At 71.3% G+C, this 45,416-nt stretch carries 45 protein-coding genes and 3 tRNA genes; 23 read left to right on the top strand and 25 right to left on the bottom strand.

The window, feature by feature from the left end; genetic code table 11:
* Positions 1–451 precede the first annotated feature (451 nt).
* Positions 452–1,003, bottom strand: a complete 552-nt coding sequence (locus tag C2L59_RS41325; protein WP_103355025.1) for a bacterial proteasome activator family protein — start codon at positions 1,001–1,003, stop codon at positions 452–454.
* A gap of 135 nt (positions 1,004–1,138) precedes the next feature.
* On the opposite strand from C2L59_RS41325, the gene C2L59_RS41320 reads away from it, so the two are divergent.
* A complete protein-coding gene (locus C2L59_RS41320; RefSeq protein WP_103355024.1) occupies positions 1,139–2,338 on the top strand; it encodes a cysteine desulfurase-like protein in 1,200 nt (399 codons plus the stop codon).
* Here C2L59_RS41320 and C2L59_RS41315 read toward each other — a convergent pair.
* Positions 2,335–3,312, bottom strand: coding sequence for an NAD(P)H-quinone oxidoreductase (locus C2L59_RS41315; RefSeq protein WP_103355023.1), 978 nt, complete (start codon positions 3,310–3,312; stop codon positions 2,335–2,337). The two genes, C2L59_RS41320 and C2L59_RS41315, sit on opposite strands and share 4 nt — an antisense overlap.
* Before the next feature lie 81 nt (positions 3,313–3,393).
* On the opposite strand from C2L59_RS41315, the gene C2L59_RS41310 reads away from it, so the two are divergent.
* Positions 3,394–4,935, top strand: coding sequence for a M28 family metallopeptidase (locus C2L59_RS41310; protein WP_199199615.1), 1,542 nt, complete (start codon positions 3,394–3,396; stop codon positions 4,933–4,935).
* A gap of 93 nt (positions 4,936–5,028) precedes the next feature.
* Here the strand turns inward: C2L59_RS41310 and C2L59_RS41305 are convergent, their stop codons facing one another.
* A complete protein-coding gene (locus tag C2L59_RS41305) occupies positions 5,029–5,955 on the bottom strand; it encodes a neutral zinc metallopeptidase (protein ID WP_103355022.1) in 927 nt (308 codons plus the stop codon).
* A 505-nt stretch (positions 5,956–6,460) separates the two neighbouring features.
* On the opposite strand from C2L59_RS41305, the gene C2L59_RS41300 reads away from it, so the two are divergent.
* Complete coding sequence (locus tag C2L59_RS41300) at positions 6,461–6,934, top strand: MarR family winged helix-turn-helix transcriptional regulator (protein WP_199199608.1); 474 nt, start codon at positions 6,461–6,463, stop codon at positions 6,932–6,934.
* Between the two features lie 33 nt (positions 6,935–6,967).
* Here the strand turns inward: C2L59_RS41300 and C2L59_RS41295 are convergent.
* The 3 genes from C2L59_RS41295 to C2L59_RS41280 form a co-directional block, all read right to left on the bottom strand.
* A tRNA-Ser gene (locus C2L59_RS41295) sits at positions 6,968–7,054 on the bottom strand.
* Positions 7,055–7,264: 210 nt separating this feature from the next.
* Positions 7,265–8,104, bottom strand: coding sequence for a patatin-like phospholipase family protein (locus C2L59_RS41285; protein WP_199199606.1), 840 nt, complete (start codon positions 8,102–8,104; stop codon positions 7,265–7,267).
* A 91-nt stretch (positions 8,105–8,195) separates the two neighbouring features.
* The gene (locus C2L59_RS41280; protein WP_103355019.1) at positions 8,196–8,477 is read right to left on the bottom strand and encodes a DUF2277 domain-containing protein; all 282 of its coding nucleotides are present in this window, start codon (positions 8,475–8,477) and stop codon (positions 8,196–8,198) included.
* A 101-nt stretch (positions 8,478–8,578) separates the two neighbouring features.
* On the opposite strand from C2L59_RS41280, the gene C2L59_RS41275 reads away from it, so the two are divergent.
* Positions 8,579–9,520 carry an Ldh family oxidoreductase gene (locus C2L59_RS41275; protein WP_233223985.1) on the top strand — a complete coding sequence of 314 codons (942 nt, stop codon included), beginning with the start codon at positions 8,579–8,581 and terminating at the stop codon, positions 9,518–9,520.
* An 82-nt stretch (positions 9,521–9,602) separates the two neighbouring features.
* Here C2L59_RS41275 and C2L59_RS41270 read toward each other — a convergent pair whose 3' ends face one another.
* Complete coding sequence (locus C2L59_RS41270; protein WP_103355017.1) at positions 9,603–9,827, bottom strand: RNA-binding S4 domain-containing protein; 225 nt, start codon at positions 9,825–9,827, stop codon at positions 9,603–9,605.
* 18 nt (positions 9,828–9,845) lie between these two features.
* Complete coding sequence (locus tag C2L59_RS41265; RefSeq protein WP_199199604.1) at positions 9,846–10,640, bottom strand: trypsin-like peptidase domain-containing protein; 795 nt, start codon at positions 10,638–10,640, stop codon at positions 9,846–9,848.
* 138 nt (positions 10,641–10,778) lie between these two features.
* On the opposite strand from C2L59_RS41265, the gene C2L59_RS41260 reads away from it, so the two are divergent.
* On the top strand, positions 10,779–11,597 hold the full coding sequence (locus C2L59_RS41260; protein ID WP_103355016.1) for an SDR family oxidoreductase: 819 nt from the start codon (positions 10,779–10,781) through the stop codon (positions 11,595–11,597).
* 91 nt (positions 11,598–11,688) lie between these two features.
* Positions 11,689–12,321, top strand: coding sequence for a hypothetical protein (locus C2L59_RS41255; protein ID WP_103355015.1), 633 nt, complete (start codon positions 11,689–11,691; stop codon positions 12,319–12,321).
* Positions 12,322–12,323: 2 nt separating this feature from the next.
* On the opposite strand, the gene C2L59_RS41250 is transcribed toward C2L59_RS41255, so the two are convergent.
* Complete coding sequence (locus tag C2L59_RS41250) at positions 12,324–12,983, bottom strand: response regulator (protein ID WP_103355014.1); 660 nt, start codon at positions 12,981–12,983, stop codon at positions 12,324–12,326.
* A complete protein-coding gene (locus C2L59_RS41245) occupies positions 12,980–14,557 on the bottom strand; it encodes a sensor histidine kinase (protein ID WP_103355013.1) in 1,578 nt (525 codons plus the stop codon). The genes C2L59_RS41250 and C2L59_RS41245 overlap by 4 nt, the downstream gene beginning before the upstream one ends.
* A gap of 195 nt (positions 14,558–14,752) precedes the next feature.
* Here C2L59_RS41245 and C2L59_RS41240 point away from each other — a divergent pair, with 195 nt between their 5' ends.
* The 4 genes from C2L59_RS41240 to C2L59_RS41225 all read left to right on the top strand — a co-directional run bounded on the left by C2L59_RS41240 (position 14,753) and on the right by C2L59_RS41225 (position 18,421).
* Positions 14,753–15,559 (top strand): ABC transporter ATP-binding protein, encoded by an 807-nt coding sequence (locus tag C2L59_RS41240; RefSeq protein WP_103355012.1) that lies wholly within the window; start codon positions 14,753–14,755, stop codon positions 15,557–15,559.
* Positions 15,549–16,433, top strand: coding sequence for an ABC transporter permease (locus tag C2L59_RS41235; protein WP_103355011.1), 885 nt, complete (start codon positions 15,549–15,551; stop codon positions 16,431–16,433). The genes C2L59_RS41240 and C2L59_RS41235 overlap by 11 nt, the downstream gene beginning before the upstream one ends.
* Before the next feature lie 22 nt (positions 16,434–16,455).
* On the top strand, positions 16,456–17,505 hold the full coding sequence (locus C2L59_RS41230; RefSeq protein ID WP_103355010.1) for an ABC transporter substrate-binding protein: 1,050 nt from the start codon (positions 16,456–16,458) through the stop codon (positions 17,503–17,505).
* A gap of 190 nt (positions 17,506–17,695) precedes the next feature.
* The gene (locus C2L59_RS41225) at positions 17,696–18,421 is read left to right on the top strand and encodes a G1 family glutamic endopeptidase (protein WP_103355009.1); all 726 of its coding nucleotides are present in this window, start codon (positions 17,696–17,698) and stop codon (positions 18,419–18,421) included.
* On the opposite strand, the gene C2L59_RS41220 is transcribed toward C2L59_RS41225, so the two are convergent.
* The 4 genes from C2L59_RS41220 to C2L59_RS41205 all read right to left on the bottom strand — a co-directional run bounded on the left by C2L59_RS41220 (position 18,358) and on the right by C2L59_RS41205 (position 24,177).
* Positions 18,358–19,611, bottom strand: a complete 1,254-nt coding sequence (locus tag C2L59_RS41220; RefSeq protein ID WP_103355008.1) for a sensor histidine kinase — start codon at positions 19,609–19,611, stop codon at positions 18,358–18,360. The two genes, C2L59_RS41225 and C2L59_RS41220, sit on opposite strands and share 64 nt — an antisense overlap.
* 1 nt (position 19,612) lies before the next feature.
* A complete protein-coding gene (locus tag C2L59_RS41215) occupies positions 19,613–20,503 on the bottom strand; it encodes a LytTR family DNA-binding domain-containing protein (protein ID WP_103355007.1) in 891 nt (296 codons plus the stop codon).
* 73 nt (positions 20,504–20,576) lie between these two features.
* Entirely contained in the window at positions 20,577–21,185 is a 609-nt protein-coding gene (locus tag C2L59_RS41210) for a DUF1345 domain-containing protein (protein WP_103355034.1), read from the bottom strand.
* Positions 21,186–21,252: 67 nt separating this feature from the next.
* Positions 21,253–24,177: an AAA family ATPase gene (locus tag C2L59_RS41205; RefSeq protein WP_103355006.1), complete on the bottom strand. Its 2,925-nt coding sequence runs from the start codon at positions 24,175–24,177 to the stop codon at positions 21,253–21,255.
* A 512-nt stretch (positions 24,178–24,689) separates the two neighbouring features.
* On the opposite strand from C2L59_RS41205, the gene C2L59_RS41200 reads away from it, so the two are divergent.
* Complete coding sequence (locus C2L59_RS41200; protein WP_103355005.1) at positions 24,690–25,793, top strand: S1 family peptidase; 1,104 nt, start codon at positions 24,690–24,692, stop codon at positions 25,791–25,793.
* Between the two features lie 98 nt (positions 25,794–25,891).
* Here C2L59_RS41200 and C2L59_RS41195 read toward each other — a convergent pair whose 3' ends face one another.
* The 3 genes from C2L59_RS41195 to C2L59_RS41185 form a co-directional block, all read right to left on the bottom strand.
* Positions 25,892–26,296 carry an SsgA family sporulation/cell division regulator gene (locus tag C2L59_RS41195; protein ID WP_103355004.1) on the bottom strand — a complete coding sequence of 135 codons (405 nt, stop codon included), beginning with the start codon at positions 26,294–26,296 and terminating at the stop codon, positions 25,892–25,894.
* Positions 26,297–26,450: 154 nt separating this feature from the next.
* Positions 26,451–27,875 carry an MFS transporter gene (locus C2L59_RS41190; protein WP_103355003.1) on the bottom strand — a complete coding sequence of 475 codons (1,425 nt, stop codon included), beginning with the start codon at positions 27,873–27,875 and terminating at the stop codon, positions 26,451–26,453.
* Positions 27,876–27,895: 20 nt separating this feature from the next.
* Positions 27,896–28,369: an Lrp/AsnC family transcriptional regulator gene (locus C2L59_RS41185; RefSeq protein WP_103355002.1), complete on the bottom strand. Its 474-nt coding sequence runs from the start codon at positions 28,367–28,369 to the stop codon at positions 27,896–27,898.
* A gap of 200 nt (positions 28,370–28,569) precedes the next feature.
* Here C2L59_RS41185 and C2L59_RS41180 point away from each other — a divergent pair, with 200 nt between their 5' ends.
* Positions 28,570–29,559 carry a beta-ketoacyl-ACP synthase III gene (locus C2L59_RS41180; RefSeq protein WP_103355001.1) on the top strand — a complete coding sequence of 330 codons (990 nt, stop codon included), beginning with the start codon at positions 28,570–28,572 and terminating at the stop codon, positions 29,557–29,559.
* On the opposite strand, the gene C2L59_RS41175 is transcribed toward C2L59_RS41180, so the two are convergent.
* Positions 29,547–31,037: an adenylate/guanylate cyclase domain-containing protein gene (locus tag C2L59_RS41175; RefSeq protein WP_103355033.1), complete on the bottom strand. Its 1,491-nt coding sequence runs from the start codon at positions 31,035–31,037 to the stop codon at positions 29,547–29,549. The two genes, C2L59_RS41180 and C2L59_RS41175, sit on opposite strands and share 13 nt — an antisense overlap.
* A 64-nt stretch (positions 31,038–31,101) precedes the next feature.
* Between C2L59_RS41175 and C2L59_RS41170 the strand changes: the two genes are divergently transcribed.
* Positions 31,102–31,599, top strand: a complete 498-nt coding sequence (locus C2L59_RS41170; RefSeq protein WP_103355000.1) for an FBP domain-containing protein — start codon at positions 31,102–31,104, stop codon at positions 31,597–31,599.
* Here the strand turns inward: C2L59_RS41170 and C2L59_RS41165 are convergent.
* From C2L59_RS41165 to C2L59_RS41160, 3 genes are read right to left on the bottom strand one after another with little or no spacing between them, the layout of a single operon-like run.
* Positions 31,596–31,748, bottom strand: coding sequence for a hypothetical protein (locus tag C2L59_RS41165; RefSeq protein ID WP_233223982.1), 153 nt, complete (start codon positions 31,746–31,748; stop codon positions 31,596–31,598). The genes C2L59_RS41170 and C2L59_RS41165 overlap by 4 nt on opposite strands.
* A complete protein-coding gene (locus tag C2L59_RS48355; protein ID WP_233223981.1) occupies positions 31,739–31,903 on the bottom strand; it encodes a hypothetical protein in 165 nt (54 codons plus the stop codon). The genes C2L59_RS41165 and C2L59_RS48355 overlap by 10 nt, the downstream gene beginning before the upstream one ends.
* Positions 31,903–32,586 (bottom strand): FadR/GntR family transcriptional regulator, encoded by a 684-nt coding sequence (locus tag C2L59_RS41160; protein ID WP_103354999.1) that lies wholly within the window; start codon positions 32,584–32,586, stop codon positions 31,903–31,905. The genes C2L59_RS48355 and C2L59_RS41160 overlap by 1 nt, the downstream gene beginning before the upstream one ends.
* Before the next feature lie 55 nt (positions 32,587–32,641).
* Between C2L59_RS41160 and C2L59_RS41155 the strand changes: the two genes are divergently transcribed.
* The 4 genes from C2L59_RS41155 to C2L59_RS41140 all read left to right on the top strand — a co-directional run bounded on the left by C2L59_RS41155 (position 32,642) and on the right by C2L59_RS41140 (position 35,419).
* On the top strand, positions 32,642–33,253 hold the full coding sequence (locus tag C2L59_RS41155; RefSeq protein ID WP_370444822.1) for a GNAT family N-acetyltransferase: 612 nt from the start codon (positions 32,642–32,644) through the stop codon (positions 33,251–33,253).
* Positions 33,250–33,603: a VOC family protein gene (locus tag C2L59_RS41150; protein ID WP_103354997.1), complete on the top strand. Its 354-nt coding sequence runs from the start codon at positions 33,250–33,252 to the stop codon at positions 33,601–33,603. Before C2L59_RS41155 ends, C2L59_RS41150 begins: the two co-directional genes overlap by 4 nt.
* A gap of 45 nt (positions 33,604–33,648) precedes the next feature.
* Positions 33,649–34,587, top strand: a complete 939-nt coding sequence (locus C2L59_RS41145; protein ID WP_103354996.1) for a MerR family transcriptional regulator — start codon at positions 33,649–33,651, stop codon at positions 34,585–34,587.
* A gap of 61 nt (positions 34,588–34,648) precedes the next feature.
* Positions 34,649–35,419 (top strand): sulfite exporter TauE/SafE family protein, encoded by a 771-nt coding sequence (locus tag C2L59_RS41140; RefSeq protein WP_103354995.1) that lies wholly within the window; start codon positions 34,649–34,651, stop codon positions 35,417–35,419.
* Here C2L59_RS41140 and C2L59_RS41135 read toward each other — a convergent pair.
* From C2L59_RS41135 to hisC, 3 genes are all read right to left on the bottom strand, one after another.
* Positions 35,412–35,591 carry a DUF397 domain-containing protein gene (locus C2L59_RS41135; RefSeq protein ID WP_103354994.1) on the bottom strand — a complete coding sequence of 60 codons (180 nt, stop codon included), beginning with the start codon at positions 35,589–35,591 and terminating at the stop codon, positions 35,412–35,414. The genes C2L59_RS41140 and C2L59_RS41135 overlap by 8 nt on opposite strands.
* Positions 35,588–36,460 carry a helix-turn-helix transcriptional regulator gene (locus C2L59_RS41130; RefSeq protein ID WP_103354993.1) on the bottom strand — a complete coding sequence of 291 codons (873 nt, stop codon included), beginning with the start codon at positions 36,458–36,460 and terminating at the stop codon, positions 35,588–35,590. The genes C2L59_RS41135 and C2L59_RS41130 overlap by 4 nt, the downstream gene beginning before the upstream one ends.
* 89 nt (positions 36,461–36,549) lie before the next feature.
* Entirely contained in the window at positions 36,550–37,605 is a 1,056-nt protein-coding gene (gene hisC / locus C2L59_RS41125; RefSeq protein WP_103354992.1) for a histidinol-phosphate transaminase, read from the bottom strand.
* 135 nt (positions 37,606–37,740) lie between these two features.
* On the opposite strand from hisC, the gene C2L59_RS41120 reads away from it, so the two are divergent.
* From C2L59_RS41120 to C2L59_RS41100, 5 genes are all read left to right on the top strand, one after another.
* A complete protein-coding gene (locus C2L59_RS41120) occupies positions 37,741–38,370 on the top strand; it encodes a dienelactone hydrolase family protein (RefSeq protein ID WP_103354991.1) in 630 nt (209 codons plus the stop codon).
* Between the two features lie 85 nt (positions 38,371–38,455).
* A complete protein-coding gene (locus C2L59_RS41115; RefSeq protein WP_103354990.1) occupies positions 38,456–40,435 on the top strand; it encodes an acetoacetate--CoA ligase in 1,980 nt (659 codons plus the stop codon).
* A 37-nt stretch (positions 40,436–40,472) separates the two neighbouring features.
* Positions 40,473–42,188 (top strand): phosphatidylglycerol lysyltransferase domain-containing protein, encoded by a 1,716-nt coding sequence (locus C2L59_RS41110; RefSeq protein WP_103354989.1) that lies wholly within the window; start codon positions 40,473–40,475, stop codon positions 42,186–42,188.
* A gap of 65 nt (positions 42,189–42,253) precedes the next feature.
* Positions 42,254–42,343, top strand: a tRNA-Ser gene (locus C2L59_RS41105).
* 41 nt (positions 42,344–42,384) lie between these two features.
* Positions 42,385–42,458, top strand: a tRNA-Arg gene (locus C2L59_RS41100).
* A gap of 71 nt (positions 42,459–42,529) precedes the next feature.
* Here the strand turns inward: C2L59_RS41100 and C2L59_RS48350 are convergent.
* Positions 42,530–43,750, bottom strand: coding sequence for a cellulose binding domain-containing protein (locus tag C2L59_RS48350; RefSeq protein ID WP_199199602.1), 1,221 nt, complete (start codon positions 43,748–43,750; stop codon positions 42,530–42,532).
* A 361-nt stretch (positions 43,751–44,111) separates the two neighbouring features.
* Here C2L59_RS48350 and C2L59_RS41090 point away from each other — a divergent pair.
* Positions 44,112–45,416 (top strand): glycosyl hydrolase family 18 protein (locus tag C2L59_RS41090; RefSeq protein ID WP_233223980.1); only part of this gene is annotated, 1,305 nt, incomplete at its 3' end.

Below are 45,416 nucleotides of genomic sequence, written 5' to 3'. Positions count from 1 at the left end.
GCCCGGCCGCACGAGCCGCCCGGCCGCACGAGCCGCCCGGCCGCATTTGACGCCCGGCCGCACCAGCCGCCCGGCCGCATTTGACGCCCGGCCGCATCTGACGCCCGGCCGCACGAGCCGCCCGGCCGCACCAGCCGCCCGGCCGCACCAGCCGCCGGAGCCGGCGACGGCCGCCGCGGGGTCACGACCGCACGGCCGTCTTCGCCTTCCGGCGGTTCGGCGCCTTCATCGGAGCCGGCTCGCCGACCACGGGCTCGTCCGCAGGGAGCCAGCTGGTGCACCACATCCGCCCGGGCCCCGCCGCCGCCGAAAACTCCCCCGCCCTCCCTGGGGGGCGTCCCCAAGTCCAGCCTATCGCCACCCCCGGACAAAACCGCCGCCCACCAGAGTTGTCCACAGGAGTTGTCCACATCCCCCTCGGTCTGTGGACAACCTTCCGTGGACCACGTCCTCAGAGGTACTGGCCCGTACCCGAAATCCCCGGCCCAGGCCCGTGCTCATGCCCCGGCCCGACAACCCCGGACGACCCGGCCGGCAGCCCGCGCCGCATCTGCTCCAGCTGCACTCGCGCCGCCATCTGCTGCGCGAACAACGCCGTCTGGATTCCGCTGAACAACCCCTCCAGCCACCCCACCAGCTGCGCCTGCGCGATCCGCAGCTCCGCGTCCGACGGCGTCGAGTCGTTCGTGAACGGGCGGACCAGCCGCTCCAGCTCGTCCTGCAGCTCCGGGGCCAGCGCCTTCTCCAGCTCGCGGATCGACGTCTGGTGGATCTCGCGCACGCGCGTGCGCGACGCGTCGTCCAGCGGGGCCGCCCGGACCTCCTCCAGGAGCTGCTTGATCATCGTGCCGATGCGCATCACCTTCGCCGGCTCTTCGACGAGGTCGCCCACCGACTCGTGGTGGTCCTCCGGGGTGCCGTCCGGTCCGACGACCACCACGTGGGGTGAAGAATCCTGGGTCGAGTCACCCGCTGTGAAGTTCGGCTCGGTCATGTGCTCCATCCTGGCTTGCCTTCGACACGCTCCGCGACACCCGAGGGGTGCCCGTCTGGCGAGCGTAGCCGTAAACCGGGTTCCCGGTGGCTCTCCACCCAACCCCGGACGCACGGCGAAACCGCACGTCCGTACGGTGTCCCCATGGCGTTCGACGTCGCTCGTATCCGTGGGCTCTTTCCCGCGCTGGGTGACGGCTGGATTCACTTCGACGGCGCCGCCGGAATGCTGGTACCGGAACAGGTCGCTTCGGCCGTTTCCACGGCGATGCGTGCCCCGGTGTCCGGGCCGGGCGGAGCGTTTCCGGCCTCACAACGCGCGGAAAGCATCGTGACCGCGGCCCGCCGGGCCGTGGCCGACCTGGTCGGGGCCGACCCGGCTGCCGTCGTGCTCGGGCCGAGCGCGCCGGTCATGCTGCGCCGGCTCGTCGACGCGCTCGCCGAGCGCTGGACCATCGGCGACGAACTCGTCGTGTCCCGGCTCGACGAGCAGGCCAACCTGGCGCCCTGGCAACGCGCCGCCAAGCGCGTCGGCGCGGTCGTGCGCTGGGGTGAGATCGACATCGAGACCTGCGAGCTGCCCGCGTGGCAGTACGAGCAGCTCGTGTCGGCGCGCACCAAGGCCGTCGCCGTCACGCTCGCGTCCGGCTCGGTCGGGACGCGGCCGGACGTGCCGACCATCATCGAGTTCGCCAAGCGGGTCGGCGCGCTCGTCGTCGTCGACGCCACCTACGCCGCGCCCTTCCTGCCGCTCGACATCAACGCGCTCGGCGCCGACGTCATGGTCGTGTCCGCGCAGGCGTGGGGCGGCCCGTCGGTGGGCGCGCTCGTCTTCCGCGACCCCGAGCTGATCGAGCGGATCCCGTCCGCCTCGCTCGACCCGATGGCCCGCGGTGCCGCCCGCCTGGAGCTCGGCCCGCACGCCTACCCGCTGCTGGCCGGGCTGATCGCGTCGATCGACTACCTCGCCGGCCTCGACGACGCCGCCAGCGGCTCGCGGCGCGAGCGGCTGGTCACCTCGCTCGGGTCGGCGAAGTCCTACCACGCCGGGCTGCTCGCGCAGCTGTCCACGGAACTGCTGTCGCTGCGGCACATCATGGTCATCGGCAGCGCCATGCGCCGGATTCCCGCGCTCGCCTTCGCCGTCGCCGGCAAGAAGTCGCCCGAAGTGGCCGAGTACCTGGCGAAGCAGGGCTTGTGCGCCTTCGCCGACGACGGCACGAGCGGCGTCTTCGCGTCACTCGGCGTCGGAGAAGTGGGCGGCGCCGTGCGGATCGGGCTCGCCCACTACTCCAACGTCTTCGAGATCAACCAGCTGGTGCGCGTCCTCGAAGAACTGCGTTAGGACTTCGCGGCCAGCAGGACCTTGCCGAACACGCTGCCCTCTTCCAGGACGCGGTGCGCGGACGCGGCTTCGGCCATCGGCACCACCTGGCCGACGATCGGCTTGACGAGACCGTCGGAAACCAGCGGCCACAGGCGTTCGCGGACGTCGGCGACGATCGCCGCCTTCTGCTCCAGGGGCCGGAACCGCAGGCCCGCCGCGAACACCGACGCCCGCTTGCCGAGCAGCGCGCCGACGTTCAGCTCGCCCTTGACCCCGCCCTGCATGCCGATGATCACCAGCCGGCCGTCCTGCTTCAGCGCGTCGACGTTGCGGCCCAGGTAGGACGCGCCCATGTTGTCGAGGATGACGTCCGCGCCGCCGGTCTCCTCGCGGAGCACCTCGACGAAGTCCTGGTCCTTGTAGTTGATCGTGATGTCGGCGCCGAGCTGGCGGCAGCTTTCGAGCCGGTCCGGCGAGCCCGCGGTGACGGCGACCGTGGCGCCGAGCGCCTTGCCGACCTGGATGGCGTGCGTGCCGATGCCGCCGGCGCCGCCGTGGACCAGCAGCACGTCGCCCTCGCCGAGCTTCGCGTGCATCACGACGTTCGCCCACACCGTGCAGGCCACTTCGGGCAGCGCGGCCGCGGTGAGCAGGTCGATCTCGCCGGGCACCGGCAGCAGCTGGCCGGCCGGGACGACGGCCTTCTCCGCGTAGCCGCCGCCGGAGAGCAGTGCGCAGACCTCGTCGCCGACGTTCCAGCCTTCGACGCCTTCGCCGAGTTCCGCGATCGTGCCGGAGCATTCGAGGCCGAGGGTTTCGCTCGCGCCCGGCGGGGGCGGGTAGTGGCCCTGGCGTTGCAGCAGGTCCGCGCGGTTCACCGCGCTCGCCGCCACCTCCAGCAGCACCTCGCCGGGGCCGGGCCGCGGATCCGCGACCTCCGCCCACTCGAGAACGTCCGGGTCACCTGGTTCACGGATGGTGATCGCGTACATGTGCCGACCGTATACCGCGGCCGAAGGTCCCGCCGAAAGGCGCATTGACGGACTTCGCATATCGAACAAAGGTGAGCAACCATGTCACTCTTTAGAACGAAAATCCTGCCGCCGGTGGCGATAGCCGCCGGCGCGACGCTGGTGCTCGGCCTGACCCCGGCCGCCGCCGCGAACACCCTCCCCGACGGTCCTGCCCTGGCGAAGCAGCTCGTCAAGAAGATCGACGTCAACGGCATCAACCGGCACCTGGTCGCCCTGCAGCGCATCGCCGACACGAACGGCGGCACCCGGGCGGCGAGCACCGAGGGGCACAAGAAGTCCGCCGAGTACATCGCGACCAAGCTCGAAGCGGCCGGCTACCAGGTCACCCGCCAGGAGTTCCCGTTCACCTACTCGGAGACCCTGGCCGAGAAGCTGACCGCGGGCGGCGCGAGCGTCCCGGTCATCGCCATGGAGTACACGAAGTCGACGCCGGTCGGCGGCATCACCGCGCCGCTCGCCGTGGTCGCCGTGGACGACACCAGCGGCTGCGAGGCCACCGACTACACCGCGGACGTCGCGGGCAAGATCGCGCTGATCAAGCGCGGCGGCTGCTCGTTCGCGCAGAAGCAGCAGACGGCCGCGGCCGCGGGCGCGATCGGCGCGATCGTCTACAACAACACCGACGGCGCGCTGAACGGGACGCTCGGGGGCCCGGAGAACGCGGCGATCCCGACCGGCGGCGTGACGGCGGCCGCGGGGGCGCAGCTGGCGACGCTCGGCGGGCAGAACGTGACGCTGGAGCTGCGGGCCTTCCAGGAGGCGCGGACCAGCTACAACGTCATCGCCGAGACCAAGACCGGGCGCAAGGACAACGTCGTGATGCTCGGTTCGCACCTCGACAGCGTCCCGGCCGGCCCGGGCATCAACGACAACGGCAGCGGCTCGGCGACCCTGCTCGAGACCGCGCTGCAGCTGGGGAGCAGCCCGAAGGTCAACAACGCCGTGCGCTTCGGTTTCTGGAGCGCCGAGGAGTTCGGCCTGATCGGCTCGACCTACTACGTCGACCAGCTGAGCTTCGAGCAGCAGCTCGACATCGCGCTGTACCTGAACTTCGACATGATCGGCTCGCCGAACGCCGGGTACTTCGCCTACGACGGTGACAACTCCGACGGCGTCGGCGCGGGTGCCGGCCCGTACGGCTCGGCGCAGATCGAGAAGACCTTCGTCGACTTCATGCAGGCCGCGCGGGGTGTCTCCCTCGAGGGCACCGACTTCACCGGCCGCTCGGACTACGGCGAGTTCATCGCCGTCGGCATCCCGGCCGGCGGCCTGGACACCGGCGCCGAGGTGCTGAAGACCCCGGCGCAGGCGGCGAAGTGGGGCGGCACGGCCGGCATCGCGTTCGACCCGTGCTACCACCAGGCCTGCGACAACCTGGGCAACATCGACCGCGTCGCGCTGGACCGCAACGCCGACGGCGTCGCCTGGGCCCTCGGCCTGTACGCGACGAGCACCGAGAGCGTCAACGGCGTCCAGCCCGGCAAGGCCAAGGCGGCCAAGCAGAAGGCCGCCGAGCGCAAGGTGCAGCGGAACTTCTCCGCCCGCGCCGTGGCGGGCGACCCGCACGCGCTGACGGCCTGACCCAAGCGCCCCAATGTGGCGTTCGGTGCGTCAGACGCACCGAACGCCACATTGGGTGCGTCAGACGCACCCAATGCCACATTGGGGCGCTTGCTAGCCCAGGTTGTTGGTGCCGAAGGTGTCGCAGCGGGCCGGGTCGCCGGTCTGGAAGCCGGTGGTGAACCACTTCTTGCGCTGCGCGGACGTGCCGTGGGTGAACTTCGAGCGGTCGACCTGGCCGCCGCCGAGGTTCTCCTGGATGTAGTCGTCGCCGATGCGGGACGCGGTGTCCAGCGCGGAGTTGATGTCGTCCTGGGTGACGTCGGTGATCAGCGGCTTGCCGCTTTCGGTCGGCGTCGTCGAGGCGTGGTTGCCCCAGACACCGGCGTAGCAGTCGGCCTGCAGCTCCAGGCGCACCGAACCGGACGTCGGGCCGCTGCCGGTGCCCTTGCGCGAGGTGCCGAGCAGGTTCTGCACGTGGTGGCCGTACTCGTGGGCGAGCACGTACGCCTCGGTGAAGAGCCCGCCTTGGGCGCCGAAGCGGGTCTTCAGCTCTTCGAAGAAGGACAGGTCGATGTAGACATCCGAGTCGGCCGGGCAGTAGAACGGGCCGGTGTCGGAGGTGGCGCTGCCGCAGCCGGTGCGGACGCCGCCGTTGAAGAACTTCGTCGGCGCCTTCTGGTAGGTCGAGCCGGAGCGGGCGAACTGCTGCGTCCAGTAGTCCTGGACGGAGTTCACGACCGCGACGATCGCGCAGTCGTGGTTCTTGTTGGCGTCCGCGCCGGTCTTGCACTCGCTCGAGAGCTTCGAGTTGTCGACCTGCTGGCCGGACCCGACGCTGCCGAGGCCGCCGCTCAGGCCGCTGCCGCCCGTCGTGACCCCGCCGAGCTGGGACAACACGAAGTAGATGATCAGGCCGACGACACCGAGCCCGCCGCCGCCGAGCGCCACGCGGCCGCCGATCCCGCCGCCGCCTCCACCGCTTCCGCGCAGGTCCTGGACTTCGGAGGCGTCCAGGCCGGCGTCGTCGTCGAATCTCACCGGTGAATCGTAACGAGCCTGGGTGCGTCCGTCGCGCTGACGGGCGCACCCAGGCTTGTACCGAGGTATGTCTTCTGTCGAGCGGTCGGCCGCTTCCGGGCCGGCGTTCAGGCGCTGTCGTCACGGCTTCCGAGGCCGTGACCGGATCCAGGCCCGACCGACGCCGTATGCGTGAACGCATGGAAGCCCGCTCGTAGCTACCCTCAATCGCGACCAACCCGGTAGATGTCCGTTCCGGTCGCGGGGACGCAGCTGGCGGTCAACCGCGAGGATCACCCACCACGCAACCACCTGACCTCTCCTGGCGGGGAGCCGGGCCGGCACGTCGCCGTCGCCGCGCCGTCTACCCTGGCCGACGTCCGCCCACAAGCAGAATGCGCCTTTCCCGGCCGAGTCTCAACCTTTTCGTAACCCCACCTTCGGGCGATGTTGCGACGGTGTTTTCACCGGCACCCGGATCGGACTCGGACCGCGCAATCCGTTGATCAGCGTTCTAGGCTGCCTTATGAGCAAGGAGCGGCCTGTGCGTTGGTTGGACGAAGCCGAGATGGCGGCGTGGCGCTCCTACATCGTGGCGACCCTCCTGCTGCGGCAGCGGTTGCACCGGGAGCTGTCCGACTGCCACGACGTGTCCCTGACCGACTACGAGGTGCTCGTCTGCCTGCAGTCCCAGCCCGGCTACCGGATGCGGATGTCCGAGCTGGCGATGTACATGGGGTCGACGAAGAGCAAGCTTTCGCACCAGGTGGCCAAGCTGGAGGGCGCGGGCCTGGTCCGGCGGGCGCGTGACCCGGAGGACAAGCGCGGCGTGGTCACCGAGGCGACCGACGAGGGCCTGGCGCTGCTGGAGAAGGCCGCGCCGACGCACGTGGAGGGCGTCCGCGAGCACCTCATCGATTTGCTGAGCCCGGAGGAGCAGGCAACGATCGCCGCGGCGTTCGAGCGCGTGCAGGCGCACCTGCTGGAGCCGGAAAGCTGAACCCGGGCGCGGCGGGCGCCCGGGTGCTCAGTGCGGTAGCGGTGGGATTCGAACCCACGGAGAGGTTGCCCCCTCGCATGTTTTCAAGACATGTTCCTTCGGCCGCTCGGACACGCTACCCCTGCCCACGAGGGTAGCCGACGCCTTCCGGGGCGACCTGGGCCCCGCCGGTGGTGGAGATCTTCCGCAACGCCGTGCGGGCCCTCGACGTGCCGGCCACCGGGACGCTGATGGTGGGTGACAGCGAGGGGCCGACGGCGGCGCCCGTCTCGCCGTCGGCGGGGCGCTGCTGCCGGCTTCGTCGTTTTGCTGCGGCGCAACCGCTCCCGGCTAGCTCCAGCTGAGCGTGAGGGCCGCACCCTGCGCCCGCCCCGCCTCCGCCGCCGGTGTGCGCGTTGCCGGGTCCAGCGGGTTCTCGCCGATCGCCGCCTGGGATGGCTCGTCCGGGGTGATCAGCGTGACCTTCGCGCCCGCCGCGCGCAGGTCCTCCAGGACCTCCAGCAGCGGCTTCTCCATCGGCAGGGGCGCGTCCACGCCCAGTGGCGAAACCACCGTCACGCGGGTGGCGCCGGTTGCGTAGTCGGCGTTCTCGGCCGAGCGGACGCCGCCGTCGACGTACTGGCGGCCGTCGATCGTCACCGGAGGCCAGACGCCCGGGACCGCGCAGCTCGCCGCCACCGCGTCGACCAGGGGGACGCCGGACTCGCGGTCGAAGCGGCGGGGCTCGCCCGTCTCCGCGTCGACCGCCACGATCACCAGGCGCTGCGCCGGCCACTCGTGCACCGGCAGCCGCGCCTCGATCACCGCGCGGCGGTCCGCTTCGGACACCGTCTCGGCCGCCAGGGCCAGCTTCCCGACCGCCCGCCGCACGTCGGCCGGGTCGGTCGCGCCGGTGACCGCGCCGCCGAAGTCGGCGGCGAACTTCTCGAAGTCGATCTCCGCCGGGATTTCCGGCGTCTGCCGCGCCGGGTCCGCCTGGCACGCGTACAGCTCGTCCAGCGGACGGCCGCTCGCCACCTGCGCGGCCACGACCGAGCCCGCCGACGTCCCGACGAGCAGGTCCGCGCCCGTCAGGTCCTGGCCGTGCCCGGCCAGACCCGCCAGCAGCCCCGTCGTCCACGCGATCCCGGCGACTCCGCCGCCACCCAAAACCAAAGCCTGTCCACCCATGCGGGCAGCCTAACGAGGGGTCCGACGATTTCCGTCGCTCTCCACCACGTCGAGGCGCGCGGCCCGGCGTGAGCACACCGGCGGCAGGACTTCAGGGCTGCCGCAGGGCCTTGGCGGCGATCCGCGCCTGCACCTCGGGCCGCCGCAGCGGCGGCACGGTCGCCGGCGGCTGCCGGCGTTCCGGCAGCTGCTCCAGCAGCCGGGTGGTGATCTCGGTGATTTCGGCGACCGCCGCCTCGAACGGCTCGCGCGTGGCGTCCGAAAGGGACTGCACGCCCGTCACCTTGCGGACGTACTGGCGGGCCGCGGCCTCGATCTCCGCGCCCGTCGCGGCCGGCTGAAGTCCCCGCAGGGTGGTGATGTTTCGGCACATGCCGCCCAGGGTACGTCGCTCCGGAGCCCTCGATCACACGGTCGGGTAGGCCCGGGCCGACGTCGTTGACGCCCGGACCTGCGCTGGGCAATGTCGGGGTAGTGCCTCTCAGACCGCGTCCCTTCCGCTCCGCCCGCCCCGAACCCGGCATCCTCGAAGAGGAACCCCCGCAGACCCCGATCCCGGAACAGGCGTGGCCCCGGGTCCGGGCCGACGACCTGGTCACCCTCGTGGCACACGTCTTCGCCGCCCACGGTCTTCCCGAGGTGCGCGCCCGCATCGCGGCCGAGGCGCTCTGCCACGGCGATCTGACCGGTTCGCCCGAGACCGGCGTCGCCGACCTGACGCGCGTGCACCTGCCGTTGCTGAAGGAGGGGCTCGTCGTGCCGCACGCCGAGCCGCTGATGATCGCCGACCGCGGGGCCGCCGCGCTGATCGACTACCGCCGCGCGCCCGGGCTGTGGGCCGTCGGCGACGCGATGGACCGCGCGGTGACGCGGGCCGGCCGGTTCGGCGTCGGGCTCGTGTCGATGCGGGGGATCGGGCCGTTCGGCCGCGCCGGTCACCATGCCGCCCGGGCCCTGCCGCACGCGATGATCGGGCTGGTGCTCGCCGCGGGCGGCGAACCGGGCCAGCCGATGAACCCCCTCGGCATGGCGGCGCCCGGCGGGGCGTACCCCGAGTTCGTCTTCGACATGGACCGCCCCGGTTCCGAAGCGGCCGGGCTGACGCTGCTGGTCGAGGTGCTCGCCGGGGTGCTTTCCGGCGTCGCCGACCACGAACACGACACGGGCCTGCTGGTGCTGGCGATCGCCCCGACGACGCTGCGCAGCGCCGACGGCTTCTACCGGGCGGCGAGCGCGCTGTTCGGCAGCATGCTCGGCTGGGACGGCGGCGCGCCGATCCGCTACCCGGGCTGGCGCGAGGCCCAGCACCTCGAGCAGTGCCGGGCGCTCGGGGTGCCCCTGGCGGGGCCGGTGCGCCGCGAGCTGGACACCCTGGCGGCGTCGCTCGGGCTGCCGCCGCTGACCAGCGCGGGCTAGCGGGCCGGGCCCAAAACGCCCCAATGTGGCGTTGGGTGCGTTCAGCGCAACCAACGCCACATTGGGGCGCTTGGAGCCGGGCTCAGTGGACCAGGACGACCTTGCCGCGGGCCGCGCCCACGGCCACGATGTCGCCGTTGGTCAGCTGGCGGCCGCGGCGGGTCTCGGTTTCGCCGTTGACCGTGACCTCCTCCGCGTCGATCAGGTCCTTGGCGTGGGAGCCGTCTTCGGCCAGGCCGGCCAGCTTGAGGAACTGGCCGAGGCGGATCGGCTCTCCGGTGATGGGTACGTCGACGGGCTCGCTCATGCCCCGCATCATGCCGTCTCAGGTGCTGGCGGTCGTCTGGCGGTAGAGCGCGAGCACGTCCGTGTCGAAGTAGCTCGAGTACGACGTGTCGGGGTCGTCGCCGCCGTACTCGAAGCCGCCGATCACGCCGATGACCGTGCCGAGGCGGGTTTGCGGGTTCTGCTGGGTGACCCACGGGCCGCCGCTGGTGCCGGTCGGGAAGCCCGTGCAGTCCACCCGCAGCTGGTAGGTGTCCTGCTTGCTGGTGGTGTGCTGGCAGACCGCGGGCACCTCGGAGTCGTCCGGGTAGCCGGTGAGCGTGATCGGCTGCTCGAACGCGGTGCCGGTGGCCAGCAGGTTCGCCCCGACCAGGCTTTCCAGCGTCTTCGTGGTGCCCACCTGGTGCGCGGTGGCGAAGCCGACGTCGAGGTCCGGGTCCGAGGACGCGCTCCAGCCGGGGGCGACGTGCTCGTCCGACACCGTCCAGTAGCCGAACGGCGCGATCCCGTCGTGGTAGCCGGGCGCGAAGGTAAGGCCGGCGAGGTAGCCGCCGCCTTCGCCGTCGTGGATGCAGTGGGCCGCGGTCAGCAGCACGTCACCCTGCTCGCTGTGCACGACGCTGGCCGTGCAGTAGTGCGCCCCTTCGGAGAACAGCGCGCCGACCGCCGGGCTGGACACCGCGGGCAGGTCACGCGCCGGGGCCGCCTCGACCGTCGCGGTCTCCGGCGTCGTCGCGCCCGCGGACTCGGGCTGCCGGGCGGCGACGACCACCACGTAGGTCACCCCGAGCAGCGCGATCGCGGCGAGGGTGAGCAGAACGGCCGGCCACCGCACCTACATCGCCTCCTCGTCCGGTTGCTGTCGACCACATCACCATAAGGCGACGCACCGACACAATCAGCACACCCACAGCAAGCTCACAGCCGCTAACATCCCCTACTCGGGAGTAACACCGGGCGGGCGGGAGGGCCGATGAAGCGGTTCGCGGACAAGGTCGTGGTGGTCACCGGAGCGGGTTCGGGCATCGGCCGGGCGCTGGCCTGCGAGTTCGCCCGGCGTGGTGCCCGGGTCGCGCTCTCCGACGTCGTGACCGCGAACGCCGAGGAGACCGCCGAGCTGGCCGGCGGGAACGCCCGCGCGTACACCCTGGACGTCGCCGACCGCGGCGCGGTTCTCGCGCACGCCGAAGAGGTCGCCGGCGAGTACGGCCGCGTCAACGTCGTCGTGAACAACGCGGGCGTGGCGCTCGGCGCGACCGTCGAGGAAATGTCGTTCGAGGACTACGACTGGCTGATGGGCGTCAACCTCGGCGGCGTCGTGAACGGCACGAAGGCGTTCCTGCCGCACCTGATCGCCTCCGGCGACGGGCACCTGGTCAACATTTCCAGCGTGTTCGGATTCGTCGGCGTGCCGACGCAGAGCGCGTACAACGCGGCCAAGTTCGCCGTTCGCGGATTCACCGAAGCCCTGCGCGAAGAAATGCTGATCGCGCGGCGCCCGGTCGCGGTGAGCTGCGTGCACCCCGGCGGGATCAAGACCAACATCGTGCGCAACTCGCGCAGCGCCGCCGAAGACCAGGAGAAGGCCGCGCGGGGCTTCGAGCGGGTCGCCCGCACCACACCGGAGAAGGCGGCGCAGACGATCCTGCGCGGGATCGAACGGAAGTCGGCGCGGATCCTGATCGGCCCCGACGCCTACGTCATCGACGCCATTCCGCGGGTGCTCGGCTCGGCCTACCAACGGCCGCTGGCGGCGCTCGCGCGACTCAGGCTGAAGCAGACGGGCGGCTGAGGCTTCACTCAATGGAGTTGCGTTTCGGACATGACCGTCCGAAATGGTCCAGAATGCGTGAGGTCCGCGAGCCCCGTCCCGGAGGTCCCCGATGCTTCGCACCGCACCGCGCAGTGCGACCCGTTCGTCCAGCGACCGCACCGCGGTGGAGCTGCTGGACCGCACGGGCATCGTCGCGGCGAGCCTGCCCCGGCGCCGCCGCACCGACGACGAAACCCCGGCCGCCGAACCGATCTACACCCGGCCGCCGGTGTGCGACCAGGACCTGCGCCCGAAGTCGGTGGTGATCCGGCGGCGAACCCGGACCTGGCTCGGCGGCGGCGCCGCCGTGCTGCTCGTCGCGGCCGGGTGGCTGGGTGGCGGCCTGTTCACCGGCGGCCTGTTCGCCCCGGCGCCGGACGGTGACGCGGCCGCGCTCGACACGCGCCCGGCCGTCGCCGCGGCGCCCGCGCCGGAGCCGCCCGCCCCGCAGGCGCCGGTCGTCGTCACGCCGGCGCCGAAGACCGTGTTCGTGCCGGTGCCCGCGAAGCCGGCGCCGAAGCAGCAGGTGCAGGCGCAGGCGCAGGCGCAGGCGAAACCGCAGCCGAAGAAGCCGGCGCCGGACGACGAGAACGAGGCCCGGGTCGACCTGCCGACGTCGTCGACGCCGCCGCCCACCACCAACCCGATCCAGTCCTGGGTCGACGTGGCCGAGAGCATGATGCAGCGCTACGGCGGCCGCTGAGCTCAGGCCCCGGACCAGCGGTATTCGTGCTCCGGGCGGCCGGTCGCGCCGTAGCGCAGCCGCATCTGGACCGTCCCCGACTCCGCCAGCGCGGTGAGGTACCGCTGCGCCGTCGCCCGCGCCATGCCCAGCTCGGCGGCGACCTCCGCGGCCGACAGCGGCCGCCCGGCGCGTCGCAGCTGCTCCGAAACCAGCCGTGACGTCGCCGTCGACTGGCCCTTCGGCGCGGACGTGCGGTCCTGGTCGTGCAGCACGCGGTACGCGCGGTCGACGTCGTCCTGGGCCAGCGCCCGGTCGTCGGCGAGCAGGCCGCGGAAGCGCGCGTACGACGTCAGCCGTTCCGCGAGCTGCCGGGTGGTGAACGGCTTGATCAGGTAGTTGAGCGCGCCGGCCCGGATGGCCGCGGCGACCGACGCGCTGTCGGTCGCCGCGGACAGCACGATCGTGTCGGTCTGCAGCTCCGGGAGCACCGCCAGACCGGACTCGTCGGGCAGGTAGACGTCGAGCAGGACGAGGTCGGGCGCGAGCTCGCGGACGCGGGCGCGGGCCTCGGCGGCGGTGTGCGCGGTGCCGACCACCGCGAACCCGGCCACCTCCTCGACGAACCCGGCGTGCACGCCGGCGACCCGGAAGTCGTCGTCGACGATCAGCGTGCGGATCATCGGTCCTCCGTCAGCATTCCGGGCAGTTTGGCGACGAACAGCGCACCCGCCTCGCCTTCGCCGGGGTCGGCGAGCCAGACGTCGCCGCCGCGGGCGCGGGCGGCCTGCCGGGCGAGCGCCAGGCCCAGGCCGTGGCCGGGGGCGATCTTCGTCGAGACGCCTTCGTCGAACAACGTCCGCCGCAGGTCCGCGGGCACGCCGGGGCCACTGTCCACAACGGACACGTGCAGGGTGCCGTCCTCGGCGAGCAGGCCGACTTCGACGGTCGCCGGCCGCCGCGGGCCCATCCGCGCGGCGTGCAGCGCGTTGTCGACGAGGTTGCCGATCACGGTGTTCGCGGCGATCGGGTCGGTCACCGTCGAGGGCACCCAGCTGTCCTCGGCGAGCTTGAGGGAGAGGCCCTTTTCCTGCGCCTGCTCGGTTTTCGCGACGAGCAGCGCCTGCAGGTACGGGTCGGCGACCGCGTCGCCGAGCTCGCTCGGCCGCGCCGACGACGAGTCCGTCAGCGTCTGCAGGTACTCGACGGCTTCGGTGTGGTGGCCGAGCTGGAGCAGCCCGTAGAGCGTGTGAAGGCGGTTGGCGAACTCGTGGCGCTGGGCGCGCAGGCCGTCGGAGAGCGCGCGGATGCCGTCGAGCTCGCGGGTGAGCGTGTCGAGGTCGGTGCGGTCGCGGAAGGTGAGCACGGTGCCGATGTCCCGGTCGTCCAGCCGGACCGCGCGCGAGTTGATCACCAGCACCCGGTTCCCGGCCACGGCGAGGAGGTTGTCGACCGGCCGGCCTTCGGCGACCGCCTTGTGCAGCCGTGGGCTCAGCTCGAGTTCGGACATCGTCGCGCCGATCGGGAGTTCGGTGCCGAGCAGGCGCTCGGCTTCGGTGTTGCGCACCGAGACGCGCTTCGCGTCGTCGACGGCCAGCACGCCTTCGCCGATCCCGTGCAGCACGGCTTCGCGTTCGTAGAGCAGCTCGGTGAGCTCGTGCGGTTCAAGGCCGTGCGTGACGCGCCGCAGCCGCCGGTTCAGCAGCGCCGACGCGCCCGCGCCGAGTAGCAGCGCGCCGCCGGCGAACAGCAGCGTGATCGTCAGCAGGCGGTTGAAGTCGCCGGTCGGGTCGCCGACCTCGAAGCCGACGCTGACTTCGCCGACCACGTGCCGCCCCTGCCAGATCGGGGTCTTGCTGCGGACGGACAACCCGAGCGTGCCGCTCTGCACGGCGCTGACCTCGTCCCCGCCGGCGAGGGCCACGTCCGGCGGGGTGCTGACCGGCTTCCCGATTTCGCCCGGTGTCGGGTGCGCGAGCCGGATGCCCTTGTCGTCGGTGACTACGACGAACAACGCATCGTTGGCCTTCGTGACGGCGAGCACGCGTTCCTCGAGCGGTCCGCCGGGGAGCTTCGCGGCCGCGTTCGCGACGACGACCGGGTCGGCGGCGACGGACTTCGCGATGGCCAGCGCGCGGCGGCCGTACTGGTCGGTGAGGGTGCGCGAGAGGAGCACGCTCACCAGCGCGACGCCGACGCCGACGACGAGCAGCACCACGCCGATCTGCAGCAGCAGCACCTGCCGGCTGAACCGCATGCGCGGGAAGAGCGCCCACTTTGGCATGGCTCGGAACCATACCCCCTGGTCAGCGGGGTGCGCTAAATGAGCAAAACATGCATAACGCGCACTTGTGACGCAGAACGTCGACAAGCTTCACCTCGGCGCCACACGAACTTAACGTCCTTCCCCAACGTGACCCCCACCACGTGATGACGAAGGAGTCACCCCCTCATGGTTCCCCCACTGATCGAACTCACCGGAGCCACCAAACGGTTCCCGAGCGGGTCCGGTTCCGTGCACACGGCCGTCCGCGACCTGACCATGACCGTGCAGCCGGGCGAGTTCGTCGCCGTCGTCGGCCCGACCGGCTGCGGCAAGTCGACGACGCTCTCGCTGGTCTCCGGCCTGCAGCCGCCGTCCGCCGGCCGGGTGCGGGTGAACGGCGAGGACGTGAAGTCCATTCCGGACGGTGTCGGCTACATGTTCCAGACCGACGCGGTGATGCCGTGGCGCTCGGTGCTCGACAACGTCGCCTCCGGCCCGCGGTTCCGCGGGGTGCCGAAGGCCGAGGCCCGCGCGCAGGCCGTCGACTGGATCGCCCGCGTGGGGCTCGCGGGGTTCGAGAAGTACTACCCGCACCAGCTTTCCGGCGGCATGCGCAAGCGCGTCGCGTTGGCCCAGACCCTCGTCACCAAGCCGAAGATCCTGCTGATGGACGAGCCGTTCTCGGCGCTGGACGTGCAGACGCGGGCGCTGATGCAGGACGAGCTGCTGCGGCTGTGGTCCGGTTCGGGGGCCGCGGTGATCTTCGTGACGCACGACCTCGACGAGGCCATCGCGCTGTCGGACAAGGTCGTCGTGCTGACGACGTCGCCGGCCACCGTGAAGGACGTCTTCGAGATCCCGCTGGAGCGGCCGCGGAAGGTGGAGGACCTGCGGCTCACCGAAGAATTCCGCCGGCTCTACGCGGACATCTGGGAATCATTGCGCAGCGAGGTCGACAAGGCCCGTGAGAAGGGAGCGAACCGTGTCGCTTGAGACCCCCGCGGCGCCGGCCGCGTCCCTCCCGGTCCTGGAGACCGAGCAGGACATCCTCACCCGCGCGAAGCGGGCGTCGTCGCGGCGCAAGCGCAACACCTGGCTGCTGCGGCTGGCCCTGGTCGTCGTGTGGCTCGGCAGCTGGGAGCTGACCGCGACCTACTGGATCGACCCGTTCTTCTACTCGAAGCCGTCCCGGATCTGGCAGCGGCTGGTCGAGTGGGTCACCAGCGGCACCGACTTCGGCTCGCTCTGGTACCAGCTGTGGGTCACCGTCGAGGAAGCACTGGTCGGCTTCGCGATCGGCGCCGTGGCCGGCGTCATCTTCGGCGTGATCCTGGGCCGCAGCCAGTACCTGGCCGACGTGCTCGCGCCGTTCATCAAGGCCGCCAACGCGGTCCCGCGCATCGTGCTCGCGTCGCTGTTCGTCATCTGGTTCGGGCTCGGGCTGGCGTCGAAGGTCGCCACCGTCGTCGTGCTGGTGTTCTTCGTGGTGTTCTTCAACGCCTTCACCGGCGCCCGCGAGGTGGACCGCAACCTGATCGACAACGCGCGCATCCTCGGCGCGGGCCGGATGCAGGTGATCAAGGCGATCGTGCTGCCGAGCGCGACTTCCTGGATCCTCTCCTCGCTGCACACCGCGTTCGGCTTCGCGCTGATCGGCGCGGTCGTCGGCGAGTACGCCGGGTCCAAGGCCGGCATCGGCTTCCTGATCTCGAACGCGCAGGGCACGTTCGACTCCGCGGGTATCTACGCCGCGATGATCATCATCACCGTCGTCGCCCTCCTGGCCGAGTGGGGCATCGGGAACCTCGAGAACCGGCTGCTGCGGTGGCGGCCCTCTATGTCCACCTCCGGCCAGACCGTCATCTGAGTCATCGGAAAGGAACGAATCGATGAGGATTCGCCGAATCGCCGGCGCGCTCACCGCGCTGACCGTGGTGGCGGCGCTGACCACCGCGTGCCAGGACTCCCGCGTCGCCGCGACGGGCGAGGGGGGCAAGCCGAAGGTCACGATCATGGTCGGTGGCCTGGAGAAGGTCATCTACCTGCCGGCCATGCTCACCCAGCAGCTCGGCAACTTCGCCGCGCAGGGCATCGACGTCGAGCTGCAGAGCGAGCAGTCGGGCGCCAACGCCGAGACCGCGCTCGTGGCCGGGCAGGTGCAGGGCGTGGTCGGGTTCTACGACCACACGATCGACCTGCAGGCCAAGGACCAGTGCATCAAGAGTGTGGTCCAGCTGGCCAACATCCCGGGTGAGGCCGAGGTCGTCGGCACCGCGCACGCCGACGCGATCAAGAGCTCGGCCGACTTCAAGGGCAAGAAGCTGGGCGTGACGTCGCTCGGGTCGTCCACCGACTTCCTCACGAAGGCGCTGGCGGCCAAGGCGGGCGTGGACGCCGACCAGTACACGCCGGTGAAGGTCGGCGCCGGGCAGACGTTCATCGCGAGCCTGGACAACGGCGGCATCGACGGCGGCATGACGACCGACCCGACGATCGCGCAGCTGACCAACACGGGCAAGGCGAAGGTGCTGTACGACCTGCGCACGGTGGAGGGCACGAAAGCTGCGCTGGGCGGGCTGTACCCGGCGTCGTCGCTGTACATGAGCTGCGACTTCGTGGACCGGAACAAGGACGCGGTGCAGAAGCTGGCCAACGCGTTCGTGGCCACGCTGAAGTGGATCGGGCAGCACAGCCCGGAGGAGATCGCGGCGAAGATGCCGCCGTCCTACAGCGGTGGCGACAAGGCGCTGTACATCAAGTCCATCAAGGACAGCATCGGGATGTTCAACGGCGACGGCAAGATGGACGCCGACGGCGCGAAGAACGTGCTCGAAGTGCTTTCGAGCTTTTCGAAGAACGTGAAGCCGAAGAAGGATTCGATCGACCTGTCGAAGACGTACACGACCGAGTTCGTCGACGCGGCCGCGAAGCAGGGCTAGAGCCCCGCTCACCTCACCGGGGCGGTAGGTGAGCGATATCGACCCGTAAAGGCCTCTTTCCCCCGCGGAGGCCTTTACGGGTCTTTTCGGGCAATGCGAAGACCATTCGAAAGTAGCTACCTTCTTTTTCGGCTGGCTCCAACACTTGGGGAACGGCTTTCCCGGTCCCCATCGGTGAACGGAGTCCCGCATGTCCAGAATCCTTTCGTCCCGCGCGGTCCGCGTCCTCACGGCCGCCGCCGCGGCCGCCGCCGGCCTGGCGGTTTCCGGCACCGCGCACGCCGCGGTCGAGTACGGCTCGCACGCTTTTGAAGGGCACAGCCACGGTCACCAGTTCGCGGGCGGCAACTGGGGTGGCTACGTGAGTTTCGGCAGCTTCACCACGGCGACGGCGAGCTGGACCGAGCCGTCGGTGACGTGCAACTCGACCAACGACCTGTTCGCACCCTGGGTGGGCATCGACGGCGACGGATCGTCCACAGTGGAGCAGACGGGCGTGGAGACGGACTGCTCCAGCGGCCGCCCGGTGTATTCGGCCTGGTACGAGATGTACCCGGCGGCCCCGGTGTACTACAGCGTGCCGGTCAGCGCGGGCGACCACATCACGGCCACGGTGACCCGCACGGCGACCAACACCTACCGCCTCGACCTGTCGGACACGACCAAGGGCTGGTCCAAGTCGACGACGAAGTCCCTGACCTCGAGGCACGCCTCGGCCGAAGCGATCATCGAGTCCCCGACGGACTCGTACCCGTCGATCTCCGGCGGGGTCAAGTTCACCGGCGTCAAGTTCAACGGCACCAACCTGGCGTCGACGAACCCATCGGGTCTGGATGCCGACGACCGCGGGTCCTACACGTGGATCCCGGGCGCCATCGGCTCGGACGGCCAGAGCTTCACCATCTCGCGCCACTGAGCAACCTGGCGCCTCCGGCTCGGCCGGGGGCGCCGGGTCTTCGGCAGCCGCACGGTGACCTTGGTGTTCACCTCGGCCCGCACCTGGACCTCGAGCGCGAAATCGTCCCCGTAGAGGTGAGCCAGCCGCCTGCCCAGCGCCGGCAGGCCGGCCAACCCGAGGTAACCGCTCCGGCGGAGTTCCCACCACTCCTTGTCCGGGGTGAACCGGGGAATGTCCTCGTACTCCAGGCGCGGGTCCTCGTGTTCGACGCTGAGGACGATGTCCGGGCCGCCGTCGGCGACGCAAACCGCCAGGCACGGGCCGGGCGCGAACTGCACAGCTCGCTCCACCAGCGGCTGCAGGCACAGGAACGGCACCTCGAGGGGCAGCACCTCGGGGGCGATGTCCACGACCACCTTCAGCCGGTCACCGAGCAGTTCGCGGGCGAGCACGAGGTACTGGTCGACGCACCGCACCTCGTTGGCCAGTTCGGTGAATTCGCCGTACTGCCGGGAGCGGTAGCGGAGGAAGTCGGCGAACTCGCGCAGCAGCTCGGTCGCCGCTTCGGGATCCGTCCTCGTCAACGCGCCCAGCGTGGTGAGCGACTGGGAGACGAACGTCGCCGGGATCGGATCCGGTAGGACGAAAAGGGGCGGCTCGTCGTCGGACGAATCGAACCGGTCCCATTCCCCGAGGCTCAGCTGGTCGGAGACCATGCCGGCCACCGCGCGCAGCACCGCGTCGCGGGCCGGGGACCGGTTCGCCGAGTAGACGACCAGCGCCGCCCGGATCTCCTCGTCGACCTTCAGGGGCAAGGTCGTCGCGTACCGGGCCGGGCAGGAGGCGATCCCGCAGGAGATCCCCTGCGGACCGGCGGGCCCCGGCACGCCGGTCGCGAGCGTGGCCGCCGCGAGCGACGCAGCCTGGTCGAAGTGTTCCCCGTCGACCGCGCCGTCCGACGCGATGGTGCCCTCGTTGCCGACGATGGCCACGGCAGGCACGTCGAGCAACGCTCGCAACCCGGCCGCGCTCTCGGTGCCGAGGCCACGCCGGAACTCCGCGACGACCGGCAGGAAGGCGAAGATCTGCGCACGGACGGTCTCGGCGATCTCGCGACGACGACGCACCAGCGCGGCGCGCCACGCGGGCAAGAAGAACAAGGCGGTCAAGAGCCAGAAGCACGTCGCGACACCCGTGAGGTCGGCCACGTCAGAGGTGCTCCGGCCGCCGTCGCGAGTGAACCAGCAGCCGGCGCGCCTCGCGGCGGTACTCCGCGCCGACGGCCAAGCTGCGGCCCGCGGCCTGCACGGTCATATCCCGGCCGGTGAGCCGGACGTTCTCGACGTGCTCGACGGCCACCCAGCGCCACTCGTCAATGCGGACGAAACCGGACGTGGCCCAGTCGGCGGTCAACACCGCCGCCGGCACCCGGACCGAGAACTCGCCCGACGCGGTGGTCAGCCGCGCGCGGTCGCCGTCCAGTTCGGCCATTCGCACCTCGGAGAGGCGGAGGAACGCTTCGACGCCGTCGCGTTCCACGGGGATCAGCGGGTCCCCCGGCGGTTCGCCGTCGTGCGGCGAGGCGCGGTCGAGCAGCTTGCGCACGGTGTCGCCGAGCCGTTCTTTCCGCACCGGCTTCACGAGGTAGTCGACGGCCTCGAGTTCGAAGGCCTCGATCGCGTGCTTTTCCCACGCGGTGACGAACACCAACCCGGGCGGTTCGGCGAACCGGGTGATCAGCCAGGCCAGGTCGAGGCCGTTGAGCCCGGGCATTTCGATGTCCAGGAACACGGCGTCCAGCCGCTCCTTCTGCCGCAGGACCTGGGTGATGTACCGCGCCGCCGTGACCGCGTCCGAGGCGCTGTCCACCTTCCCGACGCGGGAGTCCTGACGCAGCAGGTGGACGATCTCCGCCAGCGCGTGGGCCTCGTCGTCGACCGCGAGCACGGTCAGCCGCCCGGCCTTGGGGTCCGGTGGCGGCGGTCCGCCGTTGTGCATCGCCGAATGGACGATGAGGTCGCGTCCTACGTTGCCCACCTGAACCGCGGTGTGGAGGTCGCCCTCCACGTGGTTGACCACATCGTTGTTCTTGTCGGTCATGCGCCCCTCGGTCGGTCAGGGGTTCAAGGGTCGCCGACGTCCCGAGTGGAGTCAATTGTCAAGAACTGGACAATTACTCCAGGTTGTTGATCGCCCAGGCGACGACCATCACCGCCAGCACCAGGGACACGACCGCCTGCAGCATCATCGTCAGCTTGGCCCAGATCCGCAGGGGCATGACGTCGGTGGGGCTGAACGCGGCGGCGTTGGTGAACGAGAAGTACAAGTAGTCCAAATAGGACGGTTCCCAGTCCTGGTGCGCCAGGCCCGGGTCGGCCATCTGCGGGAACTGCAGGTCCGGGTACGCCGCCTTTCCCGCCGCCCGGCGGCCCGGGCCGCCGCGGTCGAACTCCCAGTACCACAGGGAAAACGCCACGATGTTCGTCCAGTAGACGACGCCGCCCGTCACCAGTACCGCTCCCGCGCGGTCGCCGATCGTGCCTGTGGCGATGTCGTACACGAGGGACACCGCCGAAAGCGCGTTCACCGCTGTCACGGTGGCCACGAGCAGCAGGGAGATCACCCGCTCGGCCGCGCTGAACTGGGTCATCCGGCCCGGGTTGGCCAGCAGGAGCGCGACCACGAGCAACCCGGACACCGACGGCAGCAGCCACCACGGGTTCAGGGCCATGTCGTCGGGCAGGACGACCTGCAGCACGAGCGTGGCGACCACGACCGCCATCGCCGGCCAGCGGGTTTCGCCGGAGGTTCGCCGGCGCCAAGCGGGGAGGGCCTCTTCGGTCACCGGCTCACGTTAGGTCGCTCCCGGCCGGCGCGCCAACGCTCACCGCGCCCGGCAGTTTGCGGGCCACGTCCGTCCGCGAGCGCGCGCCCAGCTTCCGCAGCACCTTCGCCACGTGCTGCTCGACCGTCCGCGGCGACAGGAACAACCCGTCCGCTATCTCCCGGTTCGTCCGGCCCTCCGCGAGCATCCGCGCCACCTCGCGCTCCCGTGGCGACAGCTCGCTCCCGTACCCACGCCGTCCGCGTTGCGAAGGCGCCCAAGCGCCGTGCTCGCGGAGCTGGTGACGGCACCGGCCGGCGTCGCGGGTCGCGCCGAGCTGTTCGTACGCCTCCGCCGCCGCGGTCAGCTCGTCGACGGCGGTGCGGTTCCCCGCGGCGAGGCGGCACATCGACGCGCGCTCGCGCATGGCCGTCGCCGGGTAGGGCATCGGCAGGGCCGCGTAGCCGGACGCCGCTTCGTCGTACAGGCTCGCCGCGGCCAGGTGCTTGCCGCGCGCCTCCAGCAGCACCGCCCGGCCGGCCACCAGCGCGGCCGTCGCCACCGGCGCGTCCCGGCCTTCGATGCCGCGGGCGAACGCCTCGACCACGTTGTCGGCCTCCGGCCAGCGGCCGGCCCGCGCGTACGCCTGGGCCGCCGCCGGGACCAGCGCCGCCGCCCAGATCCAGACGCCCTTGCGGCCGGCCGCGGCCACCGCGGTGTCGGCCGCCGCGCAGGCGCCGTCGACGTCGTCGGTCGCGAGCAGCACGGAGATCAGCACCCCGGCCGCCGACAGCACCACCGGGATCGGGCCGCGGTCCGGCGCGTGCACGCTCGCCGCGGCCAGGTGCCGCTGCGCCGCGGCGAACTCGCCGCGGACGGCCGCGAGCCCGCCGAGCACCAGCGAGGACTCCATGACGATCGGGCCGAGCTCCGGGTAGCTGTCCCGCAGCTGCTCGGCGGCTTCGGCGAGGCCGGTCCAGCGCCCGCGCACCCAGTCCAGCCGGACGCGGGTGCCCTGGATCAGGCCGATCGCGTACAGCGCGCCGGCGTCGGTCGCGCGTCGCACGCCCTCGGTCACCAGCCGCTCGGCGCGGTCGAGGTGCCCGGCCCACGACTGCCCGTCGGCCAGGTTGCACCACAGCCGGGCCAGCTGGACGCGCTCGGCGACCGTGCCGACCGTGTCCGAGAGCGCCTCGAACTCCGCCCACGCCGAGCCGTCGCCGACGTGCGACGCGGCGGCGATGCGGTCGGCGGTCAGTGCGAGCCGCAGCTCGGGGTCGTCGAGCCGCTCGTACACCTCGCCCGCGCGGGCGCGCCAGGTTTCGTGCCACGACAACGGCGTCAGCCCGTCGATCGGCTGGGCGAGCAGCGTGATCCCGCGCGCGGCGAGGTCGGGCCGGTCGGTCAGCTCGCCGACCGCCCGCTCGACCTCCAGGCGGCCGCGGCCGAGCCCGCCGATGGTCCGGACCAGCAGCATGCCGAGGCTCAGCCGGATCGATCCGCGGACCGACGGCGGCAGCGTCACCTCCTCCAGCACGCGCGCCAGCGTGCCGAGCACGTCGGGGCGGAACCCCCGCAGCGCGACCTGGCTCAGCTTGCCCGCGACCCGCCCGATGTCGGCCTGGGTGGGGCCGGGTTCGGCCAGCACCGACTGCAGGAGGTCGATCGCGCGGGACGTTTCGCCCCGGGTGATCGCCTCGTCGGCGGCGGCTTCGGCGTAGTGGCGCCACTGGTCGACGCGCCCGGCCGCGCGCGAGTGCCGGGCCAGCAGGGTGAGCGGCGGGGACGGCTGCGCGGCGAGCACGCGGATCGCCTGCGCGTGCAGCAACGCGCGTTCGGGTCCGCTCACCGTGTCGTAGACCGCCTTGCGCGCCAGCGGGTGCCGGAAGCCGTACCGGCCGTCGCCGACTTCGCCGAGCACGCCGCCGGCAAGGGCGGCGAGCAGCGCCGTGCGGAGGGCGTCGTCGGTGAGCCCGGCCAGTTCGCCGAGCACGGCGGCTTCGGCGGCGACCCCGAGCACGGCAGCCGCGCCGGCCAGCCGCACCGCCGGCCCCGGCAGCGCGGCCAGCCGTTCGGTGACGGCTTCCCGCAGCAGCACCGGGACTTCGAGGTTCTCCAGCAACCGGTCGGAGAGCACCTCGCCGACCGGGAGCCGGTCGGCCGCTTCCTTCAGCGCCCGCAGCGTTTCCTCGGCGACGAACGGGATCCCGGCGGTGCACTCGTGCAGCTTCGCCGCGAATTCGTCGGTGACGCGGGGCAGTTCGAGGATGTCGGCGGCGAGCTTGCGCACGGCCGCGACGTCGAGCGCGCCGAGCGCGACCCGGGCGGAGTGCACGGCCGGGTCGGTCCGGAACGGGGCACCGAGCGGGCCGGGCCGGACGTCGGTCGCCGAGCGGTAGGTGGCGACCACCGCGAGCTCCGGCGGCATCGTCCCGGCCAGGAACCGCATGAGGTCACGGGTGTCCTCGTCGGCCCACTGCAGGTCGTCGATCAGCACGAGCGTGGGCCCGCACGCGGCCAGCAGCTCCCGCACCGCCCGGAACACGCGGTGCCGCTCGGCGACCGGGTCCGCGAGGGGTTCCGGCCGGGGAGGAAGCGCTTCCGCGAGTTCCGGCAGCAACGGCCGCAGCACGCCGGCGACCGGGCTGAGCGGCCCGAGCGGCGCGTCGCCCACCGCGCGAAGCGCTTCCAGGACGGGCCCGTAGGGAAAGGGTTCCCGCAGCGGCTGGCAGGCACCGGTGAGGACGCGGCCGCCGTCGAACTCCCGGCGCCGGCCGATCTCCGCGAGCAGCCGGGTACGGCCCATCCCCGGCTCGCCCTCGATGAGGACGGCGGCCGGGCGCCTCTTGAGCACGGCGACGATGGCGTCGAGCTCGGCGTCGCGGCCGGTCAGCCGGGCGGGTCCGGACCGGACGGACACCGAAGTGGGGCGGGGGGCGGCCAGCCACATATGACCTCCTCGACGCACACCTGTTACCACTTGGGGGTCCAGGGGGCTTGCCCCCCGGCTGGGGTCTGGGGCTCGGCCCCGGAAGGCAGAGCCGTGCGCGGGAGCCTAAGCAGCGCTGATCCGTCCGTAAACCGTTCACCGAATACGTGGTCGCTGCGGTCGTCACACGTCCGCCTACCCACCGTCACCGGTTTGCTGCGGGAACCGGGGGGATCGGGTCACCCAGCGTGCGAAAGCCGGGCCGATCGCACGTTCGAACGTCGCTTAACGCGTTCGTGTACAGAACATGGCTACTGAAAGTAGTTCACGGAAACCCTACTTACGGACCTGTCCGACCGGGTGACGCGCGGCGGTTGAGCCCGGCTGGAGCAGGGGATTCGTCCTCGGTGAATGCGTATACCCATTCGCCGGGCGCCCGGATTGCACCGTAACGCCCACTGCGGGGACGCTCACCCGGGGGAGTACCACTGCGTGGCCGATGCGGAGCCGCGCGTAACCACCTAGGGAGAAGCATGAAGATCGCGAGACTTCTCGGTGCCGCTGCGACCGCGGTGATGGCGACGGGCGCGCTGGCCGCGACCGCCGTTCCCGCGTCGGGCCAGGACCTGCTGAACCCCGACATGGTGCCCGCCATGCAGCGGGACCTCGGCCTGACCCACGACCAGGCGATCTCGCGGCTCAAGAGCGAGGACGTCGCGAACAAGGTCACCGAATCGCTCACCGCGGCGCTCGGCGACGCGTACGGCGGCGCCACCTACAACGCCGCCACGGGCAGGGCGCACGTCACGACGACGAACGCGGCCCTGGTCGCCAAGATCCGCGAATCCGGTGCGGAAGCGGAAGTCGTGAAGTTCAGCGCGCGTCAGCTCAACTCCACTGTGGACCGGCTGAACGCCGCCGACAAGGCCGCGCCCGCCGCGATCACCGGCTGGGGCGTCGACGACGTCACCAACCGCGTCACCCTGGACGTGCTGCAGGGCCAGCGGGCCGCCGCGGACGCGTTCCTCGTCAAGTCCGGTGTGGACAAGGCCGCGGTGACGGTCCGCGAAACGGCGTCGGCGCCGACCACCTACGCCAACATCCGCGGCGGCGACGCCTACTACATCGGCGGCTCGTCGCGCTGCTCGGTCGGCTTCGCGACCACGACCGGCTTCGTCACCGCCGGCCACTGCGGCGCCCTCACCGGCGGCGGCTCGCTGACCGGGTCCAACGGGGCCGCGCTCGGCAGCTGGATCACCTACCGCTTCCCGGGTGTCGACTACGCGGCGGTCCGGACCAACAGCAGCTGGACCCCGGTCGCGCAGATGAACAACGGCACCGCGGTCCGCGGCCAGTCGAACGCGGCGACCGGCAGCTCGGTCTGCAAGGCCGGCTCGACCACCGGCTGGACCTGCGGCACCATCGGCGCCAAGAACCAGAGCGTCCGCTACTCCGAGGGCACGGTCAACGGCATGACCGCGACCAACGTCCGCTCGGCCGCGGGTGACTCGGGCGGCGGCTTCATCGCCGGCAACTACGCGCAGGGGATCCTGTCCGGCGGCAACACGTCCGTGACGTACTTCTACCCGATCGCCGGCGCGCTCTCCGGCACCGGTACCACCCTCAAGACCAGCTGAAGTTCGTCGTAGGAACAGCGAAAGGGCGGGTTTCGGGCGCCTCCAGCGCGCCCGAAACCCGCCCTTCTTCCTCGCCGCGGGAATGGGAGGTTCGCGGGTCAGACGTTGCTGATTTCCTCGATCAGCCCGTCGACGTCGAAGTGCGCGCTCTCTTCGCCGAGCGGCACGAGTTCGGTGGACGCGTCGAGGAACGTCCGGACGTCCTCGACTTCGAGCTCGAACGACGCATAGCCGTCCGGTGACTCGATTTCCAGGGTGAGAAAGTCTTCGTCGTCGGAGAGGTCCGGGCGGATCCGGACGTCCCCGAGCCCGGCCGGCTCGTCGAGCCCGGCCACGAGCAGGTCACGCGCGAAGGTCCACTCGATCCACCGGCCGCGTTCGGTCCGGAAGGCCACGGTGACCGCGAAGGGCTCGTGCGAGTGGTAGGACAGGCGCGACAGGACGGGCGTGGTGCTCTCGTTCAGCAGCACGAACTGGCTCTGGTGTACGGCGTCGGTGTGCACGGCCCCTCCTGGAGTCTCGCGGTGGTTCGCGCGGCGCGAACTGTTCGGCAAGGAGATGACCAGGGCTTACGGTCATGACGGAGAAACTCTCACGTTCACTTGATCGGTTGCATCCGTCCATTGTGGTGTAACACCCGGCACATACCCCTTGCGCTCAGGCGGCCACGGCTGGTGACGGTTCGCGCAGGGCGGCCGGCAGCTTCTTCCGCAGTACGAGCAGCGCGGGAACAGCGGATGCGCAGGTCAGGGCCAGGATCGACCAGGTCAGGGCGTTGCTGGTGCTGAGCAGGGTGGCCAGCAGGCCCGGCGCGAGGGCGATGGGCAGGCCCCAGGACAGCTGGAAGATCGAGCTGGCCCGCCCTTCGGCCCCCGGCGGCGCGGCCGCGGCGGCCGCGGCGGTGGCGGTCGGGCCGAAGAGCGCCTCCGCGACCGAGAAGCCGAGGCTGGTCAGCAGGATCAGCACGGTGGCCACCGGCAGCGGGACGGCCGTCAGCGGCACGAGCAGCGCAAAGCAGACCGAGAACAGCACGGCGGCCCCGATGAGCCCGCTGGTCCGGCTCCGCCCGGCGAGCAGCGCGACGATCGGCCGCTGCGCGCCGACGACGACCACGGTCCCGGCGGTGATCGCGGTCCCGGCGATCCACTGTGGACCATGCAGCAAATCCCGCACGACGATCGGCAGCACGGAGAACTTGCTGGCGCTGGCCAGGGTGAACGCCATGTGGGTGACGCAGAACCCGGTGAAGGCCCGATCGCTCAGGACGGCCCGCCAGGTGCCGGGGCGTGCTGCCGGTGGGGTGGGGGCCGGCTCGGCGGCGGGGGTCACGCCGGTGAGGGCGGCTTCCGCTGGTCCCGTATGAGCCGCGGCCGCCGAAGCCGCAGGACCTGGAGCTGCCGGAGCCGCAGGGGCCGCGCCCGCCGGAGTCCCGCCCGTCGTGCCCGCCTGACCCGCCGAAGCCGCCCCCGCCGAGCGCGCCCGCGCCGCAGCCCCGCGCTCACCGCCTTCCGCCGGATCACCCGCCCCGCCACGGTCTGCCACGACCGTCGGGAGCAGGCGGATCAGCACCGCCGCCACCCCGAAGCTCGCCGCGTTCACGTACGCCAGCGCGTGGAACGCCCACGGGCTCGTGATCGCCGGCAGCAGGGCCATCGCCGCCGCTCCGAGGCCCGCTCCCGCGAACCGGCCCACCGTCTGCGTCGCCAGCATGCGGTCGGTGTCCGTGCCCATTGTCAGGCGGGCCACCATCGGGGCGTTGCACGTCCAGAACAGCCGGTCGCCGAAGCCGGCCAGTGCCGATACCGCGATCACCGGCCAGCTCGTGTGCACCAGCGGGTACGCCGTGAAGGCGGCGAGGCGCACCAGATTGCCCGCGATGAGCGCCCGCGGCCCGAAGCGGTCCATCGCCGCCCCCGCCGCCGGGCCGGTGACCAGGGCGAGCAGGGCGCCGGTGCTCAGGGACGCGCCCGCGTCGACCAGGCCCATGCCCTGCCCGTGGACCAGGAACAGCAGGGCGAACGGGACCCACAGCCCGCTGCCGAGCGCGTCGATCAGCGTCGCGGCCAGAAAGATCCGAAGCATGCCTCCCCCGGCGGCCCAGCCTACGGGTCGAGCGGCAGCGAGAGCCCCACCTTCACGCGATCCATCGCCACGCTCGTCGTGAAGTGGCGGACGTTCGGGTTGTCGAAGAACATCCGCCGGGTGAACGCCTCGAAGCCCGCCATGTCCGGGCACGTCACGATCAGCACGAAGTCCGCGTTGCCGGTGACGTAGTAACACTGCTGCACGCAGTCGTCGGCGAGGATCTGGCGGCGGAACGCGTCCAGGACCGCCAGGTTCTCGCGCTCCATCTCGACCGTGACCACGAACGTCATGCTCAGCCCGAGCGCCGCCGGCGAGAGCACCGCGACCTCGCGCTCGATCACGCCCGTCTCGCGCAGCCGTTTGATCCGCCGTTGCACGGCCGCGGCCGAGAGCCCGACCTTCGCGCCGATCGTCTCGGCGATCGTGCGCGCGTCGGCCTGCAGGCAGGCGAGGATGGCGATGTCGAGCTGGTCGAGGTCGGGTGTCGGCACTCCAGCAGGCTATCCGGCACCCCCGACAATCCGCCCGCCTTCACTCCTCCGTGACGTCGCTCACTACTCCCTCCGGGGCGAAGATGAAACAACTTCTTACGTGACTTCCAACACAACTGGCCGGTCTACCAGGGGGTAGCCCATAGAAGTGGAAGACCAGCCGGTCCCCAGCCAACCCGCCGGCGTGGGGAGGCTCTCCCGTGCCCGCACCTGCCGCCGTGCTGACCGGCCTCGGCTCGTGGTTGCCGACGAAAGTCCTGGACAACCACGAAATCGCCGCCCGGCTCGACACCACGGACGAGTGGATCCGGACCCGCACCGGGATCCGGGAGCGCCGCGTCGCCGGGCCCGGTGAGTCCACAGTGGATCTTGCGGTCGAGGCCGGCCGCGAGGCGCTCGGGGGCACCTCCGCCGACGCCGTCGTGCTCGCCACCGCCACGCCCGACCAGCCCTGCCCGGCCAGCGCGCCACAGGTCGCCGCCCGGCTCGGGCTCGGCACCGCCGCGGCCTTCGACGTCAACGCCGTCTGCAGCGGCTTCGTCTACGCACTGGCCACGGCCGCCGGGTTCATCGCCGGCGGGCTGGCCGAGCGCGTGCTCGTCGTCGGCGCGGACACCTTCACCTCGCTCGTCGACCCCACCGACCGCACCACCGTCCCGATCTTCGGCGACGGCGCCGGCGCGGTGCTCCTGCGGGCCGGCGACGCCGACGAGCCCGGCGCGTTCGGGCCGTTCGACCTGCACAGCGAGGGCGAGCACGCCGAGCTGCTGTGGGTCGAGGCCGGCGGCGCCCGGAAACGGCTTTCGGACACCCCGGCCGACCGCTTCCTCGCCATGCAGGGCACCGCCGTCTTCCGGCACGCTTGCGCGCGGATGGCGGAGTCCTCGCGCACCGTCCTGGAGCGCGTGGGCTGGATGGTCGGCGACGTCGACCGCTTCGTCGGGCACCAGGCGAACATCCGGATCCTCCAGGCGACGGCGAAGCAGCTCGGGATGCCGGCCGACGCCGTGGTCGCCAACATCGACCGGGTCGGCAACACCAGCGCCGCGTCCATCCCGCTCGCCTTGGCCGACGCCCGTGCCGACGGCACCCTCGCGCCCGGCCACCGCGTCCTGCTCAGCGCGTTCGGCGCGGGCCTGACCTGGGGTTCGACGGTGCTGCGCTGGCCGGACCTCGGTCAGCCGGCCTGAGCGGCGGTCCAGGTCGGCGTCGCCTCCTGGCGGCCGCGCAGCGCCAGCTCGCCGTGCTTCTCCCAGTTCGCGCGCTCACTCGGGAGGGCCGCCGAGACGACGGCGTCACTGGCGAGCACCCGTGACGGGACGGCCTTGGCCAGCTCGGTGAGCCGCGCGGCCTCGTTGACCGCGTCGCCGATCACGGTGTACTCGAGCCGGCTGCTGGTGCCGAGCTGCCCGGCGAACACCGGGCCGCTGGAGACGCCGATGCCGAGGTCGAGCTCGCCGGCCTCGCGCACCGCGTCCCGGATCACCCGCGCCGCGGCCAGCGCGGCCGTCTGCGCGTCCGCGAGCCGCGTCGGCGCGCCGAAGATGCACAGCGCGGCGTCGCCCTGGAACTTGTTGACCAGGCCGCCGCGCGCGTTGACCGCGGCGACGACCGCGGCGAACAGCCGGTTCAGCTTCCCGACCAGCTCCTCCGGCGGGGTGCGGTAGGCCAGCGCGGTCGAGTCGACGACGTCGACGAACAACGCCGTGACCTCGCGGACGTCCCCCGAGAGCGACGCGCCGTACTCGAGGGCGTGCCGGGCGACGTCCGCGCCGACGTGCCTGCCGAACAGGTCCCGCATCCGCGCCTGCTCGCGCAGGCCGGCCGCGAGCTGGTTCACCGACGTCTGGAGCAGGCCGATCTCGCTGGAGTCGTCGACGTCGACGGTGACGCCGGTGTTGCCGTGCGCGATCTCGTCCAGCGCCACCCGCAGCCGGTGCAGCGGCGCGGCGACCGCCCTGGCCAGCAGGGCGGTGCCGATCGCGCCGACCGCCAGGCCGATCACCGACAGCATGATCAGGCTCGCGGTGTGGTCGCCCGAGCCGAGCTCCGGCGGCGTCGCGACGAGCAGCACGCCGACGAACGGGACGCCGCTGGCCAGCGCCCAGGTGACGATCAGCCGGGTCAGCACGGTGACCGGCAGCGACCCGCGCGGCGGCAGGACCGCCAGCGCGATGGTCATCACCGGCCGCGCCACCCACTCGGCCGCGAGGTAGGTGAGCCCGACCGTGGTGAGCCCGCCGAGGCCGATCACGGTCGCCATCCCGACGGCGTCGCCGGCCGAGCCGAGCACCCCGGCGAGCACGGCCAGGACGACGGTCCCGATGAGCCAGAGCGTGCCGCTGACCAGCGCCATGTCGACGGGCAGCCGCAGCGCGCGGCGCGCCTCGCTCTCCGACGGCGGGCGGCCGAGCACGAACCAGATCGCGGTCCGCCGCTGCAGCCACGCCGTCCACAGCGTCCCGGCGAGCAGCGACCCGGCGACGATCCCGGCGGCGGTCAGCCCGAGCAGCCACCCGCGGTCCCCGACGTCACCGGGCAGGCCCTGCAGCAGCAGGAGCAGCGCGACGACCCCGGAGCCGGCGACGCTGGAGCCGATGCCCAGCCCGGCGAAGCCCAGGCTGGTGCGCAACACCACCCGGAAGTTGCCCACGGCGATCTTGCGCACGACGTTGATCGTACGGCCGAAAATGCGTGGCCACCGCCGGTGGCCGGTGTCTAACGTGCGGATCATGGATCCCCTCGGCCAGGACGAAATCCGGGCGTCGTTCGTCAACTGCACCCGCGGCGAGGCCAAGGGCGTGACACTGCCCGCCCCGCCGTCGGAAATCCCGTGGGACCGGCGCGAGTTCCTCGGCTGGCGCGACCCGAAGGCACCCGGGCGGGCGTACCTCGTGCTGCCCTACGGCGGCGAGGTGATCGGCCTCGCCCTGCGCGCGGCGGCGCCCCCGAAGTCCCGCCTGCGCAGCAACATCTGCGGCTTCTGCACGACGACCCACGGGCTCGCCGACATCACGCTGTTCTCGGGGCGCCGCGCCGGCAAGGCCGGCCGCGAGGGCAACACGCTGGGCACCTACGCGTGCGGCAACCTGGCCTGCAGCCAGTACGTCCGCGGCGAGCTGAAGTCCGACGTGCCCCAGCCGTACGAGTCGCTGACGGTGGCGGAACGCGCCGCGCGGCTGGAGGAGAAGCTGCACAAGTTCGTGGCGCGGGTGCTGGAGACGCGTTAGAAGCACTCCGGGGTGGCCCGGTGGCCGGCGTCCGATGAGGACTCGCGGGTAAGGCCGCAGCGATCGAGGTCACAGATCAGCTCGCCGGACGGGAACTCGGCGGCCGGCCGGCCGAACAGTTCGGTGCCGGCCTCAGGTTTCAGGACCATCGCGGGGCCTTGGCGACGATCAGGGCCGGCCGGACGGCACTTGTCCGAGCCGCCTTGTCGCCGAGGATCGGGTGGGCGCTGCGGTAGTCGAGCGCGCGGCCGTAGAGCGTGGCCAGTTTGGTGGCCTTTTCCTCGGTGAAGCGGACCTTCTCCATCAGGGCTCCTCCGCGGCGAAGTCGTGCGCGTAGGTCTTCGCGTCGACCAGGTGCTTCAGGGTCAGCTCCCGCGCCGCCGCCGGGTCGGAGCGGCGGATGGCGTCGAGGATCGCCCGGTGGTCGGCGACCGCCTTGCGGATCTGGCCCGGCAGCCGCAGCGCCGCCCGGCGCTCCTCGCCGACCAGGGCGAGCACCGAGCGCAGCAGCCCGGCGACGTCGTCGTTGCCCGCGTTCTGCGCGATCACCCGGTGGAACTCGGCGTCGGCGGCGATGACGTGCAGCATGTCGCCGTCCTCGGCCGCCTGGGCCATCTCGGCGACGTTGTCCTCGAGGCGGCTGACGGTCCTCGCGGTGGCGTGCCGGGCCAGGCGTTCGGCGAGGGTCGGCTCGACGGTCGCGCGCAGGTCGAACAGCTTCTCGACGAGCTGGTCGTGCTCGGTGAACCAGGTCCGCAACGGCTGTTCCTGCTGCTCCCGGACGTAGGTGCCGGAGCCGGCGCGGATCTGCACGTACCCGATGGAGGCGAGCACGCGCAGCGCCTGCCGCAGCGACCCGCGGCTGATGCCGAGCTCCTCGCACAGGACGCGTTCGGCGGGCAGCCGCGAGCCCGGCGGCAGGTCGCCGGCGTCGATCCGCGCCCGCAGCCGGTCGACGGTCGCGCTCCAGACCTGCTCGGTGTCCACGGGCTCATCCTGTCAGTTCGCGGAATTGTCGGTGGTGGCTGTCATGATCGGCGGCATGGAGATCTTGGGGGAGTGGGTGCGGGGCTGGGCGGTGTCGCGGGCGACGCCACCGCCGGTGCCCGAGCCCGACGGCTACCGCGTCGACGTCGGCCTGCCCGGCCACCGCGTGCGCTACCTGCTGCGCTCGCCGTCGGCGGTTCCCGCGCGGGCGGCCTCGGTGGCCGCGCCGGGCACGTGGCTGAAGACGTGCGGCTCGCGGTCCGACGTGGTGGCGGCCCTGACCCCGGCGTGGACGGCGGGGGAGACGGAGTACCTGATGGCGTTCGAGGGGCCTCAGCCGCCGGTCGCGGTGCCGCCGGGGTACGAGGTGACGGTGTCCGGCGACGGCCCGGCCTGGGACGTGCTGGTCTCGGCGGCCGAGGCACCCGCGGCGCGCGGCCGGGTCGCGGTGGCCGGGGGTGTGGCGGTGTTCGACAAGATCGAGACATCGCCGGAGCACCGGCGCCGCGGCCTCGGCCGCGTGGTGATGCACCGGCTGAGCGAGGCGGCGGAGGCGGATTCGAGCGCGCTCCTGGCCTCGGCGGCCGGGCGCGGGTTGTACGGCGCGCTCGGCTGGCGGGTGGTCTCCGACGTCGTCCCGGCCCACGTCCCGGAAGGAGCGGCATGACGGCGCGGTTCAAGGATCTCGCCCTGGACGCGAACGACCACCAGGCCCAGGCGGACTGGTGGTGCCGAGCACTCGGCTACGTCCGCCGGGACGCGGTGACGGGCGACACCCGCCCGGCCGACTGGCCGATCCCGATCGTCGACCCGGCGGGCCAGGGCCCGCTGATCTGGCTCAACCCGGTACCGGAGCGGAAGACGGTCAAGAACCGCATGCACGTGGACGTCTTCGGCGACCCGGCCGAGCTGGTGGCGATGGGCGCCACCCTGCTCCGCGAACCCGGCGGCGACACCGACTGGGCCGTGCTGGCGGATCCGGAGGGCAACGAGTTCTGCGTCTTCACCCCGCGCTGACTCGGGAGTTGAGTCTCCACCATGGGGAGGCCGCAGGCTGTGGGGATGGACGACGAGAACCTCCTCACGATCGGGGCTCTGGCCGCACGGACCGGTCTGTCGGTCAAGACCATCCGGTTCTACTCCGACAAGGGGATCGTTCCGCCGACCTGCCACAGCCCGGCCGGCTACCGCCTGTACGACGTGGCTGCCCTGGCTCGGCTGGAGCTGGTCCGCACGCTTCGTGCGCTGGACATCGATCTGGCCACGGTCCGGCGCGTGCTGGCCGGGGAAACCTCGCTGGCCGAGGTCGCCGCCGCGCACGCGGCGGCGCTCGACGTGCAGGTCCGGGCGCTGCGCCTGCGGCGTGCGGTGCTGGCCGCGGTCGCGAACCGGAAATCGACCCCGAAGGAGATGGACCTGATGCACAGACTGGTGAGCCTGTCCGACGCCGAACGGCGCCGCTTCATCCACGACTTCATCGACGACACCTTCGGCGGTGTCGACGCCAACCCGGCCATGGTGGAACTGCTGCGTTCGAGCATGCCGGAGCTGCGCGAAGACGCCACCGCCGAACAGGTCGAGGCGTGGATGGAGCTCGTGGAGCTGGTCCAGGACACCGGCTTCCGGGCCGCGGTGCGGCGGATGGCCGAATACCAGGCGGCCCAACGCGCCGACGGAGACACGACCGGCCTGCACCACGACCTGACCGAGGCCGTGCGCGAAGCCGTCGGCCGAGCACTGGCCGCGGGGATCGCGCCGGACTCGGAGCGGGCCGGCGTCGTCGTCGCCACGCTCACGGCCCGCTACGCCGAGACGTTCGGCAAGGCCGACGACCACCGGCTGAAGTCGTGGATCCTCGAACGGCTCGAGGTCGCCGACGATCGTCGCGTCACGCGGTACTGGCAGCTGGTGGCCACCATCAACGGCTGGCCCCCGCTACCGGACCCGGAGCCGGTGTTCACCTGGTTCGGCCGGGCACTGCGCGCTCGGCTGAATGTCTGACCTGACACATCCGCGTCGCGGGACCGGTCCACGATGCTTAGGCTCCGCACGTGAATGCTTCATGAGCTGGTGGCACGCGCTGATCGTCGTGGTCGCCGGGATCTGGGCCGGGACCATCAACGCCGTCGTGGGGTCGGGGACGCTCGTCACCTTCCCCGTGCTGGTCGCGCTCGGCTATCCGCCCGTGACGGCGACGACGTCCAACGCCATCGGGCTCGCGCCCGGCACGCTCAGCGGTGCCTGGGGGTACCGGCACGAGCTCAGGGGGTACTGGCCGCAGGTCGTGAAGTTCGGCGTTGCGTCCTTCCTGGGGGCCATCGGCGGCACCATCCTGCTGCTCTCGCTGCCGAAGGACGCCTTCGAAGCCGTGGTCCCGGTGCTGGTCGGGCTGGCCGTGGTGCTGGTGATCGTGCAGCCCAAGGTGTCGAAGTGGGTCGCCAAGCGCCGCGAAGAGAACGGTGCCGAGCACAAGTCCGGGCCGCTGCTGATGTTCTTCATCTTCCTCATCGGCATCTACGGCGGGTACTTCACCGCCGCGCAGGGCGTGATGCTGATGGCCGTGATGGGGATGCTGCTGTCGGAGCCGCTGCAGAAGCTCAACGGCGTCAAGAACGTCCTCGCCGCCGTCGTCAACGTCGTTGCCGGGCTGATCTACGCCTTCGTCGCGCCGGTCAGCTGGGCCGTCGTGCTGTGGCTGGCCGTCGGGTCGACCGCCGGCGGCTTCCTCGGCGCGAAGATCGGGCGGAAGCTGCCGCCGGCGGTGCTGCGCGGAGTGATCGTGGTGATCGGGGTTGCGGCGGTGGTTCAGCTGGTGGTCAAGCAGTTCAGCTGAGGTCGCGCAGGAAGGTGGCCCACGCCTCGGCCGGGAGCACCAGTTCCCCCGAAGTCGGCGCCTTCGAGTCCCGGACGCCGACCAGCTCGGTGCTCAGGGCGACCTCGACGCAGTTCCCGTTGTTGCCGTTGCTGTAGCTGCTCTTGCGCCAGAAACGGCCAGTGGAGGTCATTGCGCACCGTCCTTCGCTCGGTCGAACTCACTTGCCAGGATGGCAAGCCACTCCCGGGATTGTCCTCCATCCAGAGCGAGCCTGGCGACTCGATTGAGCAGGTGGCGATATACCTCCAAGTCGGCTGGTTCCTCCAAGAACAAGGTGGTCGTCTGGTTGTCGACGTGCGCCACGGGGGGAGTGTCGTTGTGCCGCATGATGCGGAATCCCCCACCGAGGACACCTTCCGGGCAGGCGGCCTCCGGGACCACACGAATCACGCAGTGTTCGAACGAGGACGTGAGCAGGAGGTGGAGAATCTGCTCGTGCATGACCTGGGCATCGGCGACCTTCGCCCGGAGTGCGGCCTCTTGGAGGTAGAACGTGAATCGCGGAGGATCTCGCCGTCTCAGCAACTTCTGCCTGCTCAGCCGGGCTCTGACCCGAAGGTCGATGCCGGTCTCGTCGTGTAGGCCGAACCACCGGAAAACCGCGCGGGCGTAGTCCTCGATCTGCAGAATGCCCGGAATGATCTGCGGTTCGAACTCGATGATCTCGGTCGCTTGGGTTTCGGTGACGATCAGCGACCGCAGCTCGTCCGGCAGCTGCTCTCGATGCTGTCGGATGCGGTAGCCATCTGCCTGTTCGCGGACAAGGTCGAGTACCCGCACCACGTCCTCACGCGATGCCCGGCAGCTCGCGAGGTACATCGTCACGTCCAGCTCGGAATAGCCGCGCACCCCGCTTTCCATTCGCGAGATCTTGCTGGGCGAACAGCCGATCAACGCCGCGAGATCCGAAGCCAGCAGCTCGGCCTCGACACGGAACCGCTTCAGCTCGTCACCGATCTCCCGGCTGATCGCCGACGAATCGCGGTCTCGCTCGCTCATGCCGGGAAAGCTAAGCCGTCCCCCACCGGGAACGGCTCAGCGCCACGGCAACGTCAACCCATCGGACGCCGCCTTGCCACCGCGGCAAGCTACCGGCGGAACTCCCGGGCCGCGGCCAGGAACAGGTCGTTCTCCTCGCGGGTGCCGATGGTCACGCGGACGCCGTCGCCGGCGAACGGGCGCACCACCAGCTTGCGGTCCAGCGCGTGCTCGGCGAACGGCACCGCCTCGTCACCCAGGGGCAGCCAGACGAAGTTCGCCTGCGTCTCCGGCACCCGGTAACCCGCCTCGAGCAGCGCGTCCCGCACCCGTCCGCGCTCGGCGACGATCTCCTTGCAGCGCTCCAGCAGCTCGCCGGCCGCGTCGAGGGACGCCAGCGCGGCCACCTGGGCCAGCATGTTCACCGAAAACGCCACGTACACCTGGCGAAGCGCGTCCGCGATCGGCTCGGGCGCCACTGCGTAACCGACGCGAAGGCCCGCGAGGCCGTACGCCTTCGAGAACGTGCGAAGCACCATCACGTTCGACCGGGTACGGGTGTACTCGACGCCGTCGGGCACCTCGGGGTCGGTGACGAACTCCTTGTACGCCTCGTCCAGCACGACCAGCACGTGCTCCGGCACCGAAGCCAGGAACCGCTCCAGCTCGGCGCGGCGCACGGCCGTGCCGGTGGGGTTGTTCGGGTTGCAGACGAAGACCACGCGCGTCCGGTCGGTGATCGCCGCGAGCATCGCGTCGAGGTCGAGCTCCTGGCCCTCGGTGATCGGAACCTTCACCGAGACGGCGTTCGCGACCTGCGTGACGATCGGGTACGCCTCGAAGGAACGCCAGCCGAAGATGACCTCGTCGCCGGGCGCGCACACCGCCTGGATCGTCTGCTGGCACAGCGACACCGAGCCGCAGCCGATCGCGACGCGCTCCACCGGCACGTCCAGCTCGCGGGCCAGCCGCTCGCGCAGCGCCTGCGAGCCGGTGTCCGGGTAGCGGTTGATGCCGGCCGCGGCTTCGGCGATGGCCTGCGCGACGCTCGGCAGCGCGCCGCCGGGCACCTCGTTGCTCGCCAGCTTGACCGCACCTTCGATCGTCCGGCCAGGGATGTATTTCGGCAACGATTCGAGATCGGCACGCGGGGACACGGACGGCATCTTCGGCGCTCCTGGAAATCGACGGGACGACCCGGTCACCGTATCTTTTCCCGCGGCCGCCCCGCGACTCCCTTCCGGCGGACTGTGTCCGGGCCGGGCTTCCTCCCGTTCACCTGGAAGTGATTGAGTGAACCAATGACGTCGACCTCCACCGCGGACTACCAGCGCACCGACGGCCGCACCCTGCGCCTGACCTTCTCGGAACCCGAAGGCGCGCTACGCGGCGGCCTGGTGGTGCTGCACGAGGCCGACGGCGTCACCGACGGCGTGAAACTGCTGCTCGCGAGCCTGGCCACGGAGGGCTGGCTGACTGTCACCCCGCACCTGGAGAACGACCGCCTCACCCAGCAGGACCTGCTGGACGCGACCGACCTCACCCTGGCCTGGCTGGTCGAGCGGGGCGTCCAGGCCGACCTGCTCGGCGTGATGGGCTTCGACCTGGGCGGCACCGCGGCGCTGGTCGTCGCGTCGCACCGCCGGCTCGGCGCGGCCGTCAGCGTCGGCGGCCAGCAGGCCGCCGAACTGCCCGCGCTGGTCGAGATCGCCGGCAAGCTCACCAGCCCGTGGCTCGGCATGTACGGCGACGCCGGCGACGCGGCGGGCGGCGCCGACGTCGAGCGCCTGCGGGACGCCGCCGCGTCGGCGAAGGTCGCCACGAACGTCGTCCACTACCCGGGTGCGAACCACCGCTTCGACGCCGACCCGGGCGCGGCCGCGGAGGCGTGGCAGCGCACGCTGAACTGGTTCGACGCGCACCTGCGGTAAGTGTGGGCAGGAACCACCGTCTGCCCTTGTTCCATGTCGGTTCCGACCACGGTGACTTCCGGATCCGAGGGATTAGGCTCGGGGCGTGACGCACACCGCCGACGCCCCCGAAGTGCTCTGGCGCCCCGAGCCGGGCCACGTAGCCGACACCAAGATCGACGAGTTCCGCCGGTGGCTGCGCGCCGAGCGCGGCGTCGAGGTGGACGACTACCGCTCGCTGTGGGAGTTCTCGGTCGAGCGCGGCCCGGACTTCTGGGCGGCGGTCGCGGACTTCCTCGGCGTCCGCTGGCACGACCAGCCGGGTGAGGTGCTTTCGGGCGGGATGCCGGACGCCGTCTGGTTCGAGGGCGGCACGCTGAACTACGCCGAGCACGCGCTCACCCCCGGCGTCGCGGGCGCCGCGAAGGCCGACGACGAGACGGCGGTCATCTTCCACCGCGAAGACGGCTTCGCGAGCCACCTGACGTACGGCGAGCTTCGCGCGCAGGTCGCCGCGGCCCGGGCGGCCTTCCTCGAGCTGGGCGTCGGCAAGGGTGACCGGGTCGTCGCCCTGGCGCCGAACTGCCCGCAGACGCTGGTCGCCTTCCTCGCCGCGGCGAGCATCGGGGCGATCTGGTCGTCGTGCTCGCCGGACTTCGGCGTCCGCGCGGTCGCCGATCGGTTCGTCCAGATCGAGCCGAAGGTGCTCTTCGCGGTCAACGCCTACGCCTACAACGGCCGCCAGTTCGACATCCGGACGACGATCGCCGACCTGCAGGCGCAGCTGCCGTCGCTGGCCGCGACCGTGCTGGTCGAGTACGTCGGCGAAGGCCGGATGGACGACGCCCTCGACTGGGACGGGCTGCTCGCGAAGCACGCGGGCGCGCCCCTGCTGTTCGAGCCGGTCGAGTTCGCGCACCCACTGTGGGTGCTCTACTCCTCGGGCACCACCGGCCTGCCGAAGGGCATCGTGCACGGCCACGGCGGCATCACCCTGGAGCACCTCAAGGCCCTCGCGCTGCAGACCGACCTCGGCCCCGGCGACCGGTTCTTCTGGTTCAGCACCACCGGCTGGATGATGTGGAACTTCCTCATCTCCGGCCTGCTCGTCGGCACCACGATCGTGCTCTACGACGGCAGCCCCGGCTTCCCGGACCTGAACGCGCTCTGGCACCTGGCCGAGCAGCACCGCGTCACCTACTTCGGCACGTCGGCGCCGTTCATCCAGAGCTGCCTCAAGGCCGGCATCAAGCCCGCCGAGCGCTACGACCTGAGCGGGCTGCGCGCGCTGGGCTCCACCGGCGCCCCGCTGAGCGTCGAAGGCTTCCGGTGGATCGTCGACGAGGTCGGGCGGAACGTCCAGATCTGCTCGGTGTCCGGCGGCACCGACCTGTGCGCGGCGTTCGTCGCGTCGGCGCCCGACGTGCCGGTGTGGCTGGGCGAGCTGTCCTGCCCGGCGCTCGGTGCCGCGGTGAACGCCTTCGACGAGGCCGGCAAGGCCGTCGTCGAGGAGGTCGGCGAGCTGGTCATCACGAAGCCGATGCCGTCGATGCCGGTGTTCTTCTGGAACGACCCGGACGGCTCGCGCCTGCGTGAGGCGTACTTCGAGATGTACCCCGGGCGGTGGCGCCACGGCGACTGGATCCGCATCACGAACCGCGGCTCGGCGGTGATCTACGGCCGCAGCGACTCGACGCTCAACCGCGGCGGCGTCCGGATGGGCACGGCGGAGTTCTACCGGGTCGTCGAGGGCTACGACGAGATCGCGGATTCCCTGGTCGTGGACACCTCGGCGGCCGGGAACGAGGACGGCCGGCTGATCTGCTTCGTGGTCCTCGCCGGCGGTGTCGCGCTCGAAGACATCGAGCCGCGGCTGCGCAAGGAGCTCCGTAGCGCGCTGTCACCGCGCCATGTACCCGATCGGTTCGTCGTGGTTTCCGAGATACCTCGTACCTTGAACGGTAAGAAGTGTGAGGTACCGGTGAAGAAGATCCTCGCCGGTGTGGCTCCTGACCGGGCCGTCAGCCGGGACGCGCTGGCCAACCCGGCGGCGCTGGCGCCGTTCGTGGAGCTCGCCGGGGGGTAGATGGGGGAAGCATGATCATCCACGGCGGGTTGTACAGGTGGTGACGGGGACACGCGCGCAGATCACCTGGAAGGTGGCCGGGGCCACCACCGTGGGGGTGATCACCTGGGTGACCCGGCTGGCGGGCCTGATGACGCTGGGCTCGATCCTGATCCCGGCCGGGCGGCGCAGCCTGCGCGGGCACCTGGCCGAATGGCTGGAGCTGCCGCAGGAGGCCACGGTGGCCGCGGCGACCGTGGCGCTGGTCATGGGCGTGCTGCTGGTGCTGCTGGCCGCGGGCCTGCGTCGCCGCAAGCGCCGGGCGTGGCAGCTGGCGGTCGGCGCGACGGTGCTGCTCACGATGTCGCACCTCGGGCTGAAGCACGTCTTCGGCGCCGGCCTGGTTTCGGTGCTGCTGCTGGTGGGCCTGATCGCGAACCGGCGTTACTTCGTCGCGAAGCCGGACCCGGTGGTCGGGCGCTGGCGGGCGGTGCACGTGTTCGTCCAGCTGGCGCTGGCCGGGTTCGTTATCAACGTCATCCTGCTGTCCGTGGCGCCCCGCGCGGCCCTGGAACCGATGGGCTTCGGCGACCGGCTCGCGGAGTCCGCGCTGGCGCTGGTCGCGGCCAGCGGACCCGCGGTGTTCCACCAGATGTGGCTGGAGGACCTCACCGCCGCCGTCGGCCTGCTGTTCGGCCTCGCGGCCCTCCTGGTCTCGGCGTACTTCCTGCTGCGCTCGGCCGAGCCGGCGCCGCGGCTGACCGACGAGGAGGTCGCGCGCCTGCGCCGGCTGCTGGACGAGCACGGCGAGCGCGACTCCCTCGGCTACTTCGCGCTGCGGCGGGACAAGTTCGCGGTGTTCTCGAAGACGGGCAAGGCGGCGGTCACCTACCGCGTGATCGCCGGCGTGGCGCTGTGTTCGGCCGACCCCCTGGGCGACCACGAAGCGTGGCCGGGCGCGATCGAGGAGTACCTGGAGGTCTGCCGCACGGGCGGCTGGATCCCGGCGGCGATGGGCGTCTCCGAGCTGGGCGCGACAATCTGGGCCCGGTTCGGCCTGGAGGTACTGGAAATCGGCGACGAGGCGGTGGTCGACGCGGCCGGCTTCACCCTGGACGGCCGCACGATGCGCGGCGTCCGCCAGGCGGCGGCCCGCACCAAGCGGGCGGGCTACAAGGTGCTGGTGCGGCGGGCCGAGGACCTGCGTCCGGGCGAGCTGGCCGAGCTGGAGGTGCTGGCGGCCAACTGGCGCGGCACGGACACCGAACGCGGGTTCTCGATGGCTCTGGGCCGCATGGGCGACCCGGGATCGGTGCTGGTGACGGCCGAGCAGGGCGGCCGGGTCCGCGGGGTGCTCCAGTTCGTGCCGTGGGGCACGAGCGGCCTGTCCCTGGACGTGATGCGCCGCGACCGCACGGCCGACAACGGCGTCAACGAGCTGATGATCTCGGAGCTCCTCCTGGCGGCGGGCCGCCACGGCGTTTCCCAGGTGTCGCTGAACTTCGCGGCGTTCCGCGCGCTGATGGAGCAGGGCCAGCGCATCGGCGCGGGCCCGGTCGCCCGCATGTCGGCGAAGGTGCTCCATTTTTTCTCGCGCTGGATCCAGATCGAGACGCTGTACCGCTTCAACGCGAAGTTCCAGCCGCGCTGGGTGCCGAGGTACCTGGTGTACCCGGGCGTCCGCGAACTCCCGAGGGTGGGCATCGCAACGTTCGAGGCCGAGGGCCTGGGCGGCCGGTCCCCGCGCCTGCTCAGACTGCTGCAACGGGCTTAAGGGGGGTGCTATCCGAGGGGTATTCGGGGGTGTGTAACCTATCTGAGCAGTGGTCGTTGGGCCCAGGAGGCTTCGCCTAGTCTGGTCTATGGCGCCGCACTGCTAATGCGGTTGGGGGTAACCCCCCCTCCCGGGTTCAAATCCCGGAGCCTCCGCTGGTACCCGGTCCGCCGGGTGCTAGGTTACAACTGAACACGCGCCCGTAGCTCAGCTGGATAGAGCATCTGACTACGGATCAGAAGGTCAGGGGTTCGAATCCCTTCGGGCGCACGTCTGGTTGAGACAGCACTACAAGGAACCCCCTGGAAACAGGGGGTTCCTTGCTGTTTCGCCTCCGCCGGTCAGAAGTTCTTCTTGGACACCGTCCACGGATACTTCGACGCGAGCCCCGACGGGTCCAGGATGTAACTGCGAGCCGTGGCGTTGCCGTTAAGGACCATGTCCAGGAACTGGACGACCGTGGTCATGCCGTCGGACAGCTGGTTGCCGGTGATGAAGCCGACGTGCCCGGCTTGGGGGTGTACCGCCAGCACGGCGGGAACAGTAGCCAGGTCGTAGTTGGCCCGGGTGTTGTCGTAGGCGATGTCGGAGGGGCCGCCGGCCATGAACAACGTCGGTGCGTGGAGCCGGGCGAGCTCGGCTCGGGAGTAGCCGAAGGAGCCGTCGGCGAAGAAGCCGCTGTCCAGCGAGACGGCGGCCGAGACCCGGCTGTCCTGCGCGGCGACCAGGGCCTCGAGACCGCCGCAGGAGTGGCCCGCGGTGGCCACCTTCGTCAGGTCGAGCCGCTGCGACAGCGGTGCCCCGGACCGGTTCTGCTCCCGCTCCGCCCACGTGATCGCCCCGGTCAGCAGGGACGGGATGGGGGAGCCGCTCGGCACGCCGTTGGCCGAGCCGTTCGCCGATCCGGTGTCCACCACGACGAAGCCCTTCGACGCGATGAACGTCAACGCGCGGGCGACCTCGCTGTTGTCCGTGTGCGCGCAGGCGCCGTTGCCGAACGCCAGCACCGGCATCGGCGCCCCCACCGCCTGCGGGTTCGACGGCCGGAACACGGTGTACCGGTTGTCGCCGTACGCGGCCTCGCGGGTGACCGGGAAGTTGTTGTTCACCAGGGGGTCGCCGCCCGCCGGTGGGGGCGGCGCCGACCCGTTGCACGTGACGCCGTTGAGCGCGAACGTCGACGGGGCGGTCGAGCTGCTGCCGGACGTGGCGTTGAAGCCGAAGGAAACGGTTCCGCCCGTGGTGACGGCGCCGTTCCAGGACGCGTTGGTCACCGATACCCGGGCGCCCGACTGGGTGTGGGCACCGTTCCACAGCTGGGTGATCCGCTCGTCGGCGGAGAACGTCCACGTCACCTGCCAGCCACTCACCGGGTCGCCGAGGTTCGTCACCGTCACGGCGGCGCCGAACCCGCCTTGCCACTGGGAACCGATCGCGTAATCGACCCGGCAGCCGGCCGCCGCCGCGGCTGCCGCCGGGCCGGCCACGGCAGGCGCGGTCGTCACCGCCATGGCCACCACGACGGCCGTCGTTCTCCGGACACGGGACTTCGTTGCGCGCACGATGATCTCCTCTTCGACGAGTGACCGGCCGTCTTGGGAGCGCTCCCAGTCGTCGTTCGGACTGTGGACTCTTTGCGGTCCGTTCGTCAAGCAATGTGTCTGACGATCCGGCGCTTTCACTCGGTTGGTCCAGGGCGCGTCCGGTCCCGGATCGCGTAGGGCTCAACTGCACTGCGTAACCGATCCGAGCCGGCGAACCGGGCGCACGAGGACTGGTCTCGACCATTCATCACTCTTCGTGGTGACGCTTCCATAATTGGTCTGGACCACGTAACGTCTGGGCAAACGGCGCAAAACACCGCCCTGGTCCCCGCCGGTGGTGTTGGTGTCCGCCGTCCTGCACCTGGCTCAAGGGAGAGCGATGTCCAGAAAGAGATGGCACCTCCTCGGTCTTTTCACCGCGGTCGGCGCGATCGCGGTCGGGCTTGTCACCGTGCCGGCCAGCGCCGCCGGTGGTGTCGGCGCCGCCTTCAGCAAGGGGTCCGACTGGGGCTCCGGTTACGAGGGCAAGTACACGATCAGCAACGGCTCCGGCGCGACGCTGCCGAGCTGGACCGTCGAGTTCGACCTGCCCAGCGGCGCGAAGATCGCGTCCGTTTGGGACGGTAGCTACACCGCTTCCGGGCAGCACGTCACGGTCAAGAACAGCTGGAACGGCAACGTCGGCAACGGCGGCACCGCCAGCTTCGGCTTCAACGTCAGCTACTCCGGCACCTACTCCGCGCCGGCGAACTGCAAGCTGAACGGCGGTTCCTGCGACGCCGGCGGTGGCAACCCGACCACCACGCCGACCACCCCGACGCAGCCGACCACCAACCCCACCACGCCGACGACGCCGACGACGCCCACCACCCCGACGACGACCACGCCGCCCCCGCCGGGTGGGCTGAAGAACGTCGGGTACTTCGTGCAGTGGGGCGTCTACGGGCGCAACTACCACGTCAAGAACATCGAGACCTCGGGCTCGGCCAGCAAGCTGACGCACATCAACTACGCGTTCGGCAACGTCAAGAACGGCCAGTGCACCGCGAACGACGACCCGTACGCCGACTACCAGAAGACCTACGACGCCTCGACGAGCGTCGACGGTGTCGCCGACACCTGGGACCAGCCGGTCGCGGGCAACTTCAACCAGCTGCGCAAGCTGAAGAAGCTGCACCCGGGCCTCAAGGTGATCTGGTCGTTCGGCGGCTGGACCTACTCGGGCGGCTTCGGGCAGGCGGCGCAGAACGCGGCCGCGTTCGCGCAGTCCTGCTACAACCTGCTCAAGGACCCGCGCTGGGCGGACATCTGGGACGGCATCGACATCGACTGGGAGTACCCCAACGCGTGCGGCCTTTCCTGTGACACCAGCGGGGCCGCGGCCTACAAGAACCTGATGGCGGCCCTGCGGGCGAAGTTCGGCTCGTCGTTCCTGATCACCTCGGCCATCTCCGCGGACGGCAGCAACGGCGGCAAGCTCGATGTCGCCGACTACGGCGGCGCGGCGCAGTACCTCGACTGGTACAACGTGATGACCTACGACTACTTCGGCGCCTGGGCCGCGCAGGGCCCGACGGCTCCGCACTCGCCGCTCACCAGCTTCAACGGCATCCCCACGCCGGGCTTCTACTCCGACGCGGCGATCCAGAAGCTCAAGAGCAAGGGCGTCCCGGCGAGCAAGCTG

Origin of the sequence: Amycolatopsis sp. CA-128772, from assembly GCF_002904295.1 — a bacterium.
Classification (GTDB): Bacteria; Actinomycetota; Actinomycetes; order Mycobacteriales; family Pseudonocardiaceae; genus Amycolatopsis.
The sequence above is the reverse complement of the archived record's forward strand: the minus strand, read 5'-3'. Positions and strand labels throughout refer to the sequence as shown.

What these genes read in the sequence shown, in the direction of transcription:
- C2L59_RS41325 (WP_103355025.1), bottom strand. Translation starts at nt 1,003, where the DNA reads ATGGAGCACATGACCGAGCCGAACTTCACAGCGGGTGACTCGACCCAG.
- C2L59_RS41320 (WP_103355024.1), top strand. Translation starts at nt 1,139, where the DNA reads ATGGCGTTCGACGTCGCTCGTATCCGTGGGCTCTTTCCCGCGCTGGGT.
- C2L59_RS41315 (WP_103355023.1), bottom strand. Translation starts at nt 3,312, where the DNA reads ATGTACGCGATCACCATCCGTGAACCAGGTGACCCGGACGTTCTCGAG.
- C2L59_RS41310 (WP_199199615.1), top strand. Translation starts at nt 3,394, where the DNA reads ATGTCACTCTTTAGAACGAAAATCCTGCCGCCGGTGGCGATAGCCGCC.
- C2L59_RS41300 (WP_199199608.1), top strand. Translation starts at nt 6,461, where the DNA reads ATGAGCAAGGAGCGGCCTGTGCGTTGGTTGGACGAAGCCGAGATGGCG.
- C2L59_RS41285 (WP_199199606.1), bottom strand. Translation starts at nt 8,104, where the DNA reads ATGGGTGGACAGGCTTTGGTTTTGGGTGGCGGCGGAGTCGCCGGGATC.
- C2L59_RS41280 (WP_103355019.1), bottom strand. Translation starts at nt 8,477, where the DNA reads ATGTGCCGAAACATCACCACCCTGCGGGGACTTCAGCCGGCCGCGACG.
- C2L59_RS41270 (WP_103355017.1), bottom strand. Translation starts at nt 9,827, where the DNA reads ATGAGCGAGCCCGTCGACGTACCCATCACCGGAGAGCCGATCCGCCTC.
- C2L59_RS41260 (WP_103355016.1), top strand. Translation starts at nt 10,779, where the DNA reads ATGAAGCGGTTCGCGGACAAGGTCGTGGTGGTCACCGGAGCGGGTTCG.
- C2L59_RS41255 (WP_103355015.1), top strand. Translation starts at nt 11,689, where the DNA reads ATGCTTCGCACCGCACCGCGCAGTGCGACCCGTTCGTCCAGCGACCGC.
- C2L59_RS41250 (WP_103355014.1), bottom strand. Translation starts at nt 12,983, where the DNA reads ATGATCCGCACGCTGATCGTCGACGACGACTTCCGGGTCGCCGGCGTG.
- C2L59_RS41245 (WP_103355013.1), bottom strand. Translation starts at nt 14,557, where the DNA reads ATGCGGTTCAGCCGGCAGGTGCTGCTGCTGCAGATCGGCGTGGTGCTG.
- C2L59_RS41240 (WP_103355012.1), top strand. Translation starts at nt 14,753, where the DNA reads ATGGTTCCCCCACTGATCGAACTCACCGGAGCCACCAAACGGTTCCCG.
- C2L59_RS41230 (WP_103355010.1), top strand. Translation starts at nt 16,456, where the DNA reads ATGAGGATTCGCCGAATCGCCGGCGCGCTCACCGCGCTGACCGTGGTG.
- C2L59_RS41225 (WP_103355009.1), top strand. Translation starts at nt 17,696, where the DNA reads ATGTCCAGAATCCTTTCGTCCCGCGCGGTCCGCGTCCTCACGGCCGCC.
- C2L59_RS41215 (WP_103355007.1), bottom strand. Translation starts at nt 20,503, where the DNA reads ATGACCGACAAGAACAACGATGTGGTCAACCACGTGGAGGGCGACCTC.
- C2L59_RS41210 (WP_103355034.1), bottom strand. Translation starts at nt 21,185, where the DNA reads ATGGCGGTCGTGGTCGCCACGCTCGTGCTGCAGGTCGTCCTGCCCGAC.
- C2L59_RS41205 (WP_103355006.1), bottom strand. Translation starts at nt 24,177, where the DNA reads ATGTGGCTGGCCGCCCCCCGCCCCACTTCGGTGTCCGTCCGGTCCGGA.
- C2L59_RS41200 (WP_103355005.1), top strand. Translation starts at nt 24,690, where the DNA reads ATGAAGATCGCGAGACTTCTCGGTGCCGCTGCGACCGCGGTGATGGCG.
- C2L59_RS41190 (WP_103355003.1), bottom strand. Translation starts at nt 27,875, where the DNA reads ATGCTTCGGATCTTTCTGGCCGCGACGCTGATCGACGCGCTCGGCAGC.
- C2L59_RS41170 (WP_103355000.1), top strand. Translation starts at nt 31,102, where the DNA reads ATGGATCCCCTCGGCCAGGACGAAATCCGGGCGTCGTTCGTCAACTGC.
- C2L59_RS41165 (WP_233223982.1), bottom strand. Translation starts at nt 31,748, where the DNA reads ATGGTCCTGAAACCTGAGGCCGGCACCGAACTGTTCGGCCGGCCGGCC.
- C2L59_RS48355 (WP_233223981.1), bottom strand. Translation starts at nt 31,903, where the DNA reads ATGGAGAAGGTCCGCTTCACCGAGGAAAAGGCCACCAAACTGGCCACG.
- C2L59_RS41155 (WP_370444822.1), top strand. Translation starts at nt 32,642, where the DNA reads ATGGAGATCTTGGGGGAGTGGGTGCGGGGCTGGGCGGTGTCGCGGGCG.
- C2L59_RS41150 (WP_103354997.1), top strand. Translation starts at nt 33,250, where the DNA reads ATGACGGCGCGGTTCAAGGATCTCGCCCTGGACGCGAACGACCACCAG.
- C2L59_RS41145 (WP_103354996.1), top strand. Translation starts at nt 33,649, where the DNA reads ATGGACGACGAGAACCTCCTCACGATCGGGGCTCTGGCCGCACGGACC.
- C2L59_RS41140 (WP_103354995.1), top strand. Translation starts at nt 34,649, where the DNA reads ATGAGCTGGTGGCACGCGCTGATCGTCGTGGTCGCCGGGATCTGGGCC.
- C2L59_RS41135 (WP_103354994.1), bottom strand. Translation starts at nt 35,591, where the DNA reads ATGACCTCCACTGGCCGTTTCTGGCGCAAGAGCAGCTACAGCAACGGC.
- C2L59_RS41130 (WP_103354993.1), bottom strand. Translation starts at nt 36,460, where the DNA reads ATGAGCGAGCGAGACCGCGATTCGTCGGCGATCAGCCGGGAGATCGGT.
- hisC (WP_103354992.1), bottom strand. Translation starts at nt 37,605, where the DNA reads ATGCCGTCCGTGTCCCCGCGTGCCGATCTCGAATCGTTGCCGAAATAC.
- C2L59_RS41120 (WP_103354991.1), top strand. Translation starts at nt 37,741, where the DNA reads ATGACGTCGACCTCCACCGCGGACTACCAGCGCACCGACGGCCGCACC.